The organism is Pleurocapsa sp. CCALA 161 (assembly GCF_003003995.1).
Taxonomy (GTDB): Bacteria; Cyanobacteriota; Cyanobacteriia; order Cyanobacteriales; family Xenococcaceae; genus Waterburya.
The window spans coordinates 1-57671 of sequence record NZ_PVWF01000018.1; the positions used below are offsets into that span (position 1 = coordinate 1).

A 57671-nucleotide genomic window follows, 5' to 3' on the forward strand; every position below is an offset into this window, starting at 1 on the left:
TAATAATAATAGTGCTTTGTCAATTAATTAATGATTGGTGAGCAAGCTTGGAGTAATGAGTAATGAGTTTTTACCTACTACCTACTACCTACTACCTACTACCTACTACCTACTACCTACTACCTACTACTTAATCTCAACCCATCAATTAATATTTAACAAACTAATAGAGAGCTGCTGAAATAATATGCTATGCCAGATATAAATCCCCAATACCCCGATTCCTACAGTCAAGAAGACATTCAAGCAATTTTAAATCTGGCGATCGCCAATCATCATACCGATGAAGAATTGAGCCGACAACAGCTATGGGAAATTGCTGCCGAGTTAGACATCAGCAACAGCGTGATTCAAGCTGCCGAAAAAAGCTGGTTAGAACAAAAGACGATTGACCGTCAGCGTAGTGCATTTAATTTGGTTCGTCGCCAAAAATTTCAACAGAAATTAACTAAATATGCGATCGTCAATACTTTCTTGGCTTCCTTTAACTTTATTTTGGCTGGCACACTTTCTTGGTCACTGTATATCCTGCTATTTTGGGGATTGGGAGTTGCGTTGAGCGGGTGGAAAGCCTATCAATCGAGCGGCGAAGAATACGAACGAGCTTTTCAAAGATGGAGTTTTCAAAACGATGTTAAGCAAACCGTCGCTACTGTCTGGACAAAGGTTCAGCAAGTCTTGCAAGCTTGAACCAACAAACTATCAATCATTAAATAGTTGGAGATAGTTTGATTCAATCAGGATATTTTATTGATTATAGAGTGGAGCCGAGCAGAGTCGAACTGCTGTCCAAGCCAGCTATTCACTTGCCCATTCGTTCACAGGTTTAGCTCCTTTTACCCTTAGAGCGGGGGTCATCAATTATCCCTGATGGCAGGATTCTTTGATAAAATCTTTGCTTAATAACCTACCAAAGAAAATTATTAAGCGCATCCGTTGGGGTTTTGTCTTTAGTCCTTAACGGAGTCAAACTAGAGACGAGCAAATCTGAAAGAGTTTTTCTAGATTTAGGCAGCTACTGCCTGACGCTCAAATTTTACGATGTTGTTTGCATCTATATTTAGTTTGAGTCTGATTTACGAGATGGTACTCACTCTCGACCTGAATCACGGATTAGTTTTTACTAACCTGTCGAAACCTTTACGGCCCCATGTCTTTTTTAAAGCTCTTAGCTCTTAGCTCTTAGCTCTTAGCTTTTGAAGAGCGGAGTTAATAACTAATAACTATGCTTTGTTTTAATATTCTAGCTAACTTTGAATTAGATAGCTATAAAGTACCAAAGCTTAAACATTACAAAACATTGAGTTGTCTACTAGCTCATACTTTGACTGCAATATTCATTTTAAACTAGTAAATCATACCTAATCTAGATAGTTAAATCTTGAGGAAAAATATTTAGATTAGTGCGTTGCCCTATAAAACCGAACTCCCAACTTTAGTACTTTAGTATAATAAATCTTATGTTCCCCACTAATCGCCCTCGTCGCCTGCGTCAACATCCCCAACTACGTCGGATGGTGCAGGAAACTTTAGTTACGGCTAATGATTTGATCTATCCTCTATTCGCCGTGCCAGGAACATCTGTGGCTAATGAGGTTAGATCGATGCCTGGAGTTTATCAGCTTTCGGTAGATAAAATTGTGGAAGAAGCCAAAGAAGTATATGGTTTGGGTATTCCTGCGGTAATTTTATTTGGCATTCCTGAAGATAAAGATTTGGAGGCTACTGGCGCATGGCACGATTGCGGAATTGTACAACAGGCTGCCACTGCCATTAAGCAAGCTGTACCTGACTTACTAGTAATTGCCGATACCTGTCTTTGTGAATACACTACCCACGGACACTGTGGATATTTAGAAACAGGCGATCTAACAGGGAGAGTACTCAACGATCCAACTTTAGAATTACTCAAGAAAACTGCCGTAGCTCAAGCGCAAGCAGGGGCGGATATTATTGCTCCTTCAGGAATGATGGATGGTTTTGTCAAGGCAATCAGAGAAGGGTTAGATGCAGCTGGATTTGTCGATACTCCTATTCTTTCCTATGCTGCTAAGTATGCCTCGGCTTATTATGGCCCTTTTCGTGATGCAGCCGATTCTGCCCCTAGTTTTGGCGATCGCCGTACCTATCAAATGGACCCTGCTAATGGTACAGAAGCCCTTAAAGAGATAGAATTAGACATTGCCGAAGGCGCAGATATGCTGATGGTAAAACCCGCTTTGTCTTATATGGATATTATTTGGCGCGTCAAGGAAGCGACTAATTTACCCGTAGCTGCTTATAACGTTTCTGGGGAATATTCGATGGTGAAAGCTGCTGCTCTTAACGGCTGGATCGATGAGAAAAAGGTAACCTTAGAAACCTTAACTAGCTTTAAGCGAGCTGGGGCGGATCTGATTCTGACTTATCATGCCAAAGATGCAGTACGCTGGTTAGCTGAATAGGTTGTTTTGATGTTAAAAGTGCGATTAGGCTCCGCCTACGCTTCGCGATCGCGTCGAAAAATCTATTTTAATGACTGAACTATACAAAAACATTAAAATATCAAGGGCGATCGCCTTTTGCTTTAATGCTCTTAAAATCAATCTTGCAACCACAAAAATTGGACTGCTTTTTATTGCTAAATTCTCATAATTTGCAGCAGTAAATTCTAGTTCATCACAACTTTATCAGAAAACGTCGATTTCACTGAAACTTCATAGTCTTAAAAGTGAAGTACATACTAATTTGCTCTATAATCAAATAATTATCAGCTACAAACACTTCTGCCCTATGCGTAACAGAGTCTTTGTACTTAATAATTTAGTTAAATAGGCTTAACTTATCTTATCTGTTGCGCCGATAAATCGATACTAGTCTGACTAACAGCGCACTACGGTAAGACAAAAATTTGGATACATATTAATGCTGGCGATCGCTCTATTGAATCTCAATAGGCAAGCTTGCTCTGGAAATTTATTATCAGGATTACACCATGCAAGAATTCATAGTTTCTACTCTCGAAGACGAAAACGACGGCGATCATAATGCAGGAGATCTATCTTTAAGAGAGGCGATCGCCCTGGCTAATGAAAATGAAGGTGAAGATTCAATTACTTTTGACTCTAGCTTAAGTGGTGGCAGCATCGGCTTAACTCAAAGCGAACCTACCCCAAGGGGTGGCGAATTCAACCAAGACTTAGAGATTACTGATTCCTTAAATATTGTTGGTTTGGGTGCGCAAAACTTAACTATTGATGGGCTTAGTCGTGGCAATGGTATCTTTGAAATCACGGGAGAAAACACAAACGTCAACCTCGAAGGACTAACCATCGCCAATGGCAGTGACGCACGATTCTTTTTCAATGATGCAGGGGTAGGCGGAGCAATTAAATTCTCAGGGGATAATCTCACTGTAAAAGATTCTTTAATCACTAATAGTTTTGCAGATATTGGAGGTGCGATTTCTAGCTCAGGTCATGTCAATATCAATGGAAGTACAATCAGTAATAATAGTGGACCTGGTATTTCTGATCCAAGCGGAGCTATTGATGCCAGCTCGTTAGATGTCACCAATAGTACGATCAGCGATAATCGCGATCGTGGTATCTTGGCAGGCACACTGAATATTACTAACAGTACTGTTAGCGATAATAATACGAATAATACTAGCAACGGCAGCTCGGGTTTTGCTACTGAAATTCTTACCAAAGGCGGAACGGCAAATGTTACTAGTAGTATCGTTACGGGAAACAGCCAGGATCAGAACAGTGGTGATAAATTCACGGACTTGGGTGGAGAATTTATCAGTGGTGGAAATAATTTAATTGCTGAGAGTGATTGATGGTTCTAGCAGTTTTGTCAACGGTGAAAACGGCGATATAGTTGGCACTACTGACAACCCCATCGATCCACAACTAGGAGAATTACAAAATAATGGTGGTGCTACTCTAACTAAAGAATTACTGGCAGGAAGTCCCGCGATTGATACAGGTAGTAATCCTGATGGTTTAGCTACCGAGCAACGAGGAGAAGGCTTTAACCGTACTGTCGGGGATGGTACTGATATCGGTGCTTTCGAAGTTCAAACAATTCATGGTGGTGGAGGAACAATTCCTGATGAACTTGTTGTTTCTACTCTAGAAGATGAGAATGATGGTGATTTTGGTGCAGGAGATCTCTCTTTAAGGGAGGCAATCGCCCTGGCTAATCAACAAGAAGGTGTAGATGCGATTAGCTTCGATTCTAATTTAAGTGGTGGCACAATTGCTTTTGCCGAATCTCAAGAGCGCAATCTAGCGATTAATGATTCGGTTTCAATTAACGGTTTGGGTCAAGATAACTTAACTTTAGATGGTGGCTTTATTTTTAATGTTGCTAATGCCGAGGCTGATGTTGCCATTGATGGCTTAAATCTCACTGGCAGTAAAATTGACAGCTTTGGTAATTTAACCCTAACTAACAGCACTTTGAGTCAAACCCTGGATATTGCTGGTTTTTCGGACAATAGTGCGATTATTAGCCGAGGCACGACAATTATCAGCGACTCGACGATTAGAGATAATAGTGGCGGAAGTAATGTCGGAATTGTAGTTGAATCAGGAACAACCAATATTGAACGTAGTACAGTTGCCAATAATGAAGCTAATTATGCTAACTCAGGAATTACTGTCCGTAGTGATGCTACCGTAAATCTCAGTAATAGTACTGTTGCTAATAACCAAGGCAGATCTCGTGGCGGGATTGATAATGATGGCACACTTAATGTCACCAACAGTACCATAGCTAATAATAATGGCGGTTTAAATGCAGGGGGCATTCTAAACTCTGGTAGTGCAAATATAACTAGTAGCATTGTGGCGAATAACAATCTTACTAGTACTCCGATTGGAGATATTTCAGGTGAAGGAGAGTTTGTTAGTGGAGGAAACAACTTAATTGGTAATGGTGATGATGCAGAAGGTTTCACAGATACCGATCTTGTGGGTACTATTGATAATCGTCTCGATCCGCAACTAGGTGAATTACAAGATAATGGTGGTGCAACTCCAACTAAAGAACTACTAGCAGGAAGCCCCGCGATTAATACTGGTAGTAATCCTAATGGTTTAACTACTGATCAGCGTGGAGAAGGCTTTGACCGTACTGTCGGGGATGGTACTGATATCGGTGCTTTTGAAGTTCAAACAACTCATGGTGGCGGAGGAACAATTCCTGATGAACTTGTTGTTTCTACCCTAGAAGATGAAAATGATGGTGATTTTGGTGCAGGAGATCTCTCTTTAAGGGAGGCGATCGCCCTGGCTAATCAACAAGAAGGTGTAGATGCGATTAGCTTCGATTCTAATTTAAGTGGTGGCACAATTACTCTATCTTCGGGTGAATTACTAATTGATAAAAGTCTAAACATCGAAGGCTTGGGGGCTGAGAATCTCACAATTGATGCCAATGATGCTAGTCGAGTTTTCAAAATCAATGATGGTGATGCAAACAGCCAAATTGATGTAGGTATCAATGGATTAAAAATTACTGGCGGTAATGTCCAAAATCCTAATTTGGAGATTCCAGATGAAAGTAGAGGAGGAGGAATCCTTAATCAAGAAAGCTTAACTCTTGCCGATACTAACCTCACAGGCAATAAAGCCGTTGAAGGAGGAGGAATTTACAATCTGGAAGCTAGGGCTGAGATTATCGATAGCAATGTTAATGGTAATTCTGGGAGTGGAATCTATAATTCCCGATCTACGGTCAATATTAGCAGCAGCAGCATTAATGAGAATGATACAGGAGGCTTGAACGATCTATCGACTGGTATAAATTCTGATTCCTCAACAGTCAATATTGTTGATAGCACTGTTTCTTATAATTCATCATCGTTTGCCGGCAGTGGCGGAATAGGCATCGTCAACTCAACGATGAATATTAAAAACAGCTCTGTTAATAATAACAGTACATCAGTATTCGGTGAAGCGGGAGGAATTGATTCCGATAGTAATTCAACTCTACGTATTAATAACAGCAATATCAGCAACAACTTTGGTGATCCTGGTAGTGAATTTGATCCAAAGGCAAGAAGAGCAGAAGCTAGTGGCTTAAAAACATCAGGCACAACTATTATTACGAACAGTACTATCAGCAATAATACAGGGGTAGGCGATGGAGTGCTTAACTCTGGAAATTTAGATGTTAATAATACGACTGTTAGTGGTAATGCGGGTAGTGGAATAAGGACTGGTCAAGGTAGTGGAACTTCGACTATTAGCAACAGTACTGTTGCTAATAATGATGTAGGTGTTAGGTCTATTGATGCAGATAGCGTGACAATTGTCAGTAGTATTGTGGCTGATAACAATGACACCGACTTGAATACACAGCAGGGAAATCCAGTTATTACTAGCGGTGGCAATAACTTAATTGGCGATCGCGGTAATGTAGAAACATTTGTTGACGGAGAAAACGGTGATCTAGTTGGCACATCTGAAAGCCATATTGATCCTCAACTGGGAGAATTACAAGATAATGGCGGTGCAACTCCTACCCAAGAACTTTTAGATGGCAGCCCTGCTATTGACACTGGGAGTAATCCTAATAATCTCACTACTGATCAACGGGGTGATGGCTTTAATCGCACGGTAGGTGAAGGAACTGATATCGGTGCTTTTGAAGTTCAAACAACTCATGGTGGCGGAGGAACAATTCCTGATGAACTTGTTGTTTCTACCCTAGAAGATGAAAATGATGGTGATTTTGGTGCAGGAGATCTCTCTTTAAGGGAGGCGATCGCCCTTTCTAATCAAAGCGAAGGCGAGGACACAATTACTTTTGACTCTAGCTTAAGTGGTGGCGCGATCGACCTAACCGAAACTGAACCTAATGGCAGAGGAGGTGAGTTTAACCAAGACTTAGATATTACTGATTCGGTCAATATTATTGGCTTGGGTGCAAATAACCTAACTATTGATGGGCTTAGTGGTGGTAACGGTATCTTCAAGATCACAGGAGAGAACACCAATGTCAATCTCGAAGGATTAACTATCGCTAATGGCGATTACACAAGACTTTTTCTCAATGATCCCCTACCAGGTGGTGCAATTGATTTCGAGGGGGATAATCTGACTGTGAAAGATTCTGTAATCGTTGGCAGTGATAGTACTTTTGGTGGAGCGATTAACAACTCAGGCAACGCTACTATAATTAATAGCACTATTACCGACAGTTCAGGTGTTGATGATTCCTTTACAGGTGGTGCGATTTACAATACAGGAACATTAGATATATCTAACAGCACTATTAGCAATAATCGTAGTCGTGGTGTTGCTAACGGAGGCACATTAGAAGTCAATAACAGTACTATCAGTGATAATTCTGGGGGTGGCGTTTTTAACAGCAATAGTGCCACTGTCACCAGTTCGATAATTGCCAATAATACTAGCTCTGATGTAATCTTTACGACTGTTACTCCTGGCACAAATACTGATGATGATGTGACAGGCACAAAGGCTTTTACCAGTGGCGGTAATAATTTAATTGGCGTAGTCGATGGGTTTGGATCTTCTGCTTTTGATTCTCCTAGCACAGCAGGCTTTGTTAATGGTGAAAACGACGATCTAGTTGGCACTAGTGATAATCCCCTTGACCCAAAACTGGGAGAACTGCAAGATAATGGTGGTCTAACTCTGACCCAAGAATTACTAGAAGGAAGTCCTGGAATTGATGCTGGCAGCAATCCCAATGACCTAGCTACGGATCAACGGGGGGAAGGGTTTGAACGCACTGTAAGCAATGGTACTGATATCGGTGCTTTTGAAGTTCAAAATATCGATGGTAATCCTGGCGGTGGCAATCTTCATCCAGGTGCGATGCCAACTTTTGGAGATGATACTTTGATTGGTACTCTCTGTAACGATCTGCTTGAGGGTCTAGAAGGCAATGATATCTTGAGTGGTGGCAACGGTAACGATACTTTTGTCATATCTTTAAATACAGGAACAGATACAATTGCCGATTTTAGTTATGGTCATGATTTGATTGGCTTATCTTCTGAAATAAGTTTTGCTGACTTATCTTTTTCTGGTAACAATATTATTTGGAATAGTGAAACTATAGCAACTCTCAATGGATTTGATACCGCTAATCTCACCGAGAGTAATTTTGTTGATGTTTAGTCGATGACCAGACTATTTTCTGCTTTCTCTGAATCAGTTGCAGTTTAAATTTTTGGTTACGGGCGATCGCCTTAAAAAGCGATCGCATTTCTATTTAATGCCATTAAAAAGTTATCACCTCAGTAAATATACGGGATTCTATTCGCCAGAAAACAGGGGATAAATACTGTTTGCAAAACAATCAAGCTTGATTACATTGGAAGTTAAATATATTTCAATGATCGAGTAATTCCCATGGTTCAACCTTCAGCATCTGAGCAGTATTTGCTCGAATTAATTAATCGAGCCCGTCTTAATCCCCAGTCAGAAGCAGATTTATTTGGCATAAATTTAAATGTTGGATTAGCTGATAACACTATTTCTAGTAATTCTAAGCAGCCACTAGCTTTTAATTTATTGTTAATTGATGCAGCGCGATCGCACAGTCAATGGATGCTAGATACAGATACTTTTAGTCATACTGGCATCAACGCCACTAATTCTCAACAACGTATGACCAATGCTGGCTATCAATTTACTGGTAGCTGGGCTGCTGGAGAAAATATTGCGTTCAAAGGTACGAGTGCAACGATCAACCTTAGCAACTTCACTGCCGATATACACCGAAACCTATTTTTAAGTTCTGGTCATCGCACTAATATTTTAAAAGCAGATTTTAAAGAAATTGGCTTAGGTAATCTTACTGGAGATTATAAGGGTTACAATGCTTTGATGGTTACTCAAAACTTTGCCAAATCTGGCTCAAATGTCTTCCTGACAGGTGTAGCCTATAATGACTTAGTTTTAGAAGATGAATTTTATAATATCGGCGAAGGTTTAGCAGGAATTAAAATAACCGCAGTTCGTCAGTCCGACAATACATCATATACTACGGTAAGTATGTCGGCGGGTGGCTATCAAATGGCATTACCAGTAGGGACTTATAATGTCAGCTTTTCTGGAAATAATCAAACTCTAGGTAAGTCTACTCAAATTACTATTGGTTCAGAAAATATTAAATTAGACTTAAATACTGATAATATTCTTAATCTTTTCTATGGTGGTGATGGTAATGATTCTTTATCTGGTGGCATAGAAAACGATACGCTCATTGGGGGATTTGGCAAAGATACTTTAATAGGAAATGCGGGTAATGACTCTTTAGATGGCGGAGCAGATATTGATCTTTTTGATGGCGGTGATGGCGATGATACCTTAAATGGTGGTGATGGCAATGACAGACTCTATGGTAAAGCTGGCAATGATTTACTAATTGGCGGAAATGGCAATGACTATTTTAGTGGTCTTGATGGAGCGGATATTATTTATGGCGATCAAGGCAATGATACTTTAAACGGCGGCAATGGTAATGACAAACTTGATGGTGGCATAGGAAACGATACCCTCATTGGCGGATCTGGCAAAGACACCTTAATAGGAAACGCGGGTAATGACTCTTTAGACGGCGGAGTTGATATTGATGTTCTTGATGGCGGTGATGGCGATGATACCTTAAATGGCGGTGATGGCGATGACAAGCTCTATGGAAAAGTTGGCAATGATTTACTAATTGGCGGAAATGGTCATGACTATTTTAGTGGTCTTGATGGAGCGGATACTATCTATGGCGGTGAGGGCAATGACACTTTAAACGGCGGGAATGGTAATGACAAACTTGATGGTGGAAATGGTAATAACATCATGATTGGTGGTGCTGGTGCGGATATTTTTGCGATCGCATCAGGTCAAGGCACAATTGTTATTAATGACTTTGTTAATGGAGTTGATTTCTTGGGTTTGACAGGTTCTTTAGCTTTCAATGACTTAAGTATTATTGATAATGCTACTGGAACAGGCACGATCATTTACGATCTGAGTAATAGTAATGCTGTTTTGGCGAGTATTGTTAACGTTAGTGCTGTTGCTTTTACACAAGAAGACTTTACTATTGCCTAGAATGTTAAACTTAACATTCTCGTCTGGGGCGAACAAGCCGTTCGTCCCTAAAATCCCTAATTAGCAGCAGTAAGATATTAAGTAATACAAAATAATGCTGTTAGCCAAAGCAAAACTTTAGAAAATATTATGATTTACCGTTGCCACAATCCTAATTGAGACACTAACGTTAACAAGGACAGTTAGGAATTTCAAACATGGGAACTATCATCAGCACCGTCAATATGAAAGGTGGGGTAGGTAAAACTACTCTGACTGTTAATCTGGCTACTTGTTTAGCACAAAGACATAACAAGCGAGTATTGGTTTTAGATTTAGATTCACAAATCAGCGCCACCTTAAGCTTGCTTTCGCCCCATGATTTTGCCAAGTTACGCAAGAAAAAGCATACCTTAAGCTATTTGCTAGAAAATGCGATCGATCCCAATCCTTGGAGTAAATTAAATGTCGATGACATCATCGTCCCTCAGATTTGTGGGATTCACGGCTTAGAATTGCTGCCAGGAGACATTGAACTTTATGATGAGTATCAAGTTTCACAAATGCTCCATCAACAGGCGATCGCTAAAGATGAACAAGAGTTTCAAAAGGTTTGGGACGATTTTGAACGGGTTTTAATTCGACAAATTCTTGATCCAGTAGTTGACTATTATGATTTTATTATTCTTGATTGCGCTCCTGGTTATAATTTATTGACTCGGAGTGGAATTGCTGCCAGCGATTTTTATTTACTGCCTGCTCGACCAGAACCTCTATCTTTAGTGGGTATGCAGCTATTAGAAAGAAGAATTGCTAAACTGAAAGAAAGTCATAAAAATACCCACCCTGTCAAGGTTCAACTTTTGGGAATTGTTTTTATTCTTTCGGCTGGGGGGTTAATGGGCAGGTATTATAAACAGGTGATGAAACGGGTTGAAGACGACTTTCTACCCGAACAACTGTTTAATCAATCAATTCCGATGGATGTCAACGTGGCTAAAGCAGTTGATTTATTTACGCCTGTTTCTGTAGCTATGCCCAACTCAGGAGGGTCAAAAGCATTTATGAAATTAAGTGATGAATTGTTGGCTAAAACGACAGTTAAACAAGAGTTAGCTGCTGTAACTTGATGTTTTGAAAGATATTTATTGGCTTTCTCAAATTCAATATGCAGAACAAGCGTTGGTTGGGAATAAACTATTTATTCTCAGCCAATTACTTCAAGATGGATATCCGATCGTACCTGGGTTTGTTTTAGGGAACAATCTATGGCGCAAGTTTTTACAACTGATTGATGCGTCTTTGTTGACTACAAACGATCAAGATTATCGTAGTAGACAAGCTTTCGCGAGAAATAGTCGGCAGATTATTCAGCAGACTACCATACCGCAAATATGGCAAACAGAAATATTTCAGGCGGCACAACAGTTAAATTCTCCTGGTTTAATTCTGCAACCCTTCGTCACTACTCCCGATCACCACAAGATTAGAGAAAATACATTATGGCGATCGCATACCTGTAACTGTAATGGTGAAGCTTTAAATACAGCACTCAAATCAGTTTGGTCAGAGTTATTTAGTGCCAGCAGTCTAATTTATTGGCAGAAATTAGGCTTAAGCTACGATCTGATCGATTTAGCCGTATTAGTCAGACCTATTAAAAGTGCTTATGCTTCAGGGACTGTGGAAATTAGCGATGATTTTATTGAAATAAAAGCCAATTGGGGTTTAGAGTATAGCCTCCTGCAAGGAGATACTGAAGCAGATGAATATTATCTAGACCGCGATCTCAAGCAAATCATTTCTCAACACTTAGGACAAAAAAATTACGCCTATCGGGCAAAAAATGTTAGTCTATCTGCACCGCTTGATGAATGCTTAGAAGCATATCTCCCTGCCGATCATCTGGCTGCAACCTATGTCCTCGATCCTAAAGCGATCGCTCAATTAATTGAGCTTACTCAAAATATACTCGAACAACAGTCTGAGATCAAATATATCGTTTGGAATGCCTTTAACTCATCATTAAATGCAAATGCGCCACTTCATTTTTACTGTACTCAGTTGAGCGATCTCTTAATTTCCCATAGCGCTATAGCTGATAAGATCGTGCAGAATCTTTCTTTACCTAAGATAGCGCCTTTACTTTCTGGGATGGCAGTATCCCCTGGTACTATTCAAGCAGAGATAGCTGTTATTCCGGATCTAATTCATCTTCCACCAATTGCTCCTGGTTCGATTTTAGTAACCAAAGTAATCGATCCTCAACACGTCAGTTTAATCAAACAGGTCAAAGGAATTATTACTGAGATTGGCGGGAGAAATAGCCATGCTGCCATAGTTGCAAGGGAACTTGGTATTCCAGCGATCGCCAATGCCTCTAATGCTAGTAAAATCCTGCATCATGGCGATCGCATCTTACTCAATGGGGATGATGGTCGGGTTTATCCTGCTACGGATGATTACCAAGTCAGTTCTCCTGCGTTAAAAGGCATACTGTCTCCCACCTATCCCATTGCGACGAAACTAATGGTAAATCTTGCTCAACCAGAGAGTATTGCTGGTGCATCAAAACTGCCGATCGATGGGGTGGGATTATTACGTTCAGAGTTGATGATGACAGATTTATTCTCTTCTCAGGTTTTAGCCCAGTGGCAGGAATCTTTCCAAAGGCAGTTGGTGTCAACTTTATGTAACTATTTGCGCCAGTTTGCTGTGGCATTTTTTCCTCGTCCTGTCTTCTATCGCTCTCTAGATTTATCTGGTCAAAACTCACTTAATCCAGTTTTGGGCGATCGCGGAGTCTATAGATATATCAGCGATCCTACTTTATTCGATCTGGAGTTGGAAGCGTTACAAACCATTGCCGCAGAAGGTCATCACAATATCAATTTAATTTTGCCTTTTGTACGTAGCGTTGACGAATTTAAGTTTTGTTATCATCGTTTAGAAAACATTGGCTTAACTATTCAAGATTCCTTTCAAGTCTGGATTATGGCGGAAGTCCCTTCTGTTATTATGTTGCTGCCTGAATATATTCGCGCTGGAGTTCAGGGGATTGCCATTGGCACTAACGATTTAACTCAATTACTTTTAGGTGTTGATCGAGAACGAAACCAGTTTAGCGATCGCGGTTTAAATGCTAATCATCCAGCTATGCATAAAGCGATCGCCCAATTGATTAAAACTGCTCATGATTACGATCTCGAATGCTGTATTTGTGGTCAAGCACCAGTAGAACACCCCGATTTAATCGATAAGCTAGTTCAGTGGGGAATTGATATCATTTCCGTCGAACCCGATGCTATTGCTCAAACTTATAAAGCGATCGCTCGTGCGGAAAAGCGCATGATTCTAGATGAACGACGCAATTAATAATTAATTATCAATTACAAATTACAGTGGATTTGAGTTACTTGATGACGATAGCGGAACATATCTTTGAGTCGTAAATCGACCCACCAGCCTAAAAGTAACTCGGTGAAAAAGCCACCAGGAATTTCATAGGCGATCGCATCTATTAATCTAGTCTGGTTGCCTTCTGGGGCAAATTCGTGGCGGTGTATCCAAGATTCCATTGGGCCATCTGTTTGTTCGTCTACAAAAAGGCGATTTGGTATACATTCGATATGAGTTGCTACCCAGCGTATGGGAATACCCGCCAAGGAGAGTCGAAACTCGCTAATTGCCCCGACTTCTAAACCTCCTTCACGGCGGATAACCTTTACTGGTTGCCAAGGAGGAGTCAACAAATTGAGAATATCAGGACGTTCATAAAACTGCCAAACTGTTTCTATCGGTGCATCGATTACGCTGGTATATCTAAAATTGAGCATTAAAATTTAAATAGCTCTAAGCTCTAGGCTGTAAGCTATAAGCTAGGGTTGAACTGTTAGATCGGTGAATTTATCAATACTAATTCGGATTAGACTTATAAATAATAAAATATGGAAACCATTAAGGTTCGTACTTCTAATAATTTTAAAAGACTCCAGGCACGGTTACGAGGGCAGATGGGAAAAGCGATCGGCGATTATCAAATGATCGAGAATGGCGATCGCATCATGGTCTGTCTATCTGGCGGAAAGGATTCTTACACGATGCTAGATTTGCTCTTGAGCTTGCAGCGTAAAGCACCTGTAAGCTTCGATTTATTGGCAGTTAATTTAGATCAGAAGCAACCTGGATTTCCTCAACATGTCTTACCAGAGTATCTTGAGGCTTTAGACGTTCCCTATCGCATTGTTGAACAGGATACCTACAGTACAGTTACCAGAATTGTTCCAGCAGGAAAAACCATGTGCGGTTTATGCTCTCGTTTGCGTCGAGGTGTTCTTTATCGGGTTGCAGCAGAAGAGGGTATTAATAAGATTGCCTTAGGACATCATCGTGATGATATTATCGAGACTTTATTTCTCAATATGTTTTATGGCGGAAAGCTGAAAGCCATGCCACCCAAGCTGTTGAGTGACGATAGTAGCAATATTGTCATTCGCCCCCTAGCCTACTGTAGTGAGGCAGAAATTCAAAAATATGCCAGCGCTAGAAACTTTCCGATTATTCCCTGTAATTTATGCGGTAGTCAGGAAAATCTCCAGCGATTACAAATTAAGCAAATGCTGCAAACTTGGGAAAGAGAATCGCCTGGAAGAATTAATAGTTTATTTAATAGTCTGCAAAATGTTACTCCTTCTCACCTGGCAGATACAGAGTTATTCGATTTTGCTGGATTAGGCAAAACAAACAGCGATTGATTGTGAGAATTTCTGGTAAATACAGTTTTGGTAAAGAATCCTTGGTTAGCGCGTCAGATTTGCTCAACAGTTAAAACTTTACTTCTATCAAAAGAAAGTTTTTCTGCCTACGGAAGCTTGATAGAATGTTGCCTAATAGTTTGATGATTTTAAATCAGGGAGTAAGGCTTGTGTTAGACCAGAAAGCAAAAAAAACAATGCTGCGGAAAATTCCTCATGGACTCTACATTTGTGGTGTCAAGGAAGGAGAGGAAATGAATGGTTTTACAGTTAGCTGGTTAATGCAATCATCTTTTGAACCCCCTTTGGTAGTTAACTGCGTCAAAAAAGGCACTATTTCCCATGAAATGATTAGCAATACTCAGGTTTTTGCGATTAGTTTTCTTGAATCAACACAAAAAGATTTAGCAGCATCTTTCTTTAAACCTAAAACTCGCGTGGGCAATAAATTTGAGAACGTCGAATTTTATGAAGGAGAAGCAACAGGCTGTCCGATTATCCAGGACTCACTGGGATATATTGAATGTAAGGTAGTTGGTACAGTAGAAGAAGGCGACCACACAGTTTATGTTGGGGAAGTAATTGCCTCGGGAATTCATCGTGAAGGGGAGCAGCTATTATTATCTAGTACTGGCTGGGAATACGGTGGCTAACTCGATCTGTTAAATTTTATTTAGACTAAGTAAAGCCCTATGCTCAGGGCTATTTTTAACAGTCAGTATTTATAGTAAAGATGGGTGTAAATAGAGTAACCATTTGATTTAATTTGAAACCCCTGCGATATCTGACTCGCTACTTGTTACTTGTTACTTGTTACTTGTTACTCGCTACTTACAACAAAGCATTACTAGTTCTTTGCCGATCCTTGCGTGCCAAGCTGAATTAACTCAATTTTATAACCATCAGGATCTTCGACAAAAGCAATAACGGTGCTACCATGCTTCATCGGCCCAGGCTCACGACTCACTTTTCCCCCTTGAGCTTTAATGCGATCGCAAGTACCATAAATATCATCAACACCCAAGGCAATATGACCATAGCCTTTACCCAAGTCGTATTCTGACACGCCCCAATTGTAGGTAAGCTCAATAACCGTGTTGTCTTTCTCCGCTCCATAGCCCACAAATGCTAGGGTAAACTCGCCCCCAGGGTAATCTTTACGCCGTAAAAGTTCCATCCCCAAAAGATCGCAATAGAAAGCAATAGATCGATCTAAATCTCCTACTCGCAACATAGTATGTAGCATTTTCATGTTTATTTTCTCCTTGTTCAATAATCCTTAAGTAATATTTAGACTAGCGAATAACCCTAGAGATTTCTGGGAGGAAAGAAAATTTACAGAGGAATTAATTCAGGAAAATTAAGCAATAGTTGTTCACCATCAAGTTCATCTCCTAACCTAGCGGGAGAAAAATGGATTTGAATTGCCCGCAGCTTTTCTTGGTAGTGCAAATTAATTAAAGCTTTGAGACCATATTCTAATGCTTCAACGTCTGCGAGATTGTTTTCTAAATCTGGCGATTCTCCTTCAAAAGCAACAATTAGCATAATTACTAAATTACGAGTTACAGGTAAAGATAGAGGCTCATCATCAGTAACAGATTCAGCAGTATCTATGCCGCTTAAATACCTTTGAGCAGAATCAGTAAAAAGTTCGTTAACATAATCTCCTGCTTCTCCTTCATCCCAAAAAACATCCCCTTCATTCCCTACCGATTGCCAATATTCGCTCATCTGGAGTAGCTCTTGAACTAGGGAAACTAAACCCTCCCCCAGCACAGCTAAATCTCCGTCAGCTTCTACTGATTCTCTAGCAACACGATTGAGAGTACCAAGCAGAGGAGCAATTTCTGAACCTGCCATGTGGATAAAGATGCGGGATACCACAAAGCGAGTTTTACCACTAAACTGGGAAATGCGATCGCGCCAAGAAGTCATAATGCTTATACTAAAGAATACTTAATTAAACTACCATTTTTATGGTGGCAAGCTAGATTATCGTTAAAATTGGGGCGAATTGTTAGCTCCTAATTTGCTCGCATAGTCATGAAAATTTTATTTTTACATCCCAACTTTCCTGCTCAATTTCGCCACCTAGCTACAGTTTTGGGTAAAGACCCTCAAAATACAGTAGTTTACGCCACGAATCGCCTTGAAGGGAGTATTCCAGGGGTTAATAAGGTGGTATATGAAAAGTCTCGCGCTGCTCGTCCTGAGACTCATCATTACGTTAGACCGTTAGAAAATGCTGTTTTAGAAGCTCAAGGGGTCTATCGAGTCGCCCAGAAGTTGAAAGACCAGGGTTTTTATCCCGATGTAGTTTATGGTCATTCGGGATGGGGACCAACTTTGTTTATGAAAGATATTTTTCCCCAAGCAACTCTACTTTGCTATTTTGAATGGTATTACAATGCTTATGGGTCGGATGCCAACTTTGACCCCAGTGATCCCATTAATGCAGATGATGAAGCCCGAATTCGCACGAAAAATGCGCCAATATTACTAGATTTGGTTAGTTGCGACCGTGGTTTATCCCCTACTGCTTGGCAGCGATCGCAATTTCCCCCAGAATTTCAAAGTAAGATTAAAGTCCACCATGACGGCATTGATACTAGCTATTTTCGACCAATGCCAGAAGCCAAACTAAATCTGGCGCGAATTAATCTCGACCTCACCGCAGCTGAGGAAATTGTCACCTATGTCGCACGAGGTATGGAACCTTATCGAGGCTTCCCTCAGTTAATTGAAGCTATTTATCTCCTGCAACAACAACGACCCCAGTGTCACTTTGTCATTGTCGGTAAAAATCGCGTGGCTTATGGTAAAACTTTGCCTGATGGTAAAACCTATAAAGATGTCATGCTAGAAAAATTTCCTGTGGATCTGAGTCGAGTCCACTTTACCGATCTATTGCCTTATGACGAATATCTCCAAGTACTACAAGCTTCCTCAGCGCATATTTACCTAACTCGTCCTTTTGTTCTGTCTTGGTCAATGCTTGAAGCCTTATCTACAGGCTGTGTAATTGTTGCTTCTGATACTGCCCCTGTAACAGAGGTGATTGAGGATAATGTTAACGGTTTACTAGTAGATTTCTTCTCTCCTCAACAAACATGCGATCGTGTCATTGAAGCTTTAGAGCATCCCGAACAGATGGCAATAATCCGCACTCAAGCTAGAAAAACTATTTTGGAAAAATATGACTTAGTTAAGTTACTTCCTCAACACTTACAATGGGTTCAAGATTTAGTTTAAGCTAAGTTATCAAGAATTAAATGAGTGAGCGCTAATGAAGAATAGAGCCAAGGCAAAATTGAGAAAGCTTGAATTATGGTTTGAAAACTTAATTTGGAATTTCCGCTTCTTCATCTTAATTCCCGTTATCTTTAGTTTACTCAGTGCCTTACGCCTAATTTTTATTGGCACAATGGATATTGGGGCAGGATTATCTATAGCTTTAGATTATCAAGATCCTGAAGGGAGCAAGACAATTCAAACAGTTGCTTTTATTATCGGTGGAGTAGACTATTACTTAATTGGTATTGTCCTTTTGATTTTTGCATTTGGGATCTATGAATTATTTATTTCAGAAATAGAAATTAAGCATCAAGATGATTCAAGCATTCTCCAAAGTAACAGTTTAGAGGAATTAAAAGGTAAGCTAGTTAATGTGATTGTAGTGGCGTTGATTGTTAGTTTATTTAAACAAATGCTAAGTATTGAAATTGGCAAACTTAGCGATATAATTTATATTGCTTTAGCAATTTTATTAATTTCTATTAGTCAATATTTATTACACTTGAGCCATACAAAATCTATCATACATACACCAAAGAGCGATCGCCTCACTACTCACGAGTAATAGTAAATCCGTTTCGTATAGGTTACTTGAAAAAATGAGTAACAAGTAATAAGTAACGAGTAATAAGTAATAAGTATTAGTTATTCTGATCTTATCACCAAATTTTTACGCACACATTAAACATTATTTTTGCCAAGCGGATTTGGTACAAACTAAACTTTGAAGAAGGACAAAAAAAGGGATCAAAAGGTTGCCCAATTGTTCCCCATGCATTGCTCTAACTCTCACCTAATCAGCCAGACAAGTTTTACTGTTTCATCTTATTTTCTAGTAGTATTTAGTAGTTAATTGACTACTCTTCTTCTATTACTTGACGAATACGTTGTTCCAACCGATCTAAATCCAAACCACCTTCATCACGATTGATTCGGCGCACAGTACCATTAATTTGACTTAAATCACTAAGTAAATCCCGCAAGATTTCTTGCTGTTGTCGAGATTGAGTAATTTCTTTTGGTTCTTGAACAATATCCCGCACAATAGTTGATTCAGAACGAGATGCTACTATTGGTGACTGTTCACCTTCTAAATGCACAAAGGTACGCCTTCCCGAACCTCTTTCTTCTTCAATTGGTACTAAAGCAGTAACGCGATCGCTACGCACATATTTACCAAACCCCAGGGGAACTAGTACCGCTGACTGTATTTTCATAAAATATTTCTAAGTTGCAGATATATACTCATTTATTGTGCTGCATTGATATTATTATAAAAAACTTGAACAGCATGTCATATATAGTTTTCACCTATTTTAGATAGTGATTTCTTCTCTGTCATCAACTTAAGTTTTCTGCTAGTTTTTTAGATGACTATTATGAGAATAAATCTTTAGATAGAAGCGATCGCCTTACTAATTAACTTAAGTTCTATTAAAGTTATTAACAAATATTTTTGATGACCTATATCGAAACTTCTTCAACTATTGCAGGAATTAGCAAGTCAGCTATTAGTGATTACTTTGTGACAGTCAATCAAGCAGAATTTGCTAAGACAGCATCTTTATTTGCTGAAAATGGCACATTACTCCCACCTTTTGAAAAACCAATTATAGGCAGGGCAAACATAGCAGCTTATTTAAGTAAAGAAGCTAAGGGGATGAAACTATTACCCCAGCAGGGAGTCTGTGAAGCTGAAACAGATTGGTTGAAATACAAAGTACTAGGTAAAGTTAAAACCTCTTTGTTTAATATTAATGTTGCCTGGCACTTTATTCTTGGTCAAGAAGAGCAAATTGATACAGTTCAAATAAAGCTACTAGCTTCTCCTCAAGAATTACTGAGTTTGCAGTCAAAATAGACAATGTTTACTGACAACTGATTACTATTTGTGAATCATTATTCATTGCTCATATCTATCAATAGTCGAAGATCGATTTGGATGCTTATCTATCTTGTTATAGTTTCCTGTCATTTCAAACACCAATAAGTTAGTAACTAACGAGCTTAAACAACAAAAAGCTAGAAAAATAAACTTGGAGATCATAAAATCGCATGGCTATAGACACTTCTGGGCAGAATATCTCTGCTGCACTCAGCTCTTACGGTAATCTTTCAACAGATGATAAATTAGCCTTTCTTTGGTATGTGTATACCAAAATGGGAACATCGGTTACGCCAGCAGCGCCTGGCGCAGCAGCAGATGAAATTGTAGAGGGATTATTTAATCAAGTAAAAGAGCTATCTCATGAGGAACAGTTAGACATACAACGTAAAATTATCGAATCACAAGACAGCCTCATTTCTCGCGAGTATGGTGCTTTTAGTGAAAACAGTAAACTATATTTTTGGTATCGTTTAGCCCAAGGAATGGAAGCAGGAACAATTATTCCTATGCCTGATAATTATGAGCCTAGCGGGAGTGTAACAGAGCTATTATCTCAAGTTGAAAGTATGGAATTTGAGCAGCAAATCACTTTGTTGAGAGATGCAGTTGTAGATGCAGGTGCTGAACCAAAATCTGGCGCAGACATCTAAGCTGGCTAGTACCGCTACCTTAAAGGATATGCCTAAAAGGATTACCTGCGGATAAGCTTAGAGCTTTTTTACCTAAAAAAGCCGAATTATATCAATTTAGCTCGTCGGCGAGAAGCCCCACGTCCGTAATCTTTGATTCGGCGTGGGATGAATCGCCAACGGCGCGTTTTGCGAGACAGTCAATCAACTGGCTTATCCTGATTCTCAATATACTTACGGAGAGTAGAGATAGTTACTCCACCACATGAAGCTAGAAAATAGCTGCTATTCCAAACTACCTTCTTTTTGTAATAAGTCTTCTCTAGTTCGAGTAAAAATTCCTGCCTTAACTTTCTGCTAGAAACACTTTTCAAACTATTAACTAGTTTACTTAACTGTATCTCTGGATGGTACTGAAACAGCAAGTGAACATGGTCAGACTCTCCATTAAACTCGACGATTTTACATTCCCACTTATCCAATAAAGATTCAAACACCTCATGAAGTCTGTCAATCATTGATGCAGTCAATACTTTACGCCTGTACTTGGTAGTTAAAACCAAGTGAATTTTAATGTCAGATACAGAGCGACCTCTAGAGATAAAATCTTTCTTCATTAAATAATACAACCAAATATGCTATCATCAGTGTAGCTTAAAAACAAACTCTAACTTTGATTTACAATTACCAGTACCGATTAAAACCTACCACTGAGCAAAAGCTAGTACTCAATGACTGGCTTCGGATTTGTCAGTATTGGTACAATCGTCAGCTAGGAGAACGGTTTGATTGGTGGGAAAATAATCGCAGTTACACTGATAGGTGTCTTTTGGTATGTCATTTACCAGAGTTAAAAGACAAGCCTGAGTTTTACGGGCAGAAAAAGCAGTTGCCCATAATCAAACAAGATTTGGTTTCTGTTGGGTGGAGTGGTGAATTGCTAGACTTTAACTCTGTGCCATCTCAGACACTACAAGAAGTGTGTAAAAGAGTAGAGCTAAGTTTTAAGCGCTACATAGCTGGAGACAAAAACGGAAAACGTTCTGGAAAGCCTAGATACAAAAACACTGCGCGTTTCAGGTCAATGGTGTTTGAGGGATCGAAATTGCATTCTTGTTCCGTCGGGGGCAAATGGCTTTATATATCATTACCAAAAATAGGCTTGGTTAAAGTACGGCATCATCGTTCATTGCCTGATGGATCGATTCTCAAGCAAGTTCAAGTAATTAAAAAAGTTGATGGTTGGTATGTCAACTTAAGACTTGAAGATAATTCTGTGCCTAATTTTGTACCAGATATCACTCCTACTTGGGATAACTCAATAGGCATGGATGCGGTTCTTCACGAAAATGATTATCTAGCTACTAGTGAAGGAGTCAAGCTGCCCAGTCTCAAGTCATTTAGGAAGTCCCAAGGTAAACTAGCGTCTATATCAAAGCGCAAATCTACCAAAAAAAAAGGTAGCAAATCAAGACGTAAGCTAGCAAAAAGAGAAGCCAACCTGCACCAACAGATAGCTAGAGCCAGAAACGATCACGCTTATAATACTGCTCATGCACTTCTCAAGACGGGCAAACAAGTTTTCTTTCACGAAAAGCTTAATCTTGCGGGATTGAGCCGAAGGAATAAAGTTAAAACTGATGAACAAGGTAACTTTTTACCTAACGGACAGTCACGCAAATCAGGACTCAACAAGTCCTGGACTGATGCTGCCTTTGCTCAGTTTTTTACCATACTAAAGTTCAAAGCCGAAAAAGCTGGAGCTTTGGTGATACCAGTTAATCCACAATATACCTCAATGCTGTTGCCATACAAAGATGAGTTTGTCTTTACCGACACGAGTATTCGGGAGTATTGGGACGAGGAATTAAGTCTTTTGATTGATAGAGATATTTCAGCCTCTATCAATGTCAAAAGAGTGGGGCTGGACTTGTTCCCCACTATAAAACGCCGTAAGGGGAATCCCGTAGTAGTTGCTTCTGCTACTAATAGTACCCTAAAGGAAGTTTTGACTGCATATGCGAGGTTTTCAGAAGCCTACATCTGTACGCGAAGCGTCAGTGTAGGAGAAGTCACCAACGATTCGGGCAGGCACACCCCAACAAGAATAAAAGCGATAGCGAATTCCACCACCGATCAGCAGCGTAAACCCAGTAGTATTGCTGACGGCATAAGTAATGAAAGTAGTAAATAAAATCCGCTTGCGACTCAGATAATGATTAAGTTGACGAAAAGCAACCAAATCATAGGTACTGATCACAAAATAACCCGTAAAAGCAAAGCATAAAGCCAAAGCCAATTGGCGATCGCTAATTAGGGCAAGACCTGCCAAAATATCGTCTAGGCTATAGCGACCTAACTCTTTTTGGAGAATGTAAAGAGAAAAAGTCAACAGCAGCAATCCTATTATCGGATAAATCCAGCGAGTCCAGCTCCAGCGATCGCGCATTAGTCAGTGCAGTTAGAAATAACTTTTTCAGGGTAATTGGTAAAGATGCCATCCGCTCCTATTGCTTGCATAAGCTTAATATCATCAGGCTGGTTAACGGTATATATCCATACCCGCAAACCTTGTTGATGTGCAGACTCAATCAGTTCAGAAGTGACATAATCTAAATGAGGAATAATTAGATCTGCCTGTAGTTGTTGAGCGCTTGGTAAATATTGCCAAGGCAAACCATAAATTAGCATTCCTGTAATAATTTCAGGAGATATTGTCTTAACCTGATTCAGTTCATCATGATTAAAAGAAGAAACGATAAAATCTGAGTAAGACCACCCCATTTTTATATATGTTTGAATTAGATCCACCACTAACTTAGCGGTATTACTGCCCTTTAATTCAATATTAACTATGACTTGACGATTTACTGTCTCCAACACCTCTTCTAAAGTAGGTATTTGCTCACCTTTACCAGCATCAAGGGATCGCACATAGGCAAAACTCCTATTCTCGAGATAACCTATACCATTAGTAGTTCGAGCTAAATCGCGATCGTGAATCACCACTAAATTATTTTCGAGGTTATAAACATCAATTTCTACTGCATCAACACCTAAAGCGATCGCCGCTCTTATGGATAACAAAGTATTTTCAGGCTCATGTCCCATTGCCCCACGATGTCCAATACACAGCATATAAATTGATAATTAATTATTAATCATTGATAATTACTCATTGGTATCTACTCTGGGAATTAGCTAAGAGCTTGACACTAATGAATTTGAACACAGCTATTCCTTAAAAAGCATTATAAATGAGCATTTTAACTCTACAGAATATTAAAAAAGATTTTGGCATCAAAGAAATATTACGAGATGCCAGCTTTAGCATCGAACCCAACGATAAAGTAGGCTTGATTGGGGTTAATGGCTCTGGTAAGTCTACTCTGTTAAAGATGATCGCTGGAATTGAGCCGACGGATGGTGGACAGCGCTTGCTGAAATCTGGAGCAAGAGTTATTTATTTACCTCAACAGCCAGAAATAGATGAAAATCTCACGGTAATCGATCAGGTATTTGCTGATAGTGGAGAGCAGATGCAGTTGGTGCGGGAGTATGAAAATTTATCCCATCAGATTGGTCGAGCAAAAGGAAGCGATTTAGAGGCTCTGATGGCTCGTTTAGCCACAGTAACTGAAAAGATGGCGACTCTTGGTGCTTGGGATTTGGAAACTAAAGCCAAAATTGTCTTGAGTAAATTAGGTATTGAAGATTTTGATGCCAAGGTTAAAGATCTTTCTGGAGGATATCGAAAACGTATTGCCCTGGCGGCTGCTTTGCTGAACGAACCCGATCTTTTAATGATGGACGAGCCAACTAACCATCTTGATGCTGAGTCGGTGGAGTGGCTACAGGAATACTTAGCTCGGTTTCAGGGAGCAATTTTATTGATCACCCACGATCGCTATTTTTTGGATAAAGTCACTAACCGTATTTTAGAAATTGACCGCGCCGATCTTTATGCCTACTCTGGTAATTATTCTTACTATCTAGAAAAAAAAGCTCTTCAAGAAGAGTCTGTCGCCAGTAGCCAACGTAAATTTCAGGGAGTTTTAAGGCGAGAGCTAGAATGGCTCAAGAAAGGGCCTAAAGCCCGTAGCACTAAGCAAAAAGCCCGTATCGATCGCATTGGCGATATGCAGGAGCGAGAGTTCAAACAAGCACAGGAAAAAGTTGATCTTGACACTCCAGGCAGACGCATCGGCAAAAAAGTCATTGAACTGGAGAATATTGCTAAATCCTACGACGGACATACCCTGTTTCAAGATTTTAGCTATGAATTTACTCCCCGCGATCGCCTGGGTATAATTGGTGCTAATGGTGCAGGTAAGTCTACTCTGATGAACATTATTACAGGGCGAATCGAACCAGACCAAGGCAAGGTTGATATTGGTAAGACCATTCATATCGGTTACTTTGACCAGCATTCTGAAAATATTTTGGCTGCTTTAGATGAAAATCAACGAGTAATTGAATATATCAAAGAAGTTGCCGAAGTTGTAACCACTGCCGATGGGACTAAGATCACTGCTTCTCAGATGCTGGAGAAGTTTCTTTTTCCCCCCGATCAACAATATGCACCGATACATAAACTATCTGGGGGTGAAAAGCGTCGGCTATTTTTGCTCCAGGTATTGATGGATGCCCCCAATGTGCTGATCTTGGATGAACCTACTAACGACTTAGACGTTCAGACTTTAGCAATCCTTGAAGACTATTTAGAAAACTTTAACGGCTGCGTGATTGTGGTTTCTCACGATCGCTATTTCCTAGATCGCACGGTTGATTTTATTTTGGCGATCGAGCCAGACACTCAGGTAAAGCTATATCCTGGTAACTATTCGGTCTATTTAGAACATAAAAAGAAAACAGACAAATTAATCAAACAAGAACAAGCCATTGCCAAACCCCAAGAATCCAAGTCCAAAAATATCAGCAGCAGTAAATCTAGCGCTCAAGACAAGGCAAGCAAACCCCTATCTAATTTTGAACAACGAGAATATCAAAAGCTCGAAGCTCAAATTGCTCAACTAGAAATTGACAAACAAAAGCTCGAAAGCTCTCTGGCAAGCAACTGTAGCGATTTCAACCTCGTACAGGAATTGTCAGCCCAACTAGCGTCATTAAACGAAGAGATTGAGCGCTATACCGAACGCTGGATGGTATTGGCGGAAAGAGAAATGTAAATCTCTGCCAATCTATTCAATCGAGAAAAGCTGATTCACATCAGACGTACCCCCATCAAGTAGAATACTGTGAGACATAAAAAGTTATTAAGGAATACAAACTATTATGAAGCAGCAGGGTGTAGTCGTTTGGTTTACGGGATTTAGTGGGGCAGGAAAAAGTACGATCGCCCAAGCACTTACGGACAAGTTGCAGTCTCAAGGATATCAACTAGAGGTTTTAGACGGTGACGAAATAAGAGAAAATCTGACCAAAGACTTGGGCTTTTCTAAAGAAGATCGAGATACCAACATCCGTCGTATTGGCTTTGTTGCCAAATTACTAGCTCGTAATGGAGTAATTGTTTTAGTCCCCGTAATCAGTCCTTATCGCGCCATTAGAGAGGAGATAAGATCTAGTATCAATAACTTTGTAGAGGTTTTTGTAAACGCGCCCATCTCAGTCTGTGAAGAGCGGGATGTCAAAGGCTTATATAAGCAAGTCAGAGCAGGCAAAATTAAGCAGTTTACGGGTATTGACGATCCCTATGAGCCACCAACCAACCCTGAGGTTGAATGCCGCACCGATCTTGAAGAGGTATCACAAAGTGTCGCTAAAATTATCACTAAAATGGAAACCCTTGGCTACATAACCTAAACCAAGCTAGTTAGCCATTTAGTTTAAATTAGTTTAAATAACATGTTGTGTGGGTGATACCTATATTGAGTCATAGGAGTCTGGCAAATTTTGTAAGTTCGTGAGAGCGATGGATAATATTATCTTCAATTCGATTAAGCTACCCTTAAAAATGGGTCAAATAGTCTGTTTAGAGCATCAAGGCAGTAATCTTTATGGAGAGGTGATTCAGTTAATTCCTGATCGTCAACTATGCTGGTTTAGACCACTTTGCCTAGTCATCTGTGCTGATGTCCAAAGTAGCTTGAATTCTGAATTGAAAGAGCGATCGCTTGAATTCGGATTTGCGCAGCAGGAGAATTCATCCAGGTTGCTGCCAGCTTCGTTTGACTCCAGAAACGCTGAAGAAACTAAATTGATCGACTTGCAGTGTGGTTCAGATCTATTGTGGCCGGCTCATTTATTTCGACCTGCTCTAGACACGGAAATAATTTATTTATTACCACAATTAAAAGATATTAGTCATCATTCTAAAGAGACAATCCCCTCGCAAAAGTATCTAAATAAGTTTATTCATTTATTTTGGCAGGCTCATCAAGATAAGTTTTAAATATAGCTGAACCTGTTTTTAATAATATTTAGCTTCTCTTGGCTGGAAAGAATTCACTTTTTTCTAACTTTTTACTTTTTTAATCTACTTTTATTGATATTCCAAACAAATAAATAGTTATATTATGAAATTAGTAAACTCCAATACCAAATATTTATTTCAACTTAATCATAATAAACCTAGGTTAATATTGATAGCAGATTTTTGCAGATCAGTTTAAGCTTAAAGACTATTGATTGCGTAAATCTAAGCAAGCTGTCATCAGCTTTAAATTGATTACCAATACAGAATGTTTCTCATATTTAGGGTGAATGGAGTTTTCAATACATAACATGAGTCTAGGGAATGTAAAGCATTATACCTAGAGCAAAAATCGACAAAATTTAAGGTAAAAGTTTAGAGATACTTTATTTACTTATCAAGATTATGTAAATCAGACAAGAAATAGTAGATCTCCGTAAATATACAGACTAATCTTAAATCATAAAACCAGTTTTTGAGCAATATCATAAAACGAGAAACAATAAAATGAGCAGCACACAAATACGTACAAAATTTACGACTTTTAGACCAGAAGGTTTCTTGAGCGCAGCAAATGCAGCCGAGTTTCTCGAACGTTTGACAGTAGAAGTAAAATCTTCAGTAGACTCTGCTTTACTAGTTAACATGGAAGCTGTAGAATTTATGGACAGTGCAGGATTAATGGCACTGATCAAAGCATTTCGTTTGGCAGAAAGTCTCGGACACAGGTTTGGGATTTGCTCTCTAGCTCCGTCGGTACGAATTATGTTTGAGCTTACTCAGTTGGACAAAGCTTTTGAGATTTTTGATGACCCAAATGCTTTTCAGGTAGCAGTCAACAGATAATCAACAAGCATAAGATAAGTTAACTTCTAAGGAACAAAAGAATTTATTGGGGCTGGGCAAAAGTTAAAGGGTTGGTCGATCTGTTTTTTAAGCTTCATTGAAACTACTGATTTTTCGTTACTCTGTGTAACGTCAGTTAGCTAAATTGACTTGTGACTTTTCCTAAAATATTAGAAAATTTTATAGTTCCCCAGTGACGGCTATCGGTGCTAGCTCTGGCATTATCTCCTGTCACAAAATAACCATCATGATTGTTAATTGCGGTGATCCTCTTGACTATAGTTAGATCGCTCTGTAGGGGGTGCATGATAACTATAATGTCGCCAATTTGAGGTAAGCATTTTCTGTAAGCATCAGGATCGAGTAGAATTTCATCTCCTGGCTGTAGTAGTGGTAGCATAGACTCTCCAACAACCTTCAAACGTTTTCTTCTGCGTAGCAGCAAAAACAGGAGTTCTTTATAAGTTGTTTTCGGCAATGTTTTCGCCATATATTAGAAAAACTACGAGAATATAAGTCAGTAATCCTAATTATAAATACTGTCAACACCACTTTAAATCCACGCAAAAGCCCTCAAGGACATTGTACCCTTGTGGTATGGTATAAACGATCGCTTTTTTAGAGACGATTTGATTAATTACCCAGTATCATGCGGAATAGACTTTTAAATCTTACTGGGTAATGAGTATTAATCGATTTTCTGCCCTTGGGCAACAACTGAGAAAAGTCAGTAAATATCTAATTTTATTTTCTTTTTGTTTTATTTTAGCGTTAGGCTGCAACAGTCAAAACCAGTCGGATACAAATCCAATTGATAGTAATCGTATTTCTGTCGGGACAACCTTGAAGCCACGCACTCTCGATCCCGCCGATAACTACGAGCTGGCTGGGTTAAATATTATCTATAATGTGGCAGAAAGTCTTTATACCTACGAAGTTGGCACTACAAATATAAAACCACTTTTGGCAACGGAAATGCCAACCATCGACGAAGCTGGTTTGACTTATATTATTCCTCTGAGAACAGGGGTGACTTTTCATGATGGTGCAGCGTTCAACGCTAAGGCAATGGAGTTTTCTCTACAACGTTTTATCGACAATGGCGGAAAACCTTCGTTCTTGTTAGGCGATGTGATTAAGTCAGTTGAGGCAACAGGGGAATATGAGCTGAAGATTACCCTGAAGCAACCCTTTGCTGCTTTTCCTGCCTTACTAGCTTTTCCAGGTGCTTGTGCGGTATCGCCTCAGGCATACAAAATAGGTGCAGGAGCATTTAATCCCAATAAGTTGGTGGGTACAGGAAGATATAAGCTAAATCAGTTTAAAAGCGATTCTATCAGTCTCGATCGCAATCCTAATTATTGGGGTCAAGCAACCGCTAATCAAGGGATTAATTTGCAAGTTTATGGTGGAAATTCAGCTAACTTGTTTAATAGCTTTGAGACAAAAGCGGTGGACGTGGCTTATCAATCTCTCGATCCCCAGCAAATAGAAAGCCTGCTAGAAAATAAAGAAAAGCATCGGGTAATTGAAAGTTCGGGAACAGTAGTTAATTACCTAGTCTTGAACTTACAGCAAGAACCCCTTAATCAGCCAGAAGTGCGTCAGGCGATCGCAGCCAGCATCAATCGTGGTTTAATCAATGACAGAGTTTTAAAAGGACAGGCTGAACCGATTTATAGTCTTGTATCCACAGCATTTCCTAGTTATGAGCCAACATTTAAACAGCTATATGGCGAAGCTAATACGGCGCAAGCTCAAGAATTACTCACCAAAGCAGGTTATTCAGCGCAAAATCCAGCGATCGTCGAAATTTGGTATCCTAGTGGGTCAATTACTAGGGGGATTGTCGCAGAAACAATTAAAGCCTATGGTTCAAGCGAACTAGCAGGGATGATCCAGTTTGTCCCCAAGAGTGTAGAGTCGGCTTCCTTTTTTAGCAATCTCAGTCAAGGAATATATCCTGCTGCTTTAGTTGATTGGTATCCAGACTTTCTCGATCCTGATAATTATCTTCAGCCTTTTCTTAGCTGTAGCGAAGGTTCAGTCAAGACTGGTTGTAAATCGGGGGCAGCCCAAAGTCGTGGTTCATTCTACTACAGCGATCGCGCTAATAAATTAATTGAGCAATCTCGACAGGAACAAGATGTCGCTAAACGCCAAGCAATCTTAATTGAATTGCAGGAAGTAATGAGTCAGGATGTGCCTTATATTCCCCTATGGCAGACTAAAGATTATGCCTTTGCTCAAAATGATCTTAATGGTGTAGTGATTAATCCTAGTCAAACCTTTCCGTTCTGGACAATCAAGCGAAGTAGCAATGAGCAATGAACAATTTAGGCTAATCTCCGCTCAAATTAAAGATACAGTTTCTGTTGGTAAGCAGAAAACTATGAAACTGATTATTCAAATTCCTTGCTATAACGAGGAAGCAACGTTAGGTTTAACCCTATCGGAACTTCCTCGGCAATTACCTGGCATTGATGAGGTGGAATGGCTAATTATTAATGATGGTAGTCGCGATCGCACTGTAGAAGTAGCACAAGCTTGTGGTGTAGACCATATTGTTAATTTGCAGTCTAATCAAGGTCTAGCAAAAGGATTTATGGCGGGAATCGAAGCCTGTCTGGAGGCGGGGGCGGATATTATTGTCAATACCGATGCTGATAATCAATATTGTGCCGCAGATATCCCCAAGCTAATTGCGCCGATTTTAGCAGGGAATGCCCAGATCGTGATTGGCGCAAGACCAATTCAATCAATCAAACATTTTTCCCCGCTCAAAAAATTGCTGCAAAATTTCGGCAGTTTTGTCGTGCGTCTGGCTAGTCAAACCGAGATTCCTGATGCACCTAGCGGTTTTCGTGCCATAAGTAGAGAGGCTGCTTTAAGGTTAAACGTATTCAATGAATATACCTATACTCTAGAAACTATTATCCAGGCTGGTCAAAAGGGTTTAATTATCACCTCTGTTCCTATCCGTACCAACGGTTTTTTGCGTCCTTCGCGGTTGGTCAAGAATATCTTCGCTTATGTTCAGCATTCCATTTTGACCATTGTGCGGATCTTTATGACTTATCGTCCGCTTAAGTTCTTTATGATGCTGGGTAGTGTTCCCTTTAGTTTAGGATTTTTACTTTGCTGTCGTTGGTTATTATTATTTTGGGGAATTATTGGCAACGATCCTGCCAAACCGCGTGTACCCAGTTTGATCCTGGCAGCTATGCTAATTCTCATTGGTGTTCAGCTGTGGATATTTGGTTTGATTGCCGACTTAATGGGCGTAAATCGTCAGCTACTGGAAGATATTCAGTTGCGTTTACGTCGTCAAGAATATAAACCTAAATCACAGGAAAAAAGCGATTAGGTTTTCCTAAGGGATTCCCAAAAGTGAGGCGGGGAGTTTAGAGTTGGGAGTTGGGAGTTTTAATTACGATCAACTTTACGCTTGACAATGACAATTTTCCATTGTCCCAACTGGCTCGCTTGAAAAGCAACTTGACTACCATTACCACTAATAGTAGGATTCTGGGCAGAGCCTTTGACATTAACCGTTAACAATTCAGTTTTTTGCTGTTGGCGATCGTAAACAAAAATATCACTTTTACCCCTTTCTGTGGATACATAGGCAATATAACGACCATCTGAGCTAAGAGCAGGTTGATCTTGTACAGAATCTCGACGATTGAGATTGGGCAAAGAGATTAAACGTTTTGCCTGAAGATCGTAGAGAAAAATATCTCTTTGACCACGCCTATCTGAAGCAAAAGCTAAATAACGACCATCTTGGCTATAGGACGGATATTCTTCGGGAGAGTTACTGTTGATCCCTCCAGGAATAATCTCTGGCTGCGTTAATAAACTACCACTACAACTACTGCAAACGCTAACCAGAGTAACCGCTAACAGTAATCGTCTGACGACTCGCTCAAGCATACGCTATTGAGATCCAACTTGACTATGTTTTAATTTGATTGTGACGCGAAGGACGCGAAGCTAATCCTTTAGGGCTAATACCTTTAGGGCTGATATTTATAATTATGAGCTTTTTTTAAGTCAAAATAGTTAGCGATCGCAGAACAAACAATCTAATGACACAGTAACATGATCGCGATTTTTGAATTTTGAAGCTGCCGTGCGCATAACACCGTAAACTATTATTGAGTTCAGGTGAGGTTAAAAGGTTCTCATATAACAATTGTTACCCAACCTAGGTCGACGTGATCCCTCTGCCGACCTATCTAAATAAAAAGCGCGATCGCTTCAGAGTCTCTGAGTCTAGGATAAGATCTGAATGATGAAATGCTCATGCATTAACAATGAATAATGGTTAAAATTTGATATGGAAGAAATATTAGAACTTAAACAAAGTTTGTTATCAGGTAATATTGACAGGGCTTTATGTATTGCAGAAGAGCTTGAAGAAGTGGGTAGAAAATCTATTATTGAAAATTTAGAGTCTTTTTTAGTAGTTCTTTTAATTCACTTAATCAAAAATCAGGTTGAGCAAAGATTAACTAGCTCTTGGAAAAAGTCAATTTTAAATAGTTTGGTAGCAATTCAGAAAAAAAATAAGCTAGGTAAAAAGGCTAATTATATCTATCAAGATGAATGGTTGGAATATATTGAATTTAATTATCCTAGTGCTTTGTTGAATAGTAGTTATGAAATTCTTGGAGGAATTGATTATCAAGAATTAAAAATGCTAGTTGATCAAGAAAAGCTATTTAATATAACCACAAGCTTAGTTAATTTGACTTATGTCAAAAATCAAGATGAATTAATTTTAGTTGTAAGCAAAGAGTTGGAAAAATTAATCTAATTTATGAAACAGAAAATAAATATTGGGCGACCACCGTGTTGAAATTATCAATCGAGAAAGTGTGATCGCTTCAAAAAAATTAGATTTCTTTATCTGTATTCTCTGTCAATCTTCAAGATAGCGCTCATACTTAACCTTAATCATCTTTGTTTAGGTAGTCAATAATGGGAGCATATCAGTTTGGCTAGAACATTGTAACTGCGTAAGAGATTTTGGCGGTCATAATTACCAGTTGTATTATTACTTAGTAATCTCCCACAATAGTAAATTTGATTAAACAAAACTTTTTTCAATAATTTCTCTAGGTATCTCTCTATAGTATTCTAAGTATTTTTCAATTATTTTAGTTGGATTATAATCCTGATTTTCAATTTTGTATTCTAAAGAGTTAGAAAACTTTAATTGTAAATTTTGATAATGAGACTCATAAATAGGATAAACTGTATGAGCAAGAGGATCTTTTAAAAAAGTAACTTCGTCTTTAATCGTCAGAAAATCTAAAATTGCTTTACCCAAGTAGATAAATAAAGGTTTACTGGGATGATTTACTGTATGAAACAATCGCTCTTTTTGATAATTATCTCTAATAAATTTGCTTACTTTAATATCTATTTGTTTTTCAGAGCCGAAAATACTAGACTCTCTTCTTTCAAGTTCCTTCAGCGATTCTTCAACTGCCTGCAAAGAGAATTCTTCTGAATAAAATTTATCATTAAGTATAAAATCTTGAGGTTGAGGATTAGCTTCTGACAAAAAATATTTCATCATGTTTTTATCATGATAATCAAATTCATCTTTATTAACGCCATCTCTAATTAACTTTGTATGTTTTATTTCAGGAGTATAGCCATTAAAATAGCAAGAAGGAAATGAAATTGAAATTGCATCAGATTTTAGTTTAGACAGCAAAAAATTAGTTGAATATCGCTCATTGTTGTTATACTTTTCAGAAACTGGCTGAAAGATAAATAAATCTAAGTGGGGTAATACTTGATCAATATAATAATCTATCTCTTCAGTTCTAATCATGTGTACTGCTTTAATATCTACATATTCAAACGTACTTTTAAATATTTTAGAGGAATTTAAAACTCTTGGTAATATCCTCGCCTGACAGTTACCATAAACTGTGTATTTTTTCATTTTTTAAGTTCATTAGTATTAGTTTTTTTTGCACAAAAAATAAATTAATTTAGCTAATTTAACTCAAATATATTATTTTGTAACTAACATATAATCTATGGGTAAAAAATTGATTGCTAATCATAATATTTTAGTTTTGCTATACATATAAAAGATATTCAAGACCAGCATTATGTAACTTTTTTTTAAATTCTACAGAATCTATAATTTTATTAGCAATATTGGCTCTTTGATCTTGTTTTTTATAAGACGTATCAAATTTTATCTTGTTAACTACATTTTGCAATTCGAGATTAATGCCAACTGTTCTAAGAAAATTAATTAGATAAATAAATTTGTCTTTATCAGATTTTTGCCAATGTAATCCCTCATAGCTAATAACTGAAAAGTTTTGTCCTATATTTATAAGCTCATTCTCAAATAATTGATACCATTCATTGACCCAATTAAACCATTTTAAGAATTCATCAAAATTTATTTTCACTTGTATTTTAGATGTATCTACATGTCCCCATTTTTTTGACTCAAGAGCTATCTCTCTAGATATATAAACATCTAGTAAGTTTCTTTTTATTAAAATCTTTTTAATGCTATTGTCACTTATAATTATTTTTTTTATTAAATCTGTTTCTAATTGTCCTGGAAAAATTTTGAAACTAAAATAATTTTTAATGCTACTTTTTTTAAGTATAGTAAATAATTTATCAGGATGATCATGTATCCATTTGATCAAACTTATATCTTTATAATTTAAAAAACTTCTGGAATATTCGTCATTAATGAGACTAATTATTTTTTTGTTATCTCTGGCATAAAAATTATGTCTATGAAAAATTTCATAGTGAGATATAATCTTATAATGATTATGCAGTAATTCGCAAATATAATTTGTTCCAGTTCTAGGTAGAGATATCCAAGCAATAGACGTAGCTGGTTGATAGCTATTATTAATCAACTTAATTTCCTCCAAATTCAAATAAATGTTAGACAGTATTTATTGTTAAAAAGATTTGTACATTAGTTAAGAGTATTAAAAATCATAATTATGCATTCTCCTCTAACTCTCCAACAGAAATTCGTATAAATGTGATATTCAAGGGGGTTTAACTTAGTAACAAAATCACTATCTATTGTTTGAAGATGCCCTTGTCTTAGATCTTGTTCATTATATGGACAGGCAATGATAGCGTATTTTTTTGTTAATTTCCTAAGTTTTTCAACAAATGGAACTGGATCGGAGAGATGTTCAATCACATGGCTACATATAATCAGATCCCAAGTTTGATCTTCAGGAATTTTAAAAATATCTTGTTTGACAAAATTAAATGATGGATAGCACAATTTCATATAATCGTGAAAATTATCAGTAATATCTAACCCCATTACATTCATTTTTAAATGATTGTAGCTTCGTTTGTTATGTAGTTCTGCCAATAATCCAGTACCAGCTCCACTATGAATGCCAACATCCAAAACGTTGAGAACTGTACCTTGGGGAACGTTATAAAAAAGACGATAAATATGAGGGATAATATCAATAATAAACAAGCGTGATTGCTGTACACTTTTTCTATCAATTGCGAAAACCTGATCTGATAAATTACCCAAGCTTTTTTGCTTAATCTTATTAAATTCATGATGAAAATTATGGATATCACTATTATTAATATTAATCATTATTTGTAATTTTTAGCAGATGTTTTTGTTGAAGACATTATAATATACGATAAATAATATAGCAACTTAATTTTTATTTTTTAAATATCTGCAAATAGGTTATTGGCAACATTTTCCCATGATAAATGTTCAATAGTTTTATAAGATCTCTTTCTTAATTGTTTTTTTTCTTTGGTCTTTAAAGCTGCAATTTTAAACATTACTTGAGTAAGAGATGCTGTATCTCTTAATTCATATAAGAAACCGTTAGAACCACTTTCGAGTATCTCTTTAGTCATGCCTACGCGAGGAGCAATTACTGGACAACCAAAAGACATGGCATTTAATAAGGACCCAGAAGTTAGTATTTTCTGATATGGTAATACTGTGGCATCTGCTGCATTAAAAAATAATTGTAGTTCATTATCTAAAATATATCTTTCAATTAAAGTAATTCTTGATTTAGTTTCTGGCTCAATATCTAACTCCTCAAGATTTATCTGATCCATGGGTTTTCCTGCAACAAGTAAGTGAGTATGCGAAAATTTTTTCTGAACTTGATTAAAAGCAATGATCAGATCTTCAACACCTTTATATTTACGTATTTGTCCTAGAAACAGAAATACTGTTTGTTCCGAGGTGAAATTGAAATGCTTTCTGGCTTCTTCTCTCGTTATGGTATTAGGATAAACTCCAACATAATTTCCATGAGGAATTACTACTACTTTTTCTGAAGGAACATTGAGATGCTTTTTAATTTCTGGCAATGATGATGCAGAATGAATATAAATTTTGCTAGCAGCAATACAAATAATATTTCTTAGCTCAATTTCCTGTTTTAAATAAAGACAATCATGAGGTAAAACATTGTGAATAGTCCAAATTAAACTACCTCCTGCGGCTAAAAATTCAAACAATTTTTTGATAAAGATATTTTTTAGTCTTTCTGCATCTTCGAGGTTGTTTGCCTCTCTGAGAATATAATTAGTCCAGTGCAGGTGAAAAACTACCTTACCAATACCATCTCGTATTGCCTGTAAAGCATTACCGATGTCTCCAGAATATAAAGCATAATTATCAGGAAGGTGTGAATACAATAGATTTTGATAAATATTGCTCTTGCGATAATCAGGGAAGAAAAAAACATTGGTGATAGGATGTTTACGTCGATAAGAAACTTTCCGTGGTTGGCTAGCATCAGGAGCATATACCTCCCACTCATCAGCTAAGTGCATCCTCTCTAAAGCATAAGTTAGAACTACATGCGTATTGCTACTTTGTTTGTTTTCATTGACAAAGGAGGTGTTGTTTCCGTGCCATCTTCTGAGATAAAGCATCTTTTCGACATGATAGAAAGCACAAACTTCGCTAAGTTTGAGAAACATATCGTAATCGACGGCATTAAGCAATTCTTCATTAAATCCGTCTGTCCGCAGCCAATCTCGCCTTCTAAACATCCTAAAATGATGAGCGATAGAAGTAATCATCATTTTTTCGCGGGAGAATGTGGGGTAGCTATATTCATCCTGAAGATAATTACCTTGGGCATCAATTCTTTCACAAGAACTATAGACGCAACCATATCCAGTATTATCTAAATAATCTACCATGGTGGCGATCGCATCGGGCTTGAGCAGATCGTCAGAATCTAATTGACCAATATACATCCCGCGACACATCCTTACCGCCGTATTGGAAGCTTTACCAATACCGCCATTGACTTGAGTTACCCATCTAACCTTGGGGTTATCTTGAAAGTTGTCGGTCAAAACTTGCAAGGTATTATCAGTTGAACCATCATCACAAATGCACACTTCAACATCTGTATAGGTTTGATTGAGTACGCTTTCAACTGCCTCTTTGATGTATTTACCATTATTGTAAGAAGGTATATAGATCGATACTTTTGGTATTTCGTAAATTACACCAGGCTCATAATTGCGATACCATTCCACGGGACATTTCTGTTCAAATAGCTTTTTTTGCTCTTGATGACTTGCTTTCTTATTATGCTGTTCCCTTCCTTCAGTTAAGTTTAGGTGTAGCCCCAAAGCATCAGCTACAGGAATAAAATAATATCCTGCATTGTAAATACGATAGCCTAATTCCTGATCTCGATAGCCCCAATGAGTAATGCTTTCATCGAAACAGCCCACCTGGTCAATTAATTTCTTAGAGAAGGCAATGTTCGAGCTAACAAAGGCTCTGAAAGGATAGCGGTCTTTTTTTAGCTGATCGGATTGTGCAAATAGTTTTTGTTGACTATGAAGTGTTTTGAGGTCGTCCTGTCGCGCAAGTTGTTCACTGCTAATAGCATCACTAATATTTGCTACTGCTACTGGATGATTTTTCAGTAGCTCTTGTTCTAGAGAATCCGCATCCACAAACAAGCGATCGCCTATCGTAACGATACGATCACTGACATGGAAATATTTCATGTAGCTTTCGACCAAGGAAGATAAGGGCAACAAATCGCCATCTAAAATAATTAAATAATCATGCTGCGCCTTTTTGATTCCCGCATTTTGGAGTTGTTGAACTGCCATTGGTTTGGACTCAAAAACTATTTTAAGACCAGAATGTTTGCTGTCTAAAGCTTCAGCTTCTTGAGCTAGATCAGTACTCACTATGACTACTTCAATTAAATGTTGGGGATAAGTCTGATGAGCGATCGCGTCTAATATTTGAGGTAACGCTATTGAGGAATGGTAACAAGCAATAATTATCGATACAGACAAAAAGTAAGGTTGTTTGCTGGCAACAAAGTTTTGGACACTTTGTTTAATTAAAGAATAATCGTTGTGTTCTCCAGGAAAAGGAGGTAGAACTAAGTCCGCAGGAAATCTTTCAAGCTGCGCCTGTTGATATTTTTTGACTATAGGTTTTAAATATCCAGTAGCATTACAAGCTGAGGCAACTACTGAAAACTTAAGCGGATTATTTTTTAGCTCTAGAGGATGTAAGCAAGTTGCTAATTTCTGGTTTTTATCTAGATCAATTTTTTTTTCTGACTGCTGACTTGCTTCTGTTTCAGAAGAGAAATTTTTTAACTTTAGTGTGATGTTGAGCAGCTTTTTCCACTGGCTAGAATTAGTTAAAAGATTAACATCAAAGCTTTTGCCTCGTTCTAGAGAAAACCGCTTAAAATTACTCAACCAATGAGATATATTCTCCACCCGCAGATAAGGACTAAAATCTAGAGACTGATGCAAAAATCTTGCCATGTCATTCAAATTACCTGCATTATATTGATACCAGGCAATCCAAACCAAAGTATGGTAACGAATTTGCTGTTCTTGCTTGCCAATTGATTCTGGTAAATCGTTACGGGCAAAGAACTTATCTAATACTGCTTGAACGTATTTTGCTTGTTTTAAACTATCTTTAGTCGTGTTGCCATCATGTTGTCGATAACATACCGTTTCTTCCTTAAGCCATTCCGTTTTACAGCCAGCCAGAGATAAACGTAAAATTAAGTCTACATCATGAGATTGTCTGAGTTCAGTGTCGAAACCGCCAACTTTCTCTAGCCATGGGCGACGAAACATCATGGCGCTGGTACGAACACATTTTTTCTTCAACCAGGTTTCTAAATCTAGCTGGGGTGCTTTATGCCAAGGCTGTACTGTCTTGATATGTTTACCTTCCCCATCAACTATTTTCCAGCCAGTATTAATTCCGCCCAAATCTGGATTTTTTTGAAAACAAGCTACTTGCTTTTCTAACTTTGCTGGCATTGACCAAAAATCATCAGAGTCGAGAAAGGCAACCAGATCCCCCTGAGCCAATTTAATCCCTAGGTTGCGTGCTGCTGCCGATCCCTGATTGTTCTGAAAGATATAAAGAATTTTATCTCCATATAGCTCTAATTTTTGACGAGTCTCGTCAGTTGAGCCATCATCCACCACAATAATTTCATAATTGCCGTAGGTTTGATTTAATACGCTATCGATCGCCTTCTGGATATATTTAGCGCTATTGTAAACAGGGATAATTACACTAACTAGTGGAGTATCTATTTGAGCTATTTTGACTGAGTTAGTGACGGGAGTTGACTCAATTATTTGGGTAGAGGAATTGTGGGTGATAGTATTCACTGTTGTGATCGTTGTGCTGGCTAGGTGAGTTGGCGCAAAAATTTCGGCAAAACTAACTATATAAGTTGGGATTGCAACTTTTTAAGCTTGGTGGCGATTTCCAGATTGTCGGGCTGGATCTGTAAAGCGATCTTATAAAAGGCGATCGCCTGGTCAGAATTTCCCTGAGATTGATACAATCCAGCTAATTTGCCATAGATTTCGGGATCGTCGGGGGATACTTCTAGAGCTTTGAAATAGGCAGTCTCATCTTCAGGTTCTTGTTCGAGGGATTTTTGATAGTATTGCTTAACTTTTTCTAGATCCGAGTTTGATCTTTGTCGCAGCACATCACTGAGCTTGTCTTCCGTCTTCGGCAGATCTGGAGTAATTTCTAAAGCACGTCGATAGGCACTAACTGCCCCATCCCAGTCTTGAAGCTCTGCCTTGACATCGCCCAATTTATGGTGCGCCCAATCAAAATCAGGATGTAATTCAATTGAATTACTTAATGCCTCTGCTGCTGGCTGCCATTGTTTTAGTTCCAGCAAAGCCGAACCTAAACCATAATGTGACCAGGAGGAAGTCGAACCAAGCTTAATTGACTTGGTATAGGCATTTACTGCTTCTTGCCACTGTTGCAATTCTAAATAAGCTTGACCTAAGCCGTGATATGCATAACCAGAATTATTATTAAAGAGGATCGCCTTTTCATATGCGCCGATTGCCTCCTGCCATAATTGCTGCTGGCTCAAGCTATTACCTAATTGATAATAAGCCTGCCAAGATTCGGGATTTTTGCTGATAGCCTGTCGGAGAATTTTTACTGCTTCAGCATATCGCTCTAACTTAGTCAAAGATTCGCCTAAATTGCAGTATATATCTGCATTGTTTGGTTCTAAGGTAGCTGCCTGCTGAAAATAAGCTATTGTTTCCTGCCAGTTACCTAGCTGGGCGAGGGTTTTCCCGATGAAAACATAGTTTTGTGCTTGCTCTGGCGCAATTTTTGCTGCTCGACGATAACAACTTAAGGCTGTCTGAAAATCTCCCTGTTTAGTGGTAATTTCGCCGATGCGCCAATAAGCCTCAATAAAATCAGACTTATTACTGATAGCTCGACGATAACAGGCGATCGCTTCTTCAACTCGATTGTGTTGGAGTAGCTTATCTCCTAGTAAATAGTGATTTTTGGCTGAGGCTTCTTGAGGGTTAAGGCTGAAGCCTTGATAGTAGGCTAAATTGGCTTGGTCATGATTATTAATTTTTGACCAGGCTTTACCTAGATGGATGTAATACTGGGCTTCTTGGGGGGCAAGTTTGGTTGCTTTCTGATAACAAACAATTGCTTTTTGCCACTGCTGCTGTGCAAAATATAGTTGACCTAGCTCAAACAGAATTGATGCTGAATTAGGCTGTTGAGCTGCTGCTTGAAGATATAGTTTGATTTTATCTTCTGTGGTGGTTGTGGCTGGCTGTAGTTGAGGTGGATTCGCAGCTTTACTTTCGGGGAGCCTACTCATTACTGATTGAGTATTAGAGGCTGTAGGCGCATCAGGGTTAAGCAGGGCGCTGATTTGCTGCCAAGATTTTGATTGAGCTGGCGGTAAGCTAGGTTCTGTTTGTAGTTGAGCAAGTTTTTGATAATAAGACAAAGCAAGTTCCGTCTGACCATCTTGTTCCAAGGCATCCGCTAATCTTGCATAGGCGTTTAGAAAATTGGGATCGAGATCTACACAACTTTTATAGCAGGCGATCGCCTGCTGCCTATTTCCTTCTGCGAGTAGATTATTTGCTAAGTTAAAGTGATTCTGTGGCGACAGCATATTCGGTTGAATGGCGATCGCCATAAAGAAGCACTCAGCAGACTTATGCTCTTCTCCTAGTTCATTCCAGACTCTAGCCAAATTACGATATGGGAGGGCAAAATCTGGATTAATTGTGCTGGATTTTTGATAATGTTCAATTGCCTGCTGCCATTTTCTTTGTCGAGCATAAATACTGCCTAAATTGCAGTAAATCTCTGCCATGTCGGCTTTAGCTTCAAGAGCTTTGGCATAAATGCCGATTGCTTCGGCGCTTCTACCTGAACATTGAAGACAATTTCCCCAAATCTTATATGCCATTGCCATTTTAGGCTGAACTCTTAATGCTTCCTGACAAGCAGCAATACTTTCTGACCATTGCTGTTGTTCAAAATACAATAAGGCTTGTTGAATATATAATTCCGCAGCAGGCATTCCTTCTGAAGGGAGTAAATTTACCTCTGTTTGACCGACACGAGGCAGTAAAACAAACTGCTCGCTTTGCCGAGATGATAGATCAATGCTGTTATCATCGGCCGAAGCATGAACCAGCTCTGAGTTAGTCAAATTAGACTCTAAAGACTTATGGGGCATTTTTGTTGATTAGCTTGTTGACTCAGTGTACTTGAACTTAGATTGGCAGCTGAAGACTTAGAGAAGTCTGTCACACTTTCTTGCAGCGAAAGATGCTCGGAATTTGCTTTGTCTTTGACTATAGTTTTGGCTTAATGTTAATAATAAAAGTTGTTGAACAAGCAAAAAATATTTGTTTAAGCAACTAATGATATCAAGGTTATTTTTGATTGAATTTTATGAGTTAGAATTTTAATCTATCAATTTCAATATTTTTAAATACTCTAATTAAATGATATTTATAACCTAAATATCGTCAATTGTCTTTATTCATTAATAATTAGTTAATAATAGTAAATATACGCAAGTTTAATGTAAGTAATATAACTAGAGGCACTGATGAACATATTCATCTTGTTAACAAGACATATTTACTAAGTTTCTCGTTATTTTTGAAAAAAGTATCATGTCCACATAATTATGGAAATATGATTTCAAGCTAGTTTTTAAGATTGCGATCGCACAAAAAACGGCACAATAAAATTATGTGCCGACTTCAAAAAAATATCATTGTTTATACTTAGATAAACAGTAATATCTTAAGCAAAAAGATAACTGTAATTTACAGTTTAAAGCAACTCAAAATCTTCGGTAGAATTTACAGAAGCATCTAGATCTTCAAATTTAATTACTTCTTCACCATCTATGGAAACTATTCCAGTAGCAGCATCGAAGTTAACTGAGTTGTTGTTTGACAAACCTTGGATAGAAACCTGATCCTGATCGATGTCAAAATCAGCAACTGTGTCCATTGAACCATCTTCAAAGTTTTCTAGGTCAAATACAAAAATGTCTTTGCCTTCACCACCAAAGATAATATCGTCGCCTTCACCACCACGGATAATGTCGTTGCCTTCACCACCATGAATTACATCATCACCTGTGTAGGCGAAAATTAAATCGCCACCTGTTCCTCCCAAGACGCTATCATCACCATCGCCACCACCGATAGTATCGTTGTCAGCGCCACCAAGGATAAAATCATCTCCATCACTAGCTGAAAGAAAATCATCCCCAGCCAAGCCATTCATTAGTTCACCATCGTTGGTGCCATATAAAACGTCTGCATTTTCTGTTCCAATAATATCTAATCCTTCACCGTTAAAATCGGCAACATCAAGATTTACTACGATCGATGACATATGTTTTCCTCTACAATCTTTCTTTATCTACTGAAATTTTTCCAAGCTGCCAAGGTAACAGCTTATTGTCCTTTTACCAAGGCTCAAAAGCTATGATATTGCCAAAATTTTCAATCATCAACTCAATGATCTTAAGCAAAAAAACATTGTAATCTTTGTAACTGTTGATAACAAAGATATTTAAACATTATTAATGCATTTGTAGTACAAAAACCGATTAATTTTTTTCGCCTGTAGGTGACGAAAAAAGCTTAAAAAGAGCCTTTTCGCTATGACTGAATAAATATTAATTTTTATGACAAAATTGAACTCTGCTGTATTTCGTGAGTAATTTCACTTAGAAGCAATTTACTATCTACGTATATATATGTAAATATAGCTTTTAAGCTTTTTGTGTAATCGGCAGAATCCCCTGAATTTTTAATTAGCTTAATCTTTTTGGAAAAATATTGTAATACTTTTTAATAATTAATTTATTGATAAATATTTGCAATAAACTTTCAAAAATGATAGGTTATTGATATCTGGTAAGTCGACCACTGCTTCAGTACTTACATGTTATTTTGCCGATTACTGACTAAATAAACCTCATGACTAATTCCAAATATTACTAATAGTTAATTAACAAAAAGTAATCATGAACCCATCTAACAAGAACAATAAAAATAAACTTCCCGAATGGCAATCAGCAAAAATGAGAAATCTGATTGAGGAACGTTGGTCAGAAGTATGGAAAATTGTTATGGATAGAGAACGTTCTGCTCAAAATTCAGATTGAGGTTTACAGCCAGGTTAAAGCGATCGCTTGATCGAGAGAAGCTGATCTTAATTACCAATAAAGTCGATGTAGGATCGCTTCTGCCATCTAGTCAAAAACTATGCTTTAGTTTACTGAAAATCATACTAGGAATTTTTTTCCTGAAAAATTTCTCTAACTTCGTGCCAAAGTTCCTTTAATAGCTGCTTTACCTGTTTCTCCTTGCGTGCTACAGCACTACCTGTCGATCCTAACTTCTCTTCAAATTCTGCTCTTTTGCGCTTAGTTGGTTCGGTAAAAACTTCTGGATCTTCTTTGGCTTTGTTGTACCATACCTTTGCGTCTTCTAGATATTTGCCAACTTCTCCATACTGTTCACCATAGCGATTGGCTAAATTTGCCTGTAGTACAGCGATTTGTGCTTTAAGACGAGCATAGTGTTTTTGCAGAATAGCAAATTCTTCACTATTACTGATATTAATTAGCGCTTCGGCGATCGCCTCTTTAACCTTATCAGGTTGAGTATCACTGTTGGTTTTAACTTCTGCCAAAGCCTCATCAATTTCAGTTTGTAATTTTTGCTCGTCTTCAACTACTTGAGCCTCTAAAGTAGTGATTTCCGATTGAGTTTGCGCAATTTTCTCTCTTCTGGCTTGACTAACACCATCAATTACTCCCTGAATGGATGCCGTCACTTCTTCTTTAACTTCGCCACCAGATTCTTTGACAGTTTCTGTCACAGCAGCGATCGCATCCTGTACTAAGTTAACGATTTCACTTCTACCCGACTTAACTTCAGAGACTGTTTCGGCGATCGCATTTTTAATAATTTCGCGAATCCTTTCGGTTTTTAGTTCTCCCGTTTGTTTTGCCTGCTTTAAATCGGCAACAATTCTTTCTTTGCTTGATTCCGACATGATTTAATACCTCTTACTACCTATCTTGAATGAATCATTAAGTCTCGTAACACTTCGATCTTAGAATTTTCACGAGAGTTTTGTACCGTTCTTAAGGTAGAAAAAACCAGACAAAAGTGATGCTTGGAGGCAGAAGTGCAGTTACTCAAAGTCCATTATTTTCACCGAGTTCACAAGAACTGCTGTCGATGGTAATTTTTGATTGGGACAAATCAGTTTAAGATAATATAATCGCAATAAAACTTAATACTTGCATTTAATTATGGCAGCAAAAGTAGAAATATATACCTGGAGTCGTTGTCCGTTTTGTGTCCGAGCAAAAGGACTATTGGATCGAAAAGGAGTTGAGTATACAGAATATTGTATTGATGGTGATGAAGATGCTAGAGATAAAATGAGATTAAGAGCTAATGGCAGATCGAGCGTACCACAAATCTTTATTGACGATCGCCATATTGGCGGATGTGATGATATTTATACTTTAGAAAGAAAAGGAGAATTAGAAGCTTTATTGTAGAGAAGTATTCTTAAGCTGTATTTTATTAAGATCAAAGAGAATTTGTTTGAAAAAAAAGAACGCTGTATGAACCTGTAGCAATCCTCTCGATTTTATTCATTGAAACTAGTACAGCAATTAGTAATCAGTCCTAAAAGACATTCTCCTAAAGGATTAGCCCTAAAGGATTAGCTTCGCGTCCTTCGCGTCCTTCGCGTCCTTTGCATCACAGCTCCGCATATGGTATAAGCTTCGCAAATAATCAGTAATTAATGTACGCATTATCAATTCCTACTTGGATAGTTCATGTCTCTAGTGTTTTAGAATGGGCTGCTGCAATTTATTATATTTGGCAGTATGGAGAAGTTACGGGCGATCGCGCCTGGTATAACTTATCTTTTGCAATGTTACCAGCCTTAGTTAGTGCTATGTGTGCCTGTACCTGGCACTTTTTTGACAATACCCAATCCTTAGACTGGCTTGTGATTCTTCAAGCAGCAATGACGGTAGTGGGTAATTTTACCGTATGTATAGCAGCCTGGGGAATCTGGCGTAATGGAACAAAGTCATCGAAGGATGAGACAAGGGTAGTTGAACATGAATAAAGAAAGTCTATTTGCTATTTCTTTGTTTCCCTATCTAGGTTTCTTATGGTTTATGACTCGTTCAGGCAAAACACCGCGTTTAGCCTTAATTGGTTTTTATGTACTGTTGATTTTTGTGGCGGTGACAATTCCTGCGGGAATTTATGCCCAAGTACATTATGGAAAAGAATTAGCCAATGTAGATTGGCTACATGGTAGTGCTGAACTATTTTTAACTTTGTCAAATATCTTAGTAGTTTTAGGCTTTCGTCAGGCAGTTATTGAGCAGAAAAATAAGTCAAACAAGTAATGTTAGCATCTGATTAGTTGGAAACGATTGGCGATCGCGTCTCGGTTTAGTCAGACATCCTCTCAAACCATCAGAGTTATATCAGCTTGGAACAAAATCACCAGTAACATTGATTTAGATCGTGCCTTTTTCAAAAGCAAATGTCGAAAATATGATCAAATAACTTATTTGATGATCGACATCGACTATGAAAAACTCTAATTTTGCTGTCAAGATATTATCAAGCACTCTGTTTATCTTCCCTACATTAATGATATCTATGATGCCAGTAAATGCAGCGCCTGATTCGTGTAAAAACTCAGCTATTACATTAATCAAAAATACAAGTATTTTGGAAACAAATATATACAATTTGAAAAAATAAACGAGCAAAGCTATAAGCTATAAGCCAATCAGAAATAGTTTTAAACTACTCCTGATTGTACAGTAGACTACCAAACTTTGTTTGGTAGGGGTTTTAAACCCTCTAGCTTAGAGCTTACAGCTTACAGCTTTTGATAAATCAAAATATCAATTTTTAATAGCTTTACATTCCAATTTCTATCGTTTTGTAGAGCTATTTATTGTTAGCTCAATTGATTTTCCTGTCTTAAATAAGCTTCAATTAAAAAGTTCAAATTGCCATCCATTACGCCGTTAACGTCAGTTGTCTCAGTTTCAGTGCGTAAATCCTTGACCATTTGGTAGGGATGAAAAACATAGTTACGAATTTGATTTCCCCAAGCAGCTTCGACAATATCACCGCGAATTTCGGCGATTTCCTGCGCTCGTTGTTCTTCTGCGATAATTAGTAGTTTGGCTTTCAAGAGAGCTAAGGCGCGTTCTTTATTTTGCAATTGCGATCGCTCTTCAGTACAGCGCACAGCAATTTTAGTCGGTAGATGAACGATTTGTACCGCTGTTTCTACCTTATTGACATTTTGCCCACCCGCGCCACCAGAACGAGAAGTCTTAATCTCTAAATCCTTATCGGGAATCTCTAACTTTAATGCTTCATCGCCTAAATTGGGCATTACTTCCACTCCCGCAAAGCTAGTTTGTCGCTTACCGTTAGCATTAAAGGGAGAAATTCTAACTAGACGGTGAGTACCTTTTTCACCTTTTAAATAGCCGTAGGCATAGCGTCCGTCAATTTCTAGAGTAGCGGATTTAATACCTGCTTCATCTCCCGCCGAAGATTCGGCTAGACGAACTTTGTAGCCTTCTTTCTCTCCCCAGCGGGTATACATGCGCAAGAGCATTTCTGCCCAATCTTGAGCATCTGTCCCTCCTGCGCCAGCATTAATAGTTAATACTGCGCCTTTGGTGTCATAAGTGCCAGATAAAAGTTGCTGGAGATCCCAGAGTTCTAACTCTTGGTTTAACTGTTCTAGGCTAGTTTGAGCTTCCGTAGCCAGGGATTCGTCTAATTCTAATTCCAATAATTCAGCGATCGCTTTGGCATCTTCGAGAATATTCTGCCAACGTTGATACTGCTCCAAACTTGACTTGGAATCATTTAATTCTTGTAAAACTTGCTGTGCTGTAGTCTGATCGTCCCAAAATTCAGGCTGTGCTGCTCTTTGCTCCAAATCTTGAACTTTAGCCCTAATTGCAGGAGGGTCAAAGATATTCCTGAGTTTTACCCAGGCGTAAGGCGATCGCTTCGATACTACGCTTTAATTCGGATACTTCCATGACAGAAACTAGTTACTGTTGGCTATTTAATTATTAATTATTTAGTGATTAATTTTCCATTAATTTAAGGTATTGACTCTCTAATAAAAAAGCCCCTTGAACAAAACGAATCCCATAATAACCTCCAGGACGACGATCTAAGATCGTACCTGCTTCGCCAATAGCTAGAACATCAGGCGATCGCAACATGGGCATTGGTTCTGCGGTTTTAATATAGGCAGGTAGAGCTATGATCTTAACGCGATCGCCTACCTTAAAATTCTTTGGTTCATTGTTCATAAGTACCTAAAGCAAAACTTCTTGTGTCAAAAAAACTTAAGGCAAGCAAAAATCACCGTCCTCCATAACGTTGTTCTGCCCAGGGTTCACCTCGCATATGATAGCCATTCCGTTCCCAGAATCCCGCTTCATCGTGGTCCAAGAACTCAATACCGTTAATCCACTTGGCACTTTTCCAAGCATAGAGATGAGGCACTACCGACCGCAAAGGCCCACCATGATCCGCAGGTAAAGGCTCGCCATTGAGAGTATGAGCCAGAAAGTTTTCGGGTCGAGCAAAGTCTTCTAAGCTTAAGTTGGTCGTATAGCCACCATAGCAGTGCTGTAAAACATGGGTCGCTTTGGGGTCGATCTTCAGCGCAGCAAATAGATCGGTAATTTTTACTCCCCTCCAGGTAACGTCTAGCTTTGACCAACGAGTTACACAGTGAAAATCGGCAGTAAACTCTTGCTGAGGTAAATTCATCAAATCCGACCAGTCGAAAGATTTGTTCTCTACTAGTCCCCAGACCTTAAATAACCACTGATCCGTACTGACCTGGGGAGTTTCTCCATAAGAAAGCACAGGAAAACCCTTGGCTAAATACTGACCAGGAGGAACGCGATCGCTTTGGGATAGTTCTGGTTTCTCAAAAAATTTTCTGGACATAACTTAAATCATGAACATCAAAAATAGCAGATGCTTAAGCAATACTTCTAGATTAACTCGCTTCTATCAATCATAAAGGTTTTGCAAGGGACAAAATTATGATTTCTCAATTCTCTAAACAAACTATGGTCACATTAATGCTAAAACCGCCAGAAAAAAGATTAGTAGCCTTGCGTCAATAATACCTATAAGGTTTATTTACTCAAACAACTAAAACAAAAATACAAACACTTACTAAAGCTTTTTTCTATATAAATAGGACAATTCAATTTAAGCTTATAAACCTAGGGATCAAGACCTATTTATCTTTAATGGTTACTTATCTATTTAAGCGATTTTAAAATATATCTTTAGAAGTAGCAAATTTTTCTATAAATATGGTTTATTAAAAAATCAATATTATTATTTAGGCAAGATAGTAGAGTTATGGTGATAGTTGAGTCAAAAAAGAGCGACAATGACGCAGATGCTGTTAACAAATCTCAATCAGGACAGTTAATTATCATTGGTGGTGCGGAAGATAAAGAAGGGGAATGTCAAATACTCAGGGAGTTTATCCGTCGTGCAGGAGGTAGAGATGCCAAAATTGTCATCATGACTGTAGCAACATCTTTGCCAGGGGAAGTCGGTTCAGACTATCGATATTTATTTGAAAAGTTGGGTGCAGATCGAGTAAAAATTGTTGATACTGAACAAAGAGAAGATGCCAGTGACTCAGGTAATCTAGAAGTGATTGAAAATGCCACTGGAGTGTTTTTTACAGGAGGCGATCAGGCACGTATTACTAATGTGCTTAAAGACACTGCAATTGATGACTTACTTCACCAAAAATTTGAGCAGGGTTTGGTAATAGCAGGTACAAGCGCAGGTGCGGCTATGATGGCTGACATTATGATTGTCGAAGGAGAGGGAGAGACTAATCCTCGTCTGGATACAGTTACTTTAGAGCCAGGAATGGGTTTTTTAAGCCAAGTAGCGATCGATCAGCATTTTTCCCAAAGAGGAAGATTAGGTCGATTTGTGTCTGCCTTAATTCAACAACCTGCCGTCTTAGGTTTTGGCATTGATGAAAATACAGCGATCGCCGTTAACGGAGATGAAATTGAAGTCCTGGGCGAAGGTGCAGTCACTATTGTTGATGTAGCTAATATTAGTCATACTAACTTAAAAGAATCTCTACATGATGAAGCTTTAGCAATCTGCGGTGCTAAATTGCATATTTTACCCAATGGTTATCGTTTTAGTTTGAAAAAACGAGATTGCCTGTGTTAATTGCCGATCCTTGCCACCTCTTGTTTCATGGACTCAGCAATTGCCAAAATCTGACTTAAGCCAGATAGCAAGAGTTAAACTACAGTGTTTAAATAATCTGTATTAATTAACCTGGGGTAACTATGGCTACGGGAATGATGGTCGAAGGAACATGGACGAACGAAGAGTATCAACAGGATAAAAAAGGACGCTTTCAACGTAATCCGACTACCTTTCGCCATCAGATTACTGCCGATGGTTCGAGCGGTTTTCCCGCCGTTGCCAACCGCTATCATCTTTATGTCTCCTACGCCTGTCCTTGGGCGCATCGCACTTTAATTATGCGTCAGTTGAAAGGATTAACGGAGGCAATAAGTATTTCTGTAGTCGATCCTTTGATGGCACAAGATGGTTGGGAATTTAATAACTTTCCAGGAACTATTCCTGATACGGTGAATCACGCCAGGTATTTAAGAGAAGTATATGCGATCGCCGATGCAAAATATACGGGAAGAGTTACAGTCCCAATCTTATGGGACAAACAAACTGGATCTATAGTGAACAATGAGTCTCGTGAAATTATCCGCATGTTGGATACCCAGTTTGGAGACATAGCTCAAAACCAAATCAATCTATATCCCCATGAATTGCAGGAGACAATAGATCGAGCGATCGACGATATTTATGACCCCATTAATAATGGAGTCTATAAAGCTGGATTTGCCAAATCCCAAGAGGCTTACGAAGAGGCAGTTAAAAAATTGTTTGCTGCTCTAGATTACTGGGAAGATATGCTGGCAAAACAAGATTATCTGTGTGGAGACAGTTTAACCGAAGCAGATATTTGTATGTTTACTACCCTCTTTCGTTTTGATGCAGTCTATTATGTGCATTTCAAATGCAATCTGCGCCACATTTGGGACTATCCAAATCTATGGAACTATGTCAAGAAAATTTATCAACATCCTCAAGTAAAATCCACCTGCAATCTTGAACATATCAAGCTGCATTATTATCAAAGCCATCCCCACATTAATCCTAGTGGCATAGTTCCCTATGGGCCAGCGATCGAGTTTACTTAACAAGTGACTATTTGATCCCAGCCTGTAGGGGGGCTTTGCCAATATATTTCCATTGAAGCTAGTATGCTACCGTGTAGCTGGCATGGTCAAAAACCGTAAACTCAGCCGAGCAATTAGTGATGCTGGGTGGAGTAAGTTCAAAACCATGCTAGAATCTAAATGCGATAAGTACGGTAAAGATTTAACTATTGTATGTCCTAGCTAGTTCCATCAAAGCTCCCCAATCTGCTACTTTTGCCTCATGTATTTTTTGATGCACGAACGTAGCTGTACTATTAGTTTGGTCCTTGATCTTGGTAACTTGATCGCTCATTATTTCGATCATATTCCCTGATGCGGCTGTTTTGACCCATTGCGTCGTAGAAGAGAGAATCATTTCTTGCAAGGAAGCGAAAGAGAGCTGATCTGTTAATTCTGCAATCTGATCGATCCCAGCATCTGATAGACCCATTGGCGATCGCTTTGGCGATTTTTTGACACTATTATTCCACTGCTCAATATAAGAGGCACGTTCTATTATGCCTGGTAATTTAAACTCATACTTGCTATCAAAACGACCAGCACGATCGCGCAACGCTGGGTCGATTCTTTCAGGATGATTGGTTGTCGCTAAAATCAAGACACCTTGATTAGAGCCAAAACCATCAACTACGTTTAAAAAGGACGAGCGATTGCTATCATCGATTAAGGAATCGAGATCTTCTAGAACAATAATACAAGGTGCCATCTGCCGTGCCTGCTCAAATACCCTGCTAATGTTACTAGAGGAAGTCCTACAGTAAGACTTAAAGCTTTTCACGTACAAACAGGGTTTTTGTGCTTGATTAACTATAGCTTTAACAGTGTGAGTCTTGCCGTTACCCGGCGATCCAATGAATAAAATGCCACGTTTCCAAGATACGCCGTAATCTTCATAAATTTTACGTGAGGCGAAAAAGCTGCTGATTTCGTCTTCAATGTCCTCTTTAAGAGTCCCGCTCAAAATTAAGTTATCAAAATTTGAACTTTTGATCGACTCAAACAGTTCTTTATCTTTTCTCCAGTCGCCGTTTTCATAGACTAAATTCTCACCTTTAACTTTCGTATTTGATTTACAAACCGCACTCAAGAAATCGTTCGCAACTTCTTTAGTGTTAGCTAAAATCCAGTAGTATTGAACTGGATGAGAACCCTGTTGCCACGTCATTAAGAGCAAATTGAGCTTATTTTCTTGCCATGTGACCTCAAAATAGCCATTTACCGGGGTTTCGTAAAGTCCATAGCTCCTATACCACGTAGTCTGGCTCTGGTTGTAACAATATCTTGCCGACTTCACAATACAAGGATTTGCCTTGGCAAAAGCTGTCACATTAAAGGCACAATCATGACCTTCGATGAATTCTTTGTTGGGAAATTTCGAGAACAATGACTGGCTAACATAATAGGAAATTTCATTAGGGCTGAGACTGAGGGCTTTTTTAATGATCTTTTTCATTGTTTTGATTTGTTTAAAAGGTTTATTTTAGGACTTCTTTAGATTAGCTGAAACAACTTTATAACTCAATTTTTCCAAGAATTAAAAATTTAAATCCTCTTAAGCCTCTTAGCGTAAGCATTATAGTTTAGGGCTACAGTATGTTCAGAAATCTAATTTTCTTGGTTGGGGGGTATTAAATTCACGTCAAACGTTCTATACTAGAAGACAAATAATTCACAAATAATTTTTTAAAACAATGCCAAAGTTGAGTTACGGGTCGACTATAGAAAAGCGAGCTTGGACACTTTTGTCAGTCCTAATCGAGCGTGCAGGACAGTCAGGTGTGCAAATGTGTCAAATGGGAGATGGAAAACCCTACCTGAAGGTAGAGGCAACGCTCGAAACCATATCAACCTGGGCAACTCAATCAGATTCAAATTGTCCATTGGCAATTGAGCAAATACGTCTGCTCCTGACCCAAAATTTTGGACAAAAGTTCTTAGGCATTATGACTGACCTGATAACAGAAAGAGGAGGTCCACAAGCAAGACCCTGGAGATTTAAGATAACTATATGGTCTAAAAATAAGTCTGACAATGAATCGTACTTCGCTTCTGCATGGTCTGTTGCCAAGGAAAACCAACAATCAACTAACTCTTCTCAGGTGTTGAACTCGAGTCATCAGATATCATGTGAAGAGCGATATGATGTTCTCTTGTACTATGACGAAGAAGATAAAAATATAGTTAAAGAGATTGAAGAAAAACTAAGCAGAGAAGGAATAAAAGTGAGAACTGCTGAGCAGAATCGATGCCCTGGTCAAAGCAATTATAAAGAATGGGAAAAGCAGAGCATAGAGCAATGTAATTCAATCGCAGTTTTTGTTGGCAGTCATGACTCGGCTCTCTGGCAAGACAAGAAAAAACTTTCCTTCTTAAACAAATTTTACAAAAGTATTAGGTCAGACGCAAAAAAACGTTTTCCGATACCTGTGCTTCTCCCAAATGCTCCCTTAAATGCTTTCGAGCAAAAATCAGTTCCTCGCTACCTCAAGGGAGATAGAAATGCTGTTGATTTTACCCAGGGAGTTTTTACTGAGAAGATTAACGATTTAATCTATGGGATTACAGGAGAGGATCAATCCAAAAAACAAAAGTTTTTGACACTTATAAGTCATAACCATAAAGATTTAAAGACTGATCAGTCTACAGAAGTAATTATTCCAGTATATGCTATGAAAGCATTAGAGCCAAAAAATGAGACTGAGGCCGCGAGTTTACCGTACAAAGCAACAGAAAATCTTCTAAACGAAAATAAAAATATTTACAACGCAAATTTGAATGATGTAAATGCTTATACAAGTATAACGCATGCATATAATGACAACAATTTGCCTATGCCTGATTTGATTGGAAATCATACAAGGGACGGAAACAATCTTGGTCTTTTGGAACAAAAGAAACAAAAGGAAAAAAATCATATTTTGATAGGACTTTCAACTCACATATTATATTTGCTTCAAAAAGAGAAGAGTATTAATAGTCTGACTAAAGGGCAATATTTTTACGTCGGTACAACTCCAGATAAGAAATCAGATGAGAAAGAATACAATTTATTCTGGATAAAATGCGGTCGCTTTTATAAGCACAATGAACTATCTCTAGATACTAAATGGAGTTATTACAAACAGAATAAAAATAAAAGGTATGACTATGCGATATTTGCAAAGTTTGCAGCTCGCAGTAAAACAATAATGGTATATGGTGGGCTAACAGCAATAGCCACTGAAAGACTTGCACTTTATTTTAGGGACTATTGGGAAAAAATTTATGACAAATTGAAAGATGAAAAAGGTGGAAGCTTAAACCCTAGCGATGCATTTGCAGTGGTTATTGAAATTCCTGGGGTTGAGGTATCCGATCAAGAGCTAGAGTTAAGAGAATGTAAAATTGTAGAAGTATGTATTAACAAAAATCCTTAATTTATCTAAAAAAGTATTTTAAGCTAAAACTGAGTTTGTCAAACCTTAACTTGTACATCAATCTTGTGTTTTCGTGCAAAGTTATTTTGCCTGCATCAATTTTTGGTAATCATAGTAAGACATTTTTACTGCCTTATCAAAGTCGCAGGTTGCTACCTGAGAGAAATTATTAGTATGTGGTTGAATATATTTGTCGGTTATATTCAGTGTCGAAATTCCTACATCTGATGGCATCAAAGTGTGATTCACAAAACGAGGAAAACAAACGACACTAGCAAAATCAAAGGGTATTCTAACAACAGTATCAAATTCTAATCTTGGGTCATGAATCACAAAATCTGCACTTGTTAATTTGTATTTAGATGTAGCAATAATAATTGAATCGACTTCATGGTAATGCGGCTCAATATTATACTCATTAAATTTAATGTCTTTAGATTTATCATCATGAGGCGAGTCGTGAACAAGCCTTGCTGCAAACTCTTTCATGTATAGTAGAGTTGATGTCGAAGGTAGTTGATGTGGTAGATAAAAAGGGGCTGTTTCAAACAGTTTATCTTTATCTAAAGTATTAATGAGTTCGAGACTAGGATGGTAGCATTCATCCACGTTAAATAAAATCTTTCCCTCGTCCCAACTTTGGCGAATAAAATCTTTGAATCTCTGCTGGGTTATATCTCCAACGATAGAGTTTACAATCTTTTCAATTTCATTATGAATACTTGAAATTAAAATCGTTTTGTCACTTAATTGATTTTGCATTTATTCTTGTTTAAACAACTAACCCGCCCCTATGCAGTATCCTTCTAAAAACACCCTGACTCAACCCTATTAACGGGACTTAAACATAACATATAAAAGTATAAGCACAAAAAACTAGAATGAAATGTGCCTTTTCAAACTTTTATGTCTAATGGTAGGCTTTTTTTCCATCATTATAGATGGGTTGTTACCACTACATTGTCATTATCTGTTTTGTGAGGTAGTGCGTTGGGCGGTTTCACCGACTTGAAGCAACTACCAAACTCGAAAAGCCAATTTCTCCTATATATTGACGACCCACTCCTGCGGTGAAATTGCCCACAGCCCGCGAGTCAACGGTTTCCTCAGCGTATAAAACGGAGCAAGCAACCACTTTTACAATGCCCCGAATCATCAATAATCAGGCTTAATCCTCTACTTATTCTGGTTTGGCATTTGTTCATCACCTCTAAAAGACGCTTATTTATCTCGTCCGCAGACCAAGTAGCTTCAGTTACAAAGCGATGCAGCGGACGCGAAGCTAATCCTTTGAGTTTACTTAACAAATCTCTATTTACGACAGGTTAACAATAAAACTGCAACAAAAACTGAGTGCGAATCTACAAGGAAACACACCCATTATTTTACTGATTTACCTGTCAACGTTTGCACAGCAAAATCTATTCTTCGTCTTCGTCTTCATCATCTTGAGGATAAACAAAACTATTAGAACGTCCAGACAAAACTGATTTGCCTAAAGATAAAGCTTTTTGAGCTTCTACCGCAGCTTTACGCTTCCAAACCGCTTTACGACTATCACGTTTCGATTTAGAAGTTTTCTTCTTGGGAACTGCCATATTATTTAATTTAAAAAGACAACCTTACTATTGTAATGGTTCTGTTCCAAAAAACTAGAGGGTTTGACCAGGAAATAAGCTCATTCCTCCAACAAACTGAGTTTCATCAGCTTCAGGCGAGTCTAAAAACTTTTGGTGAACAATGTTGCGAAACTCTTCTAAGTCTGTTTTCCAGTGATTGAGAAAGTTAGTCATCTGAGTCATTATGCTAGATGATTCTACTGCGCCTAGGTTGACGTTGTAATTAAAGTTACCTGAAAAAAGAATTGCTGCGATGGGACTTTCTTGGGGCTTTTGTAATTTTGCCTCAGAAATACTAATCGTCAGTTGGCATCTTTCTAGATGATACATAAGGTTAATACCTGCCTGGAGCGGAGTTTTGCCAATAAATTTCCATGCCCCTGAACCGAGTAAAGATTCGGTTATATATTGACGCACTGCTTGAGGAGTAGCAGGAAACGGAAGTAAAATTTTAGGACTAAAGCTCAAGCCCATATATTTGGCGTGAGGCAGTTTTTCCACGTATTTGCCTGCCACTTGCTGGATTGCTATGTCTTGTGATTGTTTATTGGTGAGAGATTCACTAAAAGTAATGGTGCGAGGTTGAGCATTAATGCCGACACCGTTAGTGAAATTTAATTGAGCAAAATTAGGATTTACTACTGGTTGTTGAGCTAATTGCCAATCTTGAGGAATAATACCGCTCAATTTGAGAAAATCTTGACCGATTGTGGTGGGAATTAAATCCTGGGCGGCGATAATCAGAGATATTTCTTCAATCGATTGGGTATTACTTGGTGAATTAATTACGGATGCTACATTTGCTGTTGTCATGAGGATTTAGTCAGCCAAAACTGCCACTTAAGGTGTACAGCCATTCCCTCCCGCAACGATCCCAAATAATGGGAGTCTTAATTACATCTAAATGTCTTGATAGCAATAAATTTAGTCGCAAGTTTTAGGAATGACCATAAATTAATTTGCCCAAAAGAGCAGCAAAATACACCAGATTCTAGAATCTCGTCAGCCAGCTAGCGCGATCGCGAATTCCTCAAAAAGAGCTAAGTTTTACTCCTGCTTAGTTGGTTTTTAACTGGTTTGGTTTAGCCTGGCTATTGCTCAAAGGCTCTGGAGTTTTGCTGCCAGTATTAATTGCTTCACTCTTAAGTGTTGATACTGCTTTGGCGTATTGAGGATCCGCTGGCGTTGCCACTAAATCTGGATTGGTGCTGAGATTAGTTTGATCTGCACGGCTTAAGTCAACCGTAATATCGGGGGCAATACCTTTTTTGTTAATATCAACTCCACTAGGAGGATAGTAACGAGCGATCGTTACTGCTAAACCAGAACCATCGGAGAGAGAATGGACAGACTGGACAGTGCCTTTGCCGTAAGTACGACTACCTACTACTGTCGCTCGGTGGTTTTCTTTTAACGCTCCTGTGAGAATCT

Annotated in this window: 52 protein-coding genes, 1 other RNA gene and 3 pseudogenes (1 of these 56 running past the window's edge); 29 read left to right on the top strand and 27 right to left on the bottom strand. The window is 38.3% G+C overall.

The window, feature by feature from the left end; genetic code table 11:
- Nucleotides 1-192 precede the first annotated feature (192 nt).
- A complete protein-coding gene (locus C7B62_RS06365; RefSeq protein ID WP_106233778.1) occupies nt 193-690 on the top strand; it encodes a 2TM domain-containing protein in 498 nt (165 codons plus the stop codon).
- A 69-nt stretch (nt 691-759) separates the two neighbouring features.
- Here the strand turns inward: C7B62_RS06365 and ssrA are convergent.
- Nucleotides 760-1150: a transfer-messenger RNA gene (gene ssrA / locus C7B62_RS06370) on the bottom strand.
- Between the two features lie 310 nt (nt 1151-1460).
- Here ssrA and hemB point away from each other — a divergent pair.
- The gene (gene hemB / locus C7B62_RS06375; RefSeq protein WP_106233779.1) at nt 1461-2444 is read left to right on the top strand and encodes a porphobilinogen synthase; all 984 of its coding nucleotides are present in this window, start codon (nt 1461-1463) and stop codon (nt 2442-2444) included.
- A gap of 24 nt (nt 2445-2468) precedes the next feature.
- Here hemB and C7B62_RS26820 read toward each other — a convergent pair whose 3' ends face one another.
- A complete protein-coding gene (locus tag C7B62_RS26820; RefSeq protein WP_255413989.1) occupies nt 2469-2597 on the bottom strand; it encodes a hypothetical protein in 129 nt (42 codons plus the stop codon).
- A 377-nt stretch (nt 2598-2974) separates the two neighbouring features.
- On the opposite strand from C7B62_RS26820, the gene C7B62_RS06380 reads away from it, so the two are divergent.
- The 5 genes from C7B62_RS06380 to C7B62_RS06400 all read left to right on the top strand — a co-directional run bounded on the left by C7B62_RS06380 (nt 2975) and on the right by C7B62_RS06400 (nt 13433).
- The gene (locus tag C7B62_RS06380) at nt 2975-3823 is read left to right on the top strand and encodes a hypothetical protein (RefSeq protein WP_106233780.1); all 849 of its coding nucleotides are present in this window, start codon (nt 2975-2977) and stop codon (nt 3821-3823) included.
- The gene (locus tag C7B62_RS06385; RefSeq protein WP_106233781.1) at nt 3816-8144 is read left to right on the top strand and encodes an S-layer family protein; all 4329 of its coding nucleotides are present in this window, start codon (nt 3816-3818) and stop codon (nt 8142-8144) included. The genes C7B62_RS06380 and C7B62_RS06385 overlap by 8 nt, the downstream gene beginning before the upstream one ends.
- Nucleotides 8145-8378: 234 nt before the next feature.
- Nucleotides 8379-10079, top strand: a complete 1701-nt coding sequence (locus tag C7B62_RS06390; protein ID WP_146132054.1) for a CAP domain-containing protein — start codon at nt 8379-8381, stop codon at nt 10077-10079.
- Nucleotides 10080-10276: 197 nt separating this feature from the next.
- Nucleotides 10277-11188 (top strand): ParA family protein, encoded by a 912-nt coding sequence (locus C7B62_RS06395; RefSeq protein ID WP_106233782.1) that lies wholly within the window; start codon nt 10277-10279, stop codon nt 11186-11188.
- 4 nt (nt 11189-11192) lie between these two features.
- The gene (locus C7B62_RS06400) at nt 11193-13433 is read left to right on the top strand and encodes a putative PEP-binding protein (protein WP_106233783.1); all 2241 of its coding nucleotides are present in this window, start codon (nt 11193-11195) and stop codon (nt 13431-13433) included.
- A gap of 14 nt (nt 13434-13447) precedes the next feature.
- Here the strand turns inward: C7B62_RS06400 and C7B62_RS06405 are convergent, their stop codons facing one another.
- On the bottom strand, nt 13448-13894 hold the full coding sequence (locus C7B62_RS06405) for an SRPBCC family protein (RefSeq protein WP_106233784.1): 447 nt from the start codon (nt 13892-13894) through the stop codon (nt 13448-13450).
- Between the two features lie 111 nt (nt 13895-14005).
- Between C7B62_RS06405 and ttcA the strand changes: the two genes are divergently transcribed.
- Nucleotides 14006-14812, top strand: coding sequence for a tRNA 2-thiocytidine(32) synthetase TtcA (gene ttcA / locus C7B62_RS06410; RefSeq protein ID WP_106233785.1), 807 nt, complete (start codon nt 14006-14008; stop codon nt 14810-14812).
- A 170-nt stretch (nt 14813-14982) separates the two neighbouring features.
- Nucleotides 14983-15465, top strand: a complete 483-nt coding sequence (locus C7B62_RS06415; RefSeq protein WP_106233827.1) for a flavin reductase family protein — start codon at nt 14983-14985, stop codon at nt 15463-15465.
- Nucleotides 15466-15659: 194 nt separating this feature from the next.
- On the opposite strand, the gene gloA is transcribed toward C7B62_RS06415, so the two are convergent.
- Both gloA and C7B62_RS06425 read right to left on the bottom strand, forming a co-directional pair.
- Nucleotides 15660-16064, bottom strand: a complete 405-nt coding sequence (gloA, locus tag C7B62_RS06420) for a lactoylglutathione lyase (protein ID WP_106233786.1) — start codon at nt 16062-16064, stop codon at nt 15660-15662.
- Between the two features lie 83 nt (nt 16065-16147).
- A complete protein-coding gene (locus C7B62_RS06425; protein WP_106233787.1) occupies nt 16148-16750 on the bottom strand; it encodes a DUF1517 domain-containing protein in 603 nt (200 codons plus the stop codon).
- Nucleotides 16751-16858: 108 nt separating this feature from the next.
- Between C7B62_RS06425 and C7B62_RS06430 the strand changes: the two genes are divergently transcribed.
- Together C7B62_RS06430 and C7B62_RS06435 are read left to right on the top strand one after the other, a co-directional pair.
- Nucleotides 16859-18067, top strand: a complete 1209-nt coding sequence (locus C7B62_RS06430) for a glycosyltransferase family 4 protein (protein WP_106233788.1) — start codon at nt 16859-16861, stop codon at nt 18065-18067.
- Nucleotides 18068-18101: 34 nt separating this feature from the next.
- Entirely contained in the window at nt 18102-18674 is a 573-nt protein-coding gene (locus C7B62_RS06435) for a YqhA family protein (protein WP_106233789.1), read from the top strand.
- Nucleotides 18675-18966: 292 nt separating this feature from the next.
- Here C7B62_RS06435 and C7B62_RS06440 read toward each other — a convergent pair whose 3' ends face one another.
- Nucleotides 18967-19326: a hypothetical protein gene (locus tag C7B62_RS06440; RefSeq protein WP_106233790.1), complete on the bottom strand. Its 360-nt coding sequence runs from the start codon at nt 19324-19326 to the stop codon at nt 18967-18969.
- A 242-nt stretch (nt 19327-19568) separates the two neighbouring features.
- Between C7B62_RS06440 and C7B62_RS06445 the strand changes: the two genes are divergently transcribed.
- Both C7B62_RS06445 and C7B62_RS06450 read left to right on the top strand, forming a co-directional pair.
- Nucleotides 19569-19970, top strand: coding sequence for a nuclear transport factor 2 (locus C7B62_RS06445; RefSeq protein ID WP_106233791.1), 402 nt, complete (start codon nt 19569-19571; stop codon nt 19968-19970).
- Nucleotides 19971-20164: 194 nt separating this feature from the next.
- Nucleotides 20165-20647, top strand: coding sequence for an orange carotenoid protein N-terminal domain-containing protein (locus tag C7B62_RS06450; RefSeq protein WP_106233792.1), 483 nt, complete (start codon nt 20165-20167; stop codon nt 20645-20647).
- Nucleotides 20648-20826: 179 nt separating this feature from the next.
- On the opposite strand, the gene tnpA is transcribed toward C7B62_RS06450, so the two are convergent.
- Nucleotides 20827-21243 carry an IS200/IS605 family transposase gene (gene tnpA, locus C7B62_RS06455; protein WP_106233793.1) on the bottom strand — a complete coding sequence of 139 codons (417 nt, stop codon included), beginning with the start codon at nt 21241-21243 and terminating at the stop codon, nt 20827-20829.
- A gap of 56 nt (nt 21244-21299) precedes the next feature.
- Between tnpA and C7B62_RS06460 the strand changes: the two are divergent.
- A pseudogene (locus tag C7B62_RS06460) lies at nt 21300-22692 on the top strand (RNA-guided endonuclease InsQ/TnpB family protein).
- Here C7B62_RS06460 and C7B62_RS27080 read toward each other — a convergent pair.
- Nucleotides 22656-23075 carry a hypothetical protein gene (locus tag C7B62_RS27080; protein WP_370303816.1) on the bottom strand — a complete coding sequence of 140 codons (420 nt, stop codon included), beginning with the start codon at nt 23073-23075 and terminating at the stop codon, nt 22656-22658. The pseudogene C7B62_RS06460 and the gene C7B62_RS27080 overlap by 37 nt on opposite strands.
- Nucleotides 23075-23764, bottom strand: coding sequence for a glycerophosphodiester phosphodiesterase family protein (locus tag C7B62_RS06465; RefSeq protein ID WP_233219838.1), 690 nt, complete (start codon nt 23762-23764; stop codon nt 23075-23077). The genes C7B62_RS27080 and C7B62_RS06465 overlap by 1 nt, the downstream gene beginning before the upstream one ends.
- 119 nt (nt 23765-23883) lie before the next feature.
- Here C7B62_RS06465 and C7B62_RS06470 point away from each other — a divergent pair, with 119 nt between their 5' ends.
- The 4 genes from C7B62_RS06470 (at nt 23884) to C7B62_RS06485 (ending at nt 27908) form a co-directional block, all read left to right on the top strand.
- On the top strand, nt 23884-25815 hold the full coding sequence (locus C7B62_RS06470; protein WP_106233794.1) for an ABC-F family ATP-binding cassette domain-containing protein: 1932 nt from the start codon (nt 23884-23886) through the stop codon (nt 25813-25815).
- A 106-nt stretch (nt 25816-25921) separates the two neighbouring features.
- Nucleotides 25922-26452, top strand: coding sequence for an adenylyl-sulfate kinase (gene cysC, locus C7B62_RS06475; RefSeq protein ID WP_106233795.1), 531 nt, complete (start codon nt 25922-25924; stop codon nt 26450-26452).
- Nucleotides 26453-26561: 109 nt separating this feature from the next.
- Entirely contained in the window at nt 26562-27041 is a 480-nt protein-coding gene (locus C7B62_RS06480) for a hypothetical protein (protein ID WP_106233796.1), read from the top strand.
- A gap of 528 nt (nt 27042-27569) precedes the next feature.
- Nucleotides 27570-27908: an STAS domain-containing protein gene (locus C7B62_RS06485; RefSeq protein WP_106233797.1), complete on the top strand. Its 339-nt coding sequence runs from the start codon at nt 27570-27572 to the stop codon at nt 27906-27908.
- A 136-nt stretch (nt 27909-28044) separates the two neighbouring features.
- Here C7B62_RS06485 and sodX read toward each other — a convergent pair whose 3' ends face one another.
- Nucleotides 28045-28398, bottom strand: a complete 354-nt coding sequence (sodX, locus tag C7B62_RS06490; RefSeq protein ID WP_106233798.1) for a nickel-type superoxide dismutase maturation protease — start codon at nt 28396-28398, stop codon at nt 28045-28047.
- Between the two features lie 191 nt (nt 28399-28589).
- Between sodX and C7B62_RS06495 the strand changes: the two genes are divergently transcribed.
- Nucleotides 28590-30239, top strand: coding sequence for an ABC transporter substrate-binding protein (locus C7B62_RS06495; RefSeq protein ID WP_106233799.1), 1650 nt, complete (start codon nt 28590-28592; stop codon nt 30237-30239).
- Nucleotides 30240-30300: 61 nt separating this feature from the next.
- A complete protein-coding gene (locus tag C7B62_RS06500) occupies nt 30301-31275 on the top strand; it encodes a glycosyltransferase family 2 protein (RefSeq protein WP_106233836.1) in 975 nt (324 codons plus the stop codon).
- A 59-nt stretch (nt 31276-31334) separates the two neighbouring features.
- On the opposite strand, the gene C7B62_RS06505 is transcribed toward C7B62_RS06500, so the two are convergent.
- Entirely contained in the window at nt 31335-31844 is a 510-nt protein-coding gene (locus tag C7B62_RS06505) for a PD40 domain-containing protein (RefSeq protein ID WP_106233800.1), read from the bottom strand.
- A gap of 406 nt (nt 31845-32250) precedes the next feature.
- On the opposite strand from C7B62_RS06505, the gene C7B62_RS06510 reads away from it, so the two are divergent.
- Nucleotides 32251-32730 (top strand): DUF29 family protein, encoded by a 480-nt coding sequence (locus C7B62_RS06510; protein WP_106233801.1) that lies wholly within the window; start codon nt 32251-32253, stop codon nt 32728-32730.
- Between the two features lie 273 nt (nt 32731-33003).
- On the opposite strand, the gene C7B62_RS06515 is transcribed toward C7B62_RS06510, so the two are convergent.
- From C7B62_RS06515 to C7B62_RS06540, 6 genes are all read right to left on the bottom strand, one after another.
- Nucleotides 33004-33873 carry a WcbI family polysaccharide biosynthesis putative acetyltransferase gene (locus C7B62_RS06515; RefSeq protein WP_146132055.1) on the bottom strand — a complete coding sequence of 290 codons (870 nt, stop codon included), beginning with the start codon at nt 33871-33873 and terminating at the stop codon, nt 33004-33006.
- A 139-nt stretch (nt 33874-34012) separates the two neighbouring features.
- Nucleotides 34013-34828: a sulfotransferase domain-containing protein gene (locus C7B62_RS06520; protein ID WP_158260637.1), complete on the bottom strand. Its 816-nt coding sequence runs from the start codon at nt 34826-34828 to the stop codon at nt 34013-34015.
- A gap of 62 nt (nt 34829-34890) precedes the next feature.
- Nucleotides 34891-35550: a bifunctional 2-polyprenyl-6-hydroxyphenol methylase/3-demethylubiquinol 3-O-methyltransferase UbiG gene (locus tag C7B62_RS06525; protein ID WP_106233804.1), complete on the bottom strand. Its 660-nt coding sequence runs from the start codon at nt 35548-35550 to the stop codon at nt 34891-34893.
- 80 nt (nt 35551-35630) lie between these two features.
- Nucleotides 35631-39626 (bottom strand): glycosyltransferase, encoded by a 3996-nt coding sequence (locus tag C7B62_RS06530; protein ID WP_106233805.1) that lies wholly within the window; start codon nt 39624-39626, stop codon nt 35631-35633.
- A 56-nt stretch (nt 39627-39682) separates the two neighbouring features.
- Nucleotides 39683-42001, bottom strand: a complete 2319-nt coding sequence (locus C7B62_RS06535) for a tetratricopeptide repeat protein (protein ID WP_106233806.1) — start codon at nt 41999-42001, stop codon at nt 39683-39685.
- A gap of 608 nt (nt 42002-42609) precedes the next feature.
- Entirely contained in the window at nt 42610-43182 is a 573-nt protein-coding gene (locus tag C7B62_RS06540) for a calcium-binding protein (protein ID WP_106233807.1), read from the bottom strand.
- Nucleotides 43183-43819: 637 nt separating this feature from the next.
- Here C7B62_RS06540 and C7B62_RS25615 point away from each other — a divergent pair.
- On the top strand, nt 43820-43960 hold the full coding sequence (locus tag C7B62_RS25615) for a hypothetical protein (protein WP_158260638.1): 141 nt from the start codon (nt 43820-43822) through the stop codon (nt 43958-43960).
- A gap of 125 nt (nt 43961-44085) precedes the next feature.
- Here C7B62_RS25615 and C7B62_RS06545 read toward each other — a convergent pair whose 3' ends face one another.
- Nucleotides 44086-44856, bottom strand: a complete 771-nt coding sequence (locus tag C7B62_RS06545) for a histidine kinase (protein ID WP_106233808.1) — start codon at nt 44854-44856, stop codon at nt 44086-44088.
- 262 nt (nt 44857-45118) lie between these two features.
- Here C7B62_RS06545 and grxC point away from each other — a divergent pair, with 262 nt between their 5' ends.
- From grxC to C7B62_RS06560, 3 genes are all read left to right on the top strand, one after another.
- Nucleotides 45119-45373, top strand: coding sequence for a glutaredoxin 3 (gene grxC, locus C7B62_RS06550; protein ID WP_106233809.1), 255 nt, complete (start codon nt 45119-45121; stop codon nt 45371-45373).
- A 251-nt stretch (nt 45374-45624) separates the two neighbouring features.
- Nucleotides 45625-45957, top strand: coding sequence for a DUF2499 domain-containing protein (locus tag C7B62_RS06555; RefSeq protein ID WP_106233810.1), 333 nt, complete (start codon nt 45625-45627; stop codon nt 45955-45957).
- A complete protein-coding gene (locus C7B62_RS06560; protein WP_106233811.1) occupies nt 45950-46246 on the top strand; it encodes a DUF3593 domain-containing protein in 297 nt (98 codons plus the stop codon). Before C7B62_RS06555 ends, C7B62_RS06560 begins: the two co-directional genes overlap by 8 nt.
- A 566-nt stretch (nt 46247-46812) precedes the next feature.
- On the opposite strand, the gene prfB is transcribed toward C7B62_RS06560, so the two are convergent.
- The 3 genes from prfB to C7B62_RS06580 form a co-directional block, all read right to left on the bottom strand.
- A protein-coding gene (prfB, locus tag C7B62_RS06570; RefSeq protein ID WP_146132057.1) for a peptide chain release factor 2 occupies nt 46813-47923 on the bottom strand; the annotation gives its coding sequence in 2 pieces (ribosomal slippage) (nt 46813-47850 and nt 47852-47923; 1110 coding nt in all).
- Between the two features lie 48 nt (nt 47924-47971).
- The gene (gene sipA / locus C7B62_RS06575; RefSeq protein ID WP_106233814.1) at nt 47972-48202 is read right to left on the bottom strand and encodes a regulatory protein SipA; all 231 of its coding nucleotides are present in this window, start codon (nt 48200-48202) and stop codon (nt 47972-47974) included.
- A 52-nt stretch (nt 48203-48254) separates the two neighbouring features.
- Nucleotides 48255-48851 carry a sulfite oxidase-like oxidoreductase gene (locus C7B62_RS06580; protein WP_106233815.1) on the bottom strand — a complete coding sequence of 199 codons (597 nt, stop codon included), beginning with the start codon at nt 48849-48851 and terminating at the stop codon, nt 48255-48257.
- Between the two features lie 426 nt (nt 48852-49277).
- Here C7B62_RS06580 and C7B62_RS06585 point away from each other — a divergent pair, with 426 nt between their 5' ends.
- From C7B62_RS06585 to C7B62_RS27085, 3 genes and pseudogenes are all read left to right on the top strand, one after another.
- Complete coding sequence (locus C7B62_RS06585; protein ID WP_106233816.1) at nt 49278-50123, top strand: cyanophycinase; 846 nt, start codon at nt 49278-49280, stop codon at nt 50121-50123.
- 122 nt (nt 50124-50245) lie between these two features.
- A complete protein-coding gene (locus tag C7B62_RS06590) occupies nt 50246-51184 on the top strand; it encodes a glutathione S-transferase family protein (RefSeq protein WP_106233817.1) in 939 nt (312 codons plus the stop codon).
- A 76-nt stretch (nt 51185-51260) separates the two neighbouring features.
- Nucleotides 51261-51377: pseudogene (locus C7B62_RS27085) on the top strand (RNA-guided endonuclease TnpB family protein); the annotation flags it as partial.
- Here C7B62_RS27085 and C7B62_RS06600 read toward each other — a convergent pair.
- Nucleotides 51366-52658, bottom strand: coding sequence for an ATP-binding protein (locus C7B62_RS06600; RefSeq protein ID WP_106233818.1), 1293 nt, complete (start codon nt 52656-52658; stop codon nt 51366-51368). The pseudogene C7B62_RS27085 and the gene C7B62_RS06600 sit on opposite strands and share 12 nt — an antisense overlap.
- Before the next feature lie 238 nt (nt 52659-52896).
- Between C7B62_RS06600 and C7B62_RS06605 the strand changes: the two genes are divergently transcribed.
- Nucleotides 52897-54621, top strand: a complete 1725-nt coding sequence (locus C7B62_RS06605) for a TIR domain-containing protein (protein ID WP_106233819.1) — start codon at nt 52897-52899, stop codon at nt 54619-54621.
- 81 nt (nt 54622-54702) lie between these two features.
- Here C7B62_RS06605 and C7B62_RS06610 read toward each other — a convergent pair whose 3' ends face one another.
- The 5 genes and pseudogenes from C7B62_RS06610 to C7B62_RS06630 form a co-directional block, all read right to left on the bottom strand.
- Nucleotides 54703-55383: a hypothetical protein gene (locus tag C7B62_RS06610; RefSeq protein ID WP_106233821.1), complete on the bottom strand. Its 681-nt coding sequence runs from the start codon at nt 55381-55383 to the stop codon at nt 54703-54705.
- Between the two features lie 271 nt (nt 55384-55654).
- Nucleotides 55655-55892 (bottom strand): annotated as a pseudogene (locus C7B62_RS06615) (hypothetical protein); the annotation flags it as partial.
- A 150-nt stretch (nt 55893-56042) separates the two neighbouring features.
- A complete protein-coding gene (gene rpmF / locus C7B62_RS06620) occupies nt 56043-56219 on the bottom strand; it encodes a 50S ribosomal protein L32 (RefSeq protein WP_106233823.1) in 177 nt (58 codons plus the stop codon).
- Nucleotides 56220-56273: 54 nt separating this feature from the next.
- Entirely contained in the window at nt 56274-57053 is a 780-nt protein-coding gene (locus C7B62_RS06625) for a hypothetical protein (protein ID WP_106233825.1), read from the bottom strand.
- A 244-nt stretch (nt 57054-57297) separates the two neighbouring features.
- Nucleotides 57298-57671, bottom strand: part of the annotated coding region (locus C7B62_RS06630; protein ID WP_233219841.1) for a S41 family peptidase (this coding region is incomplete at its 5' end). The annotated region continues 215 nt past the right edge of the window; 374 of its 589 annotated nt are in view.

Bases quoted from the DNA above. Each gene is read 5' to 3' on its own strand.
- C7B62_RS06540 (WP_106233807.1), bottom strand. From the start codon at position 43,182: ATGTCATCGATCGTAGTAAATCTTGATGTTGCCGATTTTAACGGTGAA.
- sodX (WP_106233798.1), bottom strand. From the start codon at position 28,398: ATGGCGAAAACATTGCCGAAAACAACTTATAAAGAACTCCTGTTTTTG.
- C7B62_RS27080 (WP_370303816.1), bottom strand. From the start codon at position 23,075: ATGCGCGATCGCTGGAGCTGGACTCGCTGGATTTATCCGATAATAGGA.
- C7B62_RS06445 (WP_106233791.1), top strand. From the start codon at position 19,569: ATGACCTATATCGAAACTTCTTCAACTATTGCAGGAATTAGCAAGTCA.
- C7B62_RS06545 (WP_106233808.1), bottom strand. From the start codon at position 44,856: ATGTCGGAATCAAGCAAAGAAAGAATTGTTGCCGATTTAAAGCAGGCA.
- gloA (WP_106233786.1), bottom strand. From the start codon at position 16,064: ATGAAAATGCTACATACTATGTTGCGAGTAGGAGATTTAGATCGATCT.
- C7B62_RS06405 (WP_106233784.1), bottom strand. From the start codon at position 13,894: ATGCTCAATTTTAGATATACCAGCGTAATCGATGCACCGATAGAAACA.
- C7B62_RS06600 (WP_106233818.1), bottom strand. From the start codon at position 52,658: ATGAAAAAGATCATTAAAAAAGCCCTCAGTCTCAGCCCTAATGAAATT.
- C7B62_RS06510 (WP_106233801.1), top strand. From the start codon at position 32,251: ATGGAAGAAATATTAGAACTTAAACAAAGTTTGTTATCAGGTAATATT.
- C7B62_RS06495 (WP_106233799.1), top strand. From the start codon at position 28,590: ATGAGTATTAATCGATTTTCTGCCCTTGGGCAACAACTGAGAAAAGTC.
- C7B62_RS06610 (WP_106233821.1), bottom strand. From the start codon at position 55,383: ATGCAAAATCAATTAAGTGACAAAACGATTTTAATTTCAAGTATTCAT.
- C7B62_RS06365 (WP_106233778.1), top strand. From the start codon at position 193: ATGCCAGATATAAATCCCCAATACCCCGATTCCTACAGTCAAGAAGAC.
- C7B62_RS06435 (WP_106233789.1), top strand. From the start codon at position 18,102: ATGAAGAATAGAGCCAAGGCAAAATTGAGAAAGCTTGAATTATGGTTT.
- C7B62_RS06535 (WP_106233806.1), bottom strand. From the start codon at position 42,001: ATGCCCCATAAGTCTTTAGAGTCTAATTTGACTAACTCAGAGCTGGTT.
- C7B62_RS06500 (WP_106233836.1), top strand. From the start codon at position 30,301: ATGAAACTGATTATTCAAATTCCTTGCTATAACGAGGAAGCAACGTTA.
- cysC (WP_106233795.1), top strand. From the start codon at position 25,922: ATGAAGCAGCAGGGTGTAGTCGTTTGGTTTACGGGATTTAGTGGGGCA.
- C7B62_RS25615 (WP_158260638.1), top strand. From the start codon at position 43,820: ATGAACCCATCTAACAAGAACAATAAAAATAAACTTCCCGAATGGCAA.
- grxC (WP_106233809.1), top strand. From the start codon at position 45,119: ATGGCAGCAAAAGTAGAAATATATACCTGGAGTCGTTGTCCGTTTTGT.
- rpmF (WP_106233823.1), bottom strand. From the start codon at position 56,219: ATGGCAGTTCCCAAGAAGAAAACTTCTAAATCGAAACGTGATAGTCGT.
- C7B62_RS06440 (WP_106233790.1), bottom strand. From the start codon at position 19,326: ATGAAAATACAGTCAGCGGTACTAGTTCCCCTGGGGTTTGGTAAATAT.
- sipA (WP_106233814.1), bottom strand. From the start codon at position 48,202: ATGAACAATGAACCAAAGAATTTTAAGGTAGGCGATCGCGTTAAGATC.
- C7B62_RS06525 (WP_106233804.1), bottom strand. From the start codon at position 35,550: ATGATTAATATTAATAATAGTGATATCCATAATTTTCATCATGAATTT.
- C7B62_RS06560 (WP_106233811.1), top strand. From the start codon at position 45,950: ATGAATAAAGAAAGTCTATTTGCTATTTCTTTGTTTCCCTATCTAGGT.
- C7B62_RS06430 (WP_106233788.1), top strand. From the start codon at position 16,859: ATGAAAATTTTATTTTTACATCCCAACTTTCCTGCTCAATTTCGCCAC.
- C7B62_RS06585 (WP_106233816.1), top strand. From the start codon at position 49,278: ATGGTGATAGTTGAGTCAAAAAAGAGCGACAATGACGCAGATGCTGTT.
- C7B62_RS06580 (WP_106233815.1), bottom strand. From the start codon at position 48,851: ATGTCCAGAAAATTTTTTGAGAAACCAGAACTATCCCAAAGCGATCGC.
- hemB (WP_106233779.1), top strand. From the start codon at position 1,461: ATGTTCCCCACTAATCGCCCTCGTCGCCTGCGTCAACATCCCCAACTA.
- C7B62_RS06625 (WP_106233825.1), bottom strand. From the start codon at position 57,053: ATGACAACAGCAAATGTAGCATCCGTAATTAATTCACCAAGTAATACC.
- tnpA (WP_106233793.1), bottom strand. From the start codon at position 21,243: ATGAAGAAAGATTTTATCTCTAGAGGTCGCTCTGTATCTGACATTAAA.
- C7B62_RS06425 (WP_106233787.1), bottom strand. From the start codon at position 16,750: ATGACTTCTTGGCGCGATCGCATTTCCCAGTTTAGTGGTAAAACTCGC.
- C7B62_RS06465 (WP_233219838.1), bottom strand. From the start codon at position 23,764: ATGCTGTGTATTGGACATCGTGGGGCAATGGGACATGAGCCTGAAAAT.
- C7B62_RS06380 (WP_106233780.1), top strand. From the start codon at position 2,975: ATGCAAGAATTCATAGTTTCTACTCTCGAAGACGAAAACGACGGCGAT.
- C7B62_RS06390 (WP_146132054.1), top strand. From the start codon at position 8,379: ATGGTTCAACCTTCAGCATCTGAGCAGTATTTGCTCGAATTAATTAAT.
- C7B62_RS06450 (WP_106233792.1), top strand. From the start codon at position 20,165: ATGGCTATAGACACTTCTGGGCAGAATATCTCTGCTGCACTCAGCTCT.
- C7B62_RS06590 (WP_106233817.1), top strand. From the start codon at position 50,246: ATGGCTACGGGAATGATGGTCGAAGGAACATGGACGAACGAAGAGTAT.
- C7B62_RS06470 (WP_106233794.1), top strand. From the start codon at position 23,884: ATGAGCATTTTAACTCTACAGAATATTAAAAAAGATTTTGGCATCAAA.
- C7B62_RS06505 (WP_106233800.1), bottom strand. From the start codon at position 31,844: ATGCTTGAGCGAGTCGTCAGACGATTACTGTTAGCGGTTACTCTGGTT.
- C7B62_RS06480 (WP_106233796.1), top strand. From the start codon at position 26,562: ATGGATAATATTATCTTCAATTCGATTAAGCTACCCTTAAAAATGGGT.
- C7B62_RS06395 (WP_106233782.1), top strand. From the start codon at position 10,277: ATGGGAACTATCATCAGCACCGTCAATATGAAAGGTGGGGTAGGTAAA.
- C7B62_RS06485 (WP_106233797.1), top strand. From the start codon at position 27,570: ATGAGCAGCACACAAATACGTACAAAATTTACGACTTTTAGACCAGAA.
- C7B62_RS06555 (WP_106233810.1), top strand. From the start codon at position 45,625: ATGTACGCATTATCAATTCCTACTTGGATAGTTCATGTCTCTAGTGTT.
- C7B62_RS06515 (WP_146132055.1), bottom strand. From the start codon at position 33,873: ATGAAAAAATACACAGTTTATGGTAACTGTCAGGCGAGGATATTACCA.
- ttcA (WP_106233785.1), top strand. From the start codon at position 14,006: ATGGAAACCATTAAGGTTCGTACTTCTAATAATTTTAAAAGACTCCAG.
- C7B62_RS06605 (WP_106233819.1), top strand. From the start codon at position 52,897: ATGCCAAAGTTGAGTTACGGGTCGACTATAGAAAAGCGAGCTTGGACA.